The organism is Cellulophaga sp. RHA19, assembly GCF_002813425.1.
Taxonomy (GTDB): Bacteria; Bacteroidota; Bacteroidia; order Flavobacteriales; family Flavobacteriaceae; genus Cellulophaga.
In genome coordinates, this window is sequence record NZ_PHUL01000001.1 from 1,453,014 (window position 1) to 1,510,684 (window position 57,671).

57 protein-coding genes, 1 tRNA gene and 1 pseudogene (2 of these 59 cut by a window edge) are annotated in these 57,671 nt (G+C 32.1%); 31 read left to right on the forward strand and 28 right to left on the reverse strand.

Annotation, left to right across the window (positions count from 1 at the left end; all coding sequences use genetic code 11):
- On the forward strand, positions 1–317 hold the end of the coding sequence (locus AX016_RS06450) for a homogentisate 1,2-dioxygenase (RefSeq protein ID WP_100894835.1). 841 nt of this gene lie to the left of the window's left edge; only the last 317 of its 1,158 coding nucleotides appear in the window; the start codon falls outside the window, past its left edge; the stop codon is at positions 315–317.
- Positions 318–364: 47 nt separating this feature from the next.
- On the opposite strand, the gene hutG is transcribed toward AX016_RS06450, so the two are convergent.
- Positions 365–1,312 (reverse strand): formimidoylglutamase, encoded by a 948-nt coding sequence (hutG, locus tag AX016_RS06455; protein WP_100894836.1) that lies wholly within the window; start codon positions 1,310–1,312, stop codon positions 365–367.
- A 226-nt stretch (positions 1,313–1,538) separates the two neighbouring features.
- Here hutG and modA point away from each other — a divergent pair, with 226 nt between their 5' ends.
- From modA to AX016_RS06475, 4 genes are all read left to right on the forward strand, one after another.
- On the forward strand, positions 1,539–2,213 hold the full coding sequence (modA, locus tag AX016_RS06460) for a molybdate ABC transporter substrate-binding protein (RefSeq protein ID WP_198519410.1): 675 nt from the start codon (positions 1,539–1,541) through the stop codon (positions 2,211–2,213).
- Between the two features lie 74 nt (positions 2,214–2,287).
- Entirely contained in the window at positions 2,288–3,043 is a 756-nt protein-coding gene (locus tag AX016_RS06465; protein ID WP_100894838.1) for an ABC transporter permease, read from the forward strand.
- 3 nt (positions 3,044–3,046) lie between these two features.
- Positions 3,047–3,691, forward strand: a complete 645-nt coding sequence (locus AX016_RS06470) for an ATP-binding cassette domain-containing protein (RefSeq protein ID WP_100894839.1) — start codon at positions 3,047–3,049, stop codon at positions 3,689–3,691.
- A gap of 118 nt (positions 3,692–3,809) precedes the next feature.
- A complete protein-coding gene (locus tag AX016_RS06475) occupies positions 3,810–4,367 on the forward strand; it encodes a helix-turn-helix domain-containing protein (protein WP_100894840.1) in 558 nt (185 codons plus the stop codon).
- Between the two features lie 84 nt (positions 4,368–4,451).
- Here the strand turns inward: AX016_RS06475 and AX016_RS06480 are convergent, their stop codons facing one another.
- From AX016_RS06480 to hutH, 8 genes are all read right to left on the reverse strand, one after another.
- A complete protein-coding gene (locus AX016_RS06480) occupies positions 4,452–5,333 on the reverse strand; it encodes a DUF808 domain-containing protein (protein WP_100894841.1) in 882 nt (293 codons plus the stop codon).
- Between the two features lie 226 nt (positions 5,334–5,559).
- Positions 5,560–5,633 (reverse strand) — tRNA-Asp (locus tag AX016_RS06485).
- A 76-nt stretch (positions 5,634–5,709) separates the two neighbouring features.
- Positions 5,710–6,633 carry a DUF58 domain-containing protein gene (locus tag AX016_RS06490; protein ID WP_100894842.1) on the reverse strand — a complete coding sequence of 308 codons (924 nt, stop codon included), beginning with the start codon at positions 6,631–6,633 and terminating at the stop codon, positions 5,710–5,712.
- 4 nt (positions 6,634–6,637) lie between these two features.
- Positions 6,638–9,202, reverse strand: a complete 2,565-nt coding sequence (locus AX016_RS06495) for a M1 family metallopeptidase (protein ID WP_100894843.1) — start codon at positions 9,200–9,202, stop codon at positions 6,638–6,640.
- A gap of 78 nt (positions 9,203–9,280) precedes the next feature.
- Positions 9,281–9,598, reverse strand: coding sequence for a thioredoxin (trxA, locus tag AX016_RS06500; protein WP_100894844.1), 318 nt, complete (start codon positions 9,596–9,598; stop codon positions 9,281–9,283).
- Positions 9,599–9,758: 160 nt separating this feature from the next.
- Entirely contained in the window at positions 9,759–11,762 is a 2,004-nt protein-coding gene (locus AX016_RS06505) for a urocanate hydratase (RefSeq protein WP_100894845.1), read from the reverse strand.
- Between the two features lie 46 nt (positions 11,763–11,808).
- A complete protein-coding gene (gene hutI / locus AX016_RS06510) occupies positions 11,809–13,050 on the reverse strand; it encodes an imidazolonepropionase (RefSeq protein ID WP_100894846.1) in 1,242 nt (413 codons plus the stop codon).
- Position 13,051: 1 nt separating this feature from the next.
- Positions 13,052–14,632 carry a histidine ammonia-lyase gene (hutH, locus tag AX016_RS06515; protein ID WP_100894847.1) on the reverse strand — a complete coding sequence of 527 codons (1,581 nt, stop codon included), beginning with the start codon at positions 14,630–14,632 and terminating at the stop codon, positions 13,052–13,054.
- A 78-nt stretch (positions 14,633–14,710) separates the two neighbouring features.
- Here hutH and AX016_RS06520 point away from each other — a divergent pair, with 78 nt between their 5' ends.
- Genes AX016_RS06520 through AX016_RS06530 form a run of 3 tightly spaced genes read left to right on the forward strand, consistent with a single transcriptional unit; the run spans position 14,711 to position 16,708 of the window.
- Positions 14,711–15,604, forward strand: coding sequence for a LysR family transcriptional regulator (locus tag AX016_RS06520; protein ID WP_100894848.1), 894 nt, complete (start codon positions 14,711–14,713; stop codon positions 15,602–15,604).
- 36 nt (positions 15,605–15,640) lie between these two features.
- Entirely contained in the window at positions 15,641–16,117 is a 477-nt protein-coding gene (locus AX016_RS06525; protein ID WP_100894849.1) for a hypothetical protein, read from the forward strand.
- Between the two features lie 39 nt (positions 16,118–16,156).
- On the forward strand, positions 16,157–16,708 hold the full coding sequence (locus tag AX016_RS06530; protein WP_100894850.1) for a nitroreductase family protein: 552 nt from the start codon (positions 16,157–16,159) through the stop codon (positions 16,706–16,708).
- Between the two features lie 3 nt (positions 16,709–16,711).
- On the opposite strand, the gene AX016_RS06535 is transcribed toward AX016_RS06530, so the two are convergent.
- Together AX016_RS06535 and AX016_RS06540 are read right to left on the reverse strand one after the other, a co-directional pair.
- Positions 16,712–17,647: a M28 family peptidase gene (locus AX016_RS06535; protein WP_100894851.1), complete on the reverse strand. Its 936-nt coding sequence runs from the start codon at positions 17,645–17,647 to the stop codon at positions 16,712–16,714.
- Between the two features lie 10 nt (positions 17,648–17,657).
- A complete protein-coding gene (locus tag AX016_RS06540; RefSeq protein WP_077399112.1) occupies positions 17,658–18,176 on the reverse strand; it encodes a DUF456 domain-containing protein in 519 nt (172 codons plus the stop codon).
- Positions 18,177–18,341: 165 nt separating this feature from the next.
- On the opposite strand from AX016_RS06540, the gene AX016_RS06545 reads away from it, so the two are divergent.
- The 16 genes from AX016_RS06545 to AX016_RS06620 all read left to right on the forward strand — a co-directional run bounded on the left by AX016_RS06545 (position 18,342) and on the right by AX016_RS06620 (position 34,297).
- Positions 18,342–18,707: a BlaI/MecI/CopY family transcriptional regulator gene (locus AX016_RS06545; RefSeq protein WP_100894852.1), complete on the forward strand. Its 366-nt coding sequence runs from the start codon at positions 18,342–18,344 to the stop codon at positions 18,705–18,707.
- 5 nt (positions 18,708–18,712) lie between these two features.
- Positions 18,713–20,092: a M56 family metallopeptidase gene (locus AX016_RS06550; RefSeq protein WP_100894853.1), complete on the forward strand. Its 1,380-nt coding sequence runs from the start codon at positions 18,713–18,715 to the stop codon at positions 20,090–20,092.
- A 17-nt stretch (positions 20,093–20,109) separates the two neighbouring features.
- Positions 20,110–21,354, forward strand: a complete 1,245-nt coding sequence (locus tag AX016_RS06555; RefSeq protein ID WP_100894854.1) for a M56 family metallopeptidase — start codon at positions 20,110–20,112, stop codon at positions 21,352–21,354.
- A gap of 15 nt (positions 21,355–21,369) precedes the next feature.
- A complete protein-coding gene (locus AX016_RS06560; protein ID WP_100894855.1) occupies positions 21,370–23,103 on the forward strand; it encodes a M56 family metallopeptidase in 1,734 nt (577 codons plus the stop codon).
- Positions 23,096–24,253, forward strand: coding sequence for a tetratricopeptide repeat protein (locus tag AX016_RS06565; protein ID WP_100894856.1), 1,158 nt, complete (start codon positions 23,096–23,098; stop codon positions 24,251–24,253). The genes AX016_RS06560 and AX016_RS06565 overlap by 8 nt, the downstream gene beginning before the upstream one ends.
- A gap of 125 nt (positions 24,254–24,378) precedes the next feature.
- On the forward strand, positions 24,379–25,398 hold the full coding sequence (locus tag AX016_RS06570) for a LacI family DNA-binding transcriptional regulator (protein ID WP_100894857.1): 1,020 nt from the start codon (positions 24,379–24,381) through the stop codon (positions 25,396–25,398).
- Positions 25,399–25,504: 106 nt separating this feature from the next.
- The gene (locus tag AX016_RS06575) at positions 25,505–26,197 is read left to right on the forward strand and encodes a glycerophosphodiester phosphodiesterase (RefSeq protein WP_100894858.1); all 693 of its coding nucleotides are present in this window, start codon (positions 25,505–25,507) and stop codon (positions 26,195–26,197) included.
- A complete protein-coding gene (locus AX016_RS06580) occupies positions 26,197–27,477 on the forward strand; it encodes an NAD(P)/FAD-dependent oxidoreductase (RefSeq protein ID WP_100894859.1) in 1,281 nt (426 codons plus the stop codon). The genes AX016_RS06575 and AX016_RS06580 overlap by 1 nt, the downstream gene beginning before the upstream one ends.
- Complete coding sequence (locus AX016_RS06585; protein ID WP_100894860.1) at positions 27,474–28,016, forward strand: DUF1697 domain-containing protein; 543 nt, start codon at positions 27,474–27,476, stop codon at positions 28,014–28,016. The genes AX016_RS06580 and AX016_RS06585 overlap by 4 nt, the downstream gene beginning before the upstream one ends.
- Before the next feature lie 74 nt (positions 28,017–28,090).
- The gene (mvaD, locus tag AX016_RS06590) at positions 28,091–29,173 is read left to right on the forward strand and encodes a diphosphomevalonate decarboxylase (protein ID WP_100894861.1); all 1,083 of its coding nucleotides are present in this window, start codon (positions 28,091–28,093) and stop codon (positions 29,171–29,173) included.
- 22 nt (positions 29,174–29,195) lie between these two features.
- Positions 29,196–30,131, forward strand: coding sequence for a mevalonate kinase family protein (locus tag AX016_RS06595; protein WP_100894862.1), 936 nt, complete (start codon positions 29,196–29,198; stop codon positions 30,129–30,131).
- A gap of 18 nt (positions 30,132–30,149) precedes the next feature.
- Positions 30,150–31,055, forward strand: a complete 906-nt coding sequence (locus AX016_RS06600) for a geranylgeranylglycerol-phosphate geranylgeranyltransferase (protein WP_100894863.1) — start codon at positions 30,150–30,152, stop codon at positions 31,053–31,055.
- Positions 31,055–32,005, forward strand: a complete 951-nt coding sequence (locus AX016_RS06605; RefSeq protein ID WP_100894864.1) for a carbon-nitrogen hydrolase family protein — start codon at positions 31,055–31,057, stop codon at positions 32,003–32,005. Before AX016_RS06600 ends, AX016_RS06605 begins: the two co-directional genes overlap by 1 nt.
- 82 nt (positions 32,006–32,087) lie before the next feature.
- Complete coding sequence (locus AX016_RS06610; protein ID WP_100894865.1) at positions 32,088–32,267, forward strand: hypothetical protein; 180 nt, start codon at positions 32,088–32,090, stop codon at positions 32,265–32,267.
- Positions 32,264–33,271, forward strand: coding sequence for a PQQ-binding-like beta-propeller repeat protein (locus tag AX016_RS06615; RefSeq protein WP_100894866.1), 1,008 nt, complete (start codon positions 32,264–32,266; stop codon positions 33,269–33,271). Before AX016_RS06610 ends, AX016_RS06615 begins: the two co-directional genes overlap by 4 nt.
- 189 nt (positions 33,272–33,460) lie before the next feature.
- Entirely contained in the window at positions 33,461–34,297 is an 837-nt protein-coding gene (locus AX016_RS06620) for a pseudouridine synthase (RefSeq protein WP_100894867.1), read from the forward strand.
- Positions 34,298–34,529: 232 nt separating this feature from the next.
- Here AX016_RS06620 and argH read toward each other — a convergent pair whose 3' ends face one another.
- From argH to AX016_RS06695, 15 genes are all read right to left on the reverse strand, one after another.
- Positions 34,530–35,804, reverse strand: a complete 1,275-nt coding sequence (argH, locus tag AX016_RS06625) for an argininosuccinate lyase (RefSeq protein WP_100894868.1) — start codon at positions 35,802–35,804, stop codon at positions 34,530–34,532.
- 30 nt (positions 35,805–35,834) lie between these two features.
- Positions 35,835–36,896, reverse strand: a complete 1,062-nt coding sequence (locus AX016_RS06630; protein WP_100894869.1) for a M20 family metallo-hydrolase — start codon at positions 36,894–36,896, stop codon at positions 35,835–35,837.
- Between the two features lies 1 nt (position 36,897).
- A complete protein-coding gene (gene argB, locus AX016_RS06635; protein ID WP_100894870.1) occupies positions 36,898–37,677 on the reverse strand; it encodes an acetylglutamate kinase in 780 nt (259 codons plus the stop codon).
- Positions 37,678–37,679: 2 nt separating this feature from the next.
- Positions 37,680–38,618, reverse strand: a complete 939-nt coding sequence (locus AX016_RS06640; RefSeq protein WP_100894871.1) for an acetylornithine carbamoyltransferase — start codon at positions 38,616–38,618, stop codon at positions 37,680–37,682.
- On the reverse strand, positions 38,618–39,751 hold the full coding sequence (locus tag AX016_RS06645) for an aspartate aminotransferase family protein (RefSeq protein ID WP_100894872.1): 1,134 nt from the start codon (positions 39,749–39,751) through the stop codon (positions 38,618–38,620). Before AX016_RS06645 ends, AX016_RS06640 begins: the two co-directional genes overlap by 1 nt.
- A 2-nt stretch (positions 39,752–39,753) precedes the next feature.
- The gene (gene proC / locus AX016_RS06650) at positions 39,754–40,551 is read right to left on the reverse strand and encodes a pyrroline-5-carboxylate reductase (protein WP_100894873.1); all 798 of its coding nucleotides are present in this window, start codon (positions 40,549–40,551) and stop codon (positions 39,754–39,756) included.
- 26 nt (positions 40,552–40,577) lie between these two features.
- Positions 40,578–41,552 (reverse strand): N-acetyl-gamma-glutamyl-phosphate reductase, encoded by a 975-nt coding sequence (argC, locus tag AX016_RS06655; protein ID WP_100894874.1) that lies wholly within the window; start codon positions 41,550–41,552, stop codon positions 40,578–40,580.
- Between the two features lie 5 nt (positions 41,553–41,557).
- Complete coding sequence (locus AX016_RS06660) at positions 41,558–42,742, reverse strand: argininosuccinate synthase (protein ID WP_100894875.1); 1,185 nt, start codon at positions 42,740–42,742, stop codon at positions 41,558–41,560.
- A complete protein-coding gene (locus tag AX016_RS06665; protein WP_100894876.1) occupies positions 42,735–43,361 on the reverse strand; it encodes a GNAT family N-acetyltransferase in 627 nt (208 codons plus the stop codon). The genes AX016_RS06660 and AX016_RS06665 overlap by 8 nt, the downstream gene beginning before the upstream one ends.
- 203 nt (positions 43,362–43,564) lie before the next feature.
- Complete coding sequence (mptB, locus tag AX016_RS06670; RefSeq protein ID WP_100894877.1) at positions 43,565–44,944, reverse strand: polyprenol phosphomannose-dependent alpha 1,6 mannosyltransferase MptB; 1,380 nt, start codon at positions 44,942–44,944, stop codon at positions 43,565–43,567.
- Positions 44,945–45,119: 175 nt separating this feature from the next.
- Complete coding sequence (locus tag AX016_RS06675; protein ID WP_100894878.1) at positions 45,120–46,604, reverse strand: cellulose synthase family protein; 1,485 nt, start codon at positions 46,602–46,604, stop codon at positions 45,120–45,122.
- A gap of 2 nt (positions 46,605–46,606) precedes the next feature.
- Positions 46,607–47,296, reverse strand: coding sequence for a glycosyltransferase family 2 protein (locus AX016_RS06680; RefSeq protein WP_100894879.1), 690 nt, complete (start codon positions 47,294–47,296; stop codon positions 46,607–46,609).
- Positions 47,296–47,778 (reverse strand): toxin-antitoxin system YwqK family antitoxin, encoded by a 483-nt coding sequence (locus AX016_RS06685; protein WP_100894880.1) that lies wholly within the window; start codon positions 47,776–47,778, stop codon positions 47,296–47,298. The genes AX016_RS06680 and AX016_RS06685 overlap by 1 nt, the downstream gene beginning before the upstream one ends.
- 3 nt (positions 47,779–47,781) lie before the next feature.
- A complete protein-coding gene (locus AX016_RS06690) occupies positions 47,782–49,362 on the reverse strand; it encodes a 4Fe-4S binding protein (protein ID WP_100894881.1) in 1,581 nt (526 codons plus the stop codon).
- 12 nt (positions 49,363–49,374) lie between these two features.
- The gene (locus AX016_RS06695; protein ID WP_100894882.1) at positions 49,375–50,718 is read right to left on the reverse strand and encodes an NAD(P)/FAD-dependent oxidoreductase; all 1,344 of its coding nucleotides are present in this window, start codon (positions 50,716–50,718) and stop codon (positions 49,375–49,377) included.
- Positions 50,719–50,932: 214 nt separating this feature from the next.
- On the opposite strand from AX016_RS06695, the gene AX016_RS17420 reads away from it, so the two are divergent.
- The 7 genes and pseudogenes from AX016_RS17420 to AX016_RS06725 all read left to right on the forward strand — a co-directional run bounded on the left by AX016_RS17420 (position 50,933) and on the right by AX016_RS06725 (position 56,646).
- Positions 50,933–51,286, forward strand: a complete 354-nt coding sequence (locus tag AX016_RS17420) for a hypothetical protein (protein WP_330400325.1) — start codon at positions 50,933–50,935, stop codon at positions 51,284–51,286.
- A 15-nt stretch (positions 51,287–51,301) separates the two neighbouring features.
- A pseudogene (locus tag AX016_RS17425) lies at positions 51,302–51,652 on the forward strand (DUF547 domain-containing protein); the annotation flags it as partial.
- Positions 51,653–51,690: 38 nt separating this feature from the next.
- Complete coding sequence (locus tag AX016_RS06705) at positions 51,691–52,569, forward strand: hypothetical protein (RefSeq protein ID WP_100894883.1); 879 nt, start codon at positions 51,691–51,693, stop codon at positions 52,567–52,569.
- 47 nt (positions 52,570–52,616) lie between these two features.
- Positions 52,617–53,618 carry a glycoside hydrolase family 113 gene (locus AX016_RS06710; RefSeq protein ID WP_100894884.1) on the forward strand — a complete coding sequence of 334 codons (1,002 nt, stop codon included), beginning with the start codon at positions 52,617–52,619 and terminating at the stop codon, positions 53,616–53,618.
- Positions 53,605–54,339: a hypothetical protein gene (locus tag AX016_RS06715; RefSeq protein WP_100894885.1), complete on the forward strand. Its 735-nt coding sequence runs from the start codon at positions 53,605–53,607 to the stop codon at positions 54,337–54,339. The genes AX016_RS06710 and AX016_RS06715 overlap by 14 nt, the downstream gene beginning before the upstream one ends.
- A gap of 3 nt (positions 54,340–54,342) precedes the next feature.
- Positions 54,343–55,605 (forward strand): POTRA domain-containing protein, encoded by a 1,263-nt coding sequence (locus AX016_RS06720; RefSeq protein ID WP_100894886.1) that lies wholly within the window; start codon positions 54,343–54,345, stop codon positions 55,603–55,605.
- 24 nt (positions 55,606–55,629) lie between these two features.
- Positions 55,630–56,646, forward strand: coding sequence for an N-acetylmuramoyl-L-alanine amidase family protein (locus tag AX016_RS06725; RefSeq protein ID WP_100894887.1), 1,017 nt, complete (start codon positions 55,630–55,632; stop codon positions 56,644–56,646).
- Here AX016_RS06725 and AX016_RS06730 read toward each other — a convergent pair.
- Both AX016_RS06730 and AX016_RS06735 read right to left on the reverse strand, forming a co-directional pair.
- Positions 56,643–57,341, reverse strand: a complete 699-nt coding sequence (locus AX016_RS06730; RefSeq protein WP_100894888.1) for a TIGR04283 family arsenosugar biosynthesis glycosyltransferase — start codon at positions 57,339–57,341, stop codon at positions 56,643–56,645. The genes AX016_RS06725 and AX016_RS06730 overlap by 4 nt on opposite strands.
- A protein-coding gene (locus AX016_RS06735) for a DUF547 domain-containing protein (RefSeq protein WP_100894889.1) crosses the window boundary here: on the reverse strand, positions 57,328–57,671 show its 3' end. Its footprint extends 403 nt past the window's final position; 344 of the gene's 747 nt are visible here — the last part of the coding sequence; the start codon falls outside the window, past its right edge; it ends in the stop codon at positions 57,328–57,330. The genes AX016_RS06730 and AX016_RS06735 overlap by 14 nt, the downstream gene beginning before the upstream one ends.

Consider the following 57,671-nt stretch of genomic DNA (forward strand, 5'->3'; position numbering starts at 1 on the left):
CTTTTGTACCAAGATTATATGATTATCACCCACAGTCTATACCTGCACCATACAACCACTCTAATATAGATTCTGATGAGGTTTTGTATTATGTAGATGGCGATTTTATGAGCAGAAAAAGTATAGATAAAGGATATATTTCTGTGCATCCGGCTGGCATACCTCACGGTCCGCACCCAGGAACCTATGAGGCTAGTATTGGAAAATCTAAAACTGAAGAATTAGCAGTAATGATAGATACTTTTAAACCACTACAATTAACGCAATTAGCGTTAGATATAGATAATGGTACTTATTACCAATCTTGGATGGAGTAATATTTATAAATTTCATAAATAAAAAAGAGGCGAATTGGCCTCTTTTTTTATGCGCTATGTATAACCGTGTGTACTATTGAGGCAGCTAATTTTGCTGTTTGGTTATCAATATCATATGTAGGGTTCATTTCTGCAATATCTAAACTTATAAGTTTGCCAGATTTTATAATAGTCTGTAAGCATTGCAATGCAATATCTGGAGAAAAACCCATTGGTGATGCGGCACTAACTCCAGCTGCATAAGCAGATGAAAACCCATCTAAATCTATAGTGGTATACACAACATCTACACTATTTATAAAAGTAGAAATTTGTTCTTGTATTTTTTTAGATTGATGAAGATTAAAGTCTTCATTTTTAATAACCGTTACACCAAGTTTATTAGCTGTTGTAAAAAGAGAAGCATCATTGGCGTCATCTCTAATCCCTAAACACAAATAATTAAAAGTAGTATTGTTGGTTTTACAATCTTCAGCTATTTGATAAAATGGTGTGCCAGAATTATATCCGTTAGTATTGGCTCTTAAATCAAAATGTGCATCAAAATTTATAATACCAATAGTTTTATCTTTTTCAATCGCATTAAAAATACCATTGTAATGACCATATGCTATGTCGTGTCCGCCACCTAAAACAATAGGGAAAGTATTATTTTTTAGTAAAGTTGTAATAGTTTTAGCTAGCGTTTGTTGTGCTTGCTCCATATTATCATCAACACAAAATACAGTGCCAACATCTAAAAATTGTGTATTATTTTTTAAATGATTTGGCATTTTAGCTAATTGCTTTTTTATAGCTTCTGGGCCAGTAACCGCGCCAACTCTACCTTGGTTGCGTTTAACACCTTCATCACAAGCATAGCTTAAAATAGCAAAAGTTTTAGCGCTTTCTTTTTTTATAGCATCTACGCAGATTACTTTTTCATGAATATATAAATCGCCGTTGGATTTTCGGCCTTGCCATAAAGAAGAATCTGGTTTTTTAAAGTTGTTCATTTTGCAATTTTATACTTCAAAAATAAACTGTTATTTCTGTTTTTAATCTTCAAATTAAATAAAAAAGAGATTAGCAAAGGAAAAGTGATTGTTTTGCTGTAAAACTTTTAATTTAGTAGTTTAATATTTGCAAATGGTAAGTGCGAGTAAAAGTAGCTTTGTAGCTGCCTTAACTTTATTTTTTTTATTGATTGGGTGTAAAAATAAGCAGGAGCAAAAATCGCTTTTGTTGTATTGTGCAGCCGTAGTTAAACCTGCTTTAGAAGAAGTGGCAAAAGTGTATTATAAAGAAACAGGAGTGCAAATAGATTTGCAATACGGAGGCTCTGGAACATTATTGTCAAATTTAAGAATAGCAAAGCAGGGCGATTTATTTTTATCTGCAGATGCAAGTTATATGCAGCAAGCAATAAAGTATAACTTAATAAAAGAGAGTAAACCGTTGGTTGCAATTACGCCAGTACTTGCTGTTGCAAAAAATAACCCTAAACAGATAAGTAATATTACAGAAGTGTGTAAAGAGGGTATTAAATTTGGTATTGCAAATCCTGATGCAGCATCTATAGGTAGTGTTACAAGAAATATGCTATTACAATCTGGAGATTGGAATGTACTTAAAAATTGTATTTATGTACAAATGCCAACCGTATCTGATGTTGCAAATGCTTTAAAATTAAATACCATAGACGTTGGTGTTATTTGGGACGTTACGGCAAACCAATACACAGAAATAGATACTGTAGAGGTCGATTTTTTTAAAAGGTATACAGAAAAGGTAACCGTTGGTGTTTTAAAATCATCTAGTCAAGTAAAAGAAGCTTCAGAGTTTATGAATTTTTTAATTTACAATTCTAAAAGCAAGCGTGTGTTTAAAAAACTCGGGTACAATATATCTAATTAAATTTATAGAATATTAAAAAAGAAAACCAACATATAAAACACAAAGTAAAGTCTAGCTTGCCATTTTATTTGGTAATGGGCATTGTGGCATCTACCTATATAATTTTAATATTGGCAATGGTTTTAGCCGATTTTTTTTATACCACACCAGGTCATATTTTTAATGCTTTAGCTAGTAAAGAAATTCAGTATGCCATAAAATTAAGCTTGCTAAGTAGTACAATTACAATGGTTTTAAGTGTTTTGGTAGCCATACCTATTGGGTATTTTATGGCGCGTTATAACTTTAGATTTAAAAAAATTATAGATGCTATTTTAGATATTCCTATTGTGTTACCGCCATTAGTGGTTGGTTTAAGTTTGTTGTTGCTTTTTCAAACAACATTAGGGCAATTTATAGAAAGTCATTTAAGGGTAACTTATACCGTTTATGCGGTTGTTATAGCGCAATTTATGGTAGCTTGTGCATTTGCTGTGCGTACAATGTATGTTACATTCTCACAAATAAACAACAGACAAGAGCAAGTTGCATTAACTTTAGGATGTAATGAGCGGCAATCTTTTTTTTATATTTTGTTACCGCAAGCAAAAAACGGAATATTAACAGCTGCATCTTTAGCTTGGGCAAGAGCATTGGGGGAGTTTGGGCCTATTTTAATTTTTGCGGGAGCAACAAGAATGAGAACAGAGGTATTGCCTACTACAGTGTTTTTAGAAATGTCTGTTGGTAATATAGAGGCTGCTGTTGCTGTGTCTTTAATAATGATAGCATCTGGATTTTTAGCCTTGTTGGTGGTTAGAATGTTTGGAACTAAAAAAAATGCACTTTAGCCTATGTTACAATGTATAGATTTAGAAATAGAGCAAGGCAATTTTAAGCTGCCTACTATAAATTTTAAGGTTTACAAAGGCGATTACCTAGTTTTAATGGGGAAAACGGGTAGTGGAAAAACAACGCTTATTGAAATTATTTGTGGCTTGCGTAAACTTAAAAGTGGGCAAATATTACTAAATACAATAGACATTACTAGTGAAGTTCCAGGGCAAAGAGAGATAGGGTATGTGCCACAAGACGGAGCATTATTTGTTACTATGACTGTGGCAGAGAATATTGGTTTTGCCTTAAAAATAAGAAAATGGTCCAAATTAAAAATTAAAGAAAAAGTACAAGAATTAGCGACTTTATTAGGTATAGAAAATTTATTAAACAGAACCGTTAACAATCTAAGCGGAGGAGAAAAACAACGTGTTGCTTTAGGTAGGGCGTTAAGTTTTGGTCCTCAAGTTTTATGTTTAGATGAGCCTTTAAGTGCATTAGACCAAGAAACAAAGGCAGAAATTATACTTTTACTTCAACATTTAGCACAAAAGTTACAACTTGTAATTATCCATATATCGCACTCAGAAAGTGAGGCTAAAAAACTAGCAACTAGTATTTTAAGTTTAGGAGACAGTGGCTTGCAAAAGGTTAGTTTGTAGACTGTTTTATTTTCTTATTTAAAACCCTAGCTGTAATGCTTATGGCATAAATAAATAATTCTTATTTTTGAAGCACATAAACTGTAGATAGTCATACTATTACACTAACCAAATATTTATGGATGACATTTTGATTAACATTGGCAGACAGCTAAAGCTGGCTCGCCAAAAAAGAAACTTGACCTTGCAGCAAGTTGCCAAGAGAACGGGCGTAAGTGCAGGGTTAATTTCAAAGATTGAGAACCTTAGGACAACTCCGTCTTTACCTGTTTTGCTAAAAATAATGCAAACATTACAGATAGAACTTTCTGAGCTAGAACTTTCTTCTAGTATTGATGGGGATTACATTCTTATTAAAAACGGAACAGGCGTTAAAGAGGATCGTGAAGATTCAGAACAATTAGAGTATACACATTTATTATCAAACTCTTCTAAAGGAGAAAGTATTCGTGTGTATTTAATTACCGTACAACCGCATGCAATTAGAAAACCAATTTCTACAAATGCTAATGAACTTGTTTACGTTTTAAGTGGTGCGCCAACTTATACGTTAAAAGGCAATGATATTACGTTAGATAGGGGAGATTTGTTGTTTTTTGATGGTACCGTAGCGCACGGTATATCTAATAGGTTTAATGAAGCTGCATTATTGCTAAAAATTTATTTATTACATTAATTAATGTAATTGTATAAAAGTAAAAAAACCTTCAGTTAATAGCTGAAGGTTTTTTTATGTTTTAAAGAGTACTGTTTTTTAGTGCTATTTTTTCTTTTTACCAAAAAGCTTTTTAAACAAACCAATAATTGGTAAGGTTAAAAGTCCAATTACTAGTCCTAGTAAAAATTCTTTTAGCATAGCTGGTAATGGGATATCCTCTATTAGGTGATGTAAAAATTCTATATTGTGTGCAAATACACCGCCAGCAACAGAAAGTAGAGCAAGTGTACCAACAACAGCTAAAAACTTTATAACCCACGGTAATGCGTTTACAAGGAGTTTTCCAAGCTTGTCAGAGAAGCTATCATCTTGTTCGTTTAGGTTTATTAGTTTTAAACCAAATTCATCCATTCTAACAATTAAGGCAACAATACCATAAACACCAACAGTAGCAATAATTGCAATTACAGTAACCACCATTATTTGCGTAGTTATGGGCTGGTCTGTAACAGTGCCTAAAGCAATAATTACAATTTCTACAGAAAGTATAAAGTCTGTGAAAATAGCAGATTTAATTCTCCCTTTTTCTAGTTTTTGTAATTCTTCAATAGTAATGTCTTCATCTAAGAGTTCATTGGTATCGTGTTTGTGGCCAGCTAAAAATTCATATATTTTTTCTGCACCTTCATAGGCTAAATACAATCCGCCTAGCACAAGAATAACAGTTACTGCAACGGGTATAAAAGCACTTAATAAAAAAGCAAAGGGAAGAATTATAAGTTTATTTAAAAAAGAGCCTTTAGTAATTGCCCAAAGTACAGGTAATTCTCTGTCAGATATAAAACCAGATGCCTTTTCTGCATTTACAGCTAAATCATCTCCAAGGATACCTGCTGTCTTTTTAGCTGCAACTTTACTCATTACAGCTACGTCGTCCATAAGCGCTGCTATATCATCTAATAATGCAAAAAAACCTGATGCCATATGTGTCTATCTTTTTTTAAAAGTTTAAAAGTATACTTTTTCTTTAAACTGATGAAGTCACAAATATAAATCATTAAAATAAAGTGAAGTTTGTAAATGTGTCTTATGGGGAGATTTAAAAAAAGAATAAGAATTGAAACTGAAAACTTTTTGTAGTAAACTATTTTTTTCTGTTTCAAAAAGGTATAAAACCAAAAAAACCTTCAACAAATGTTGAAGGTTTTTGCGGTCTGGACGGGACTCGAACCCGCGACCCCCTGCGTGACAGGCAGGTATTCTAACCAACTGAACTACCAGACCGTGGCGTTTAGCGGTTGCAAATATACAGAGGTTATTTGGTTCCACAAAACTTTTTGAAAGAATTTTTAAATTTTTTTTAAAATTTTTGTCGCTCTACCATATACGTGTTAAAAACTGAGGCAAAATTTTCTGCAATATCAACAGCCACATATTTTATCTTGTATTGAGCGCATTTTAATTTGATATCTGACAGATAGGAAGTTAGCTCTTTTTGGTATGCTTCTTTTACATTTTCTGCATACAAATCTATGTGCTGGTTGGTCTCTACATCTACAAAACGCTTAGGTGCATCATCAAAATTAAAAAAAAGTTCTTTTTCTTTATCTAGCAGGTGAAAAAGTACAACTTCATGTTTATTATATTTTAAATGTTGCAGTGCATCAAACAATTTTTCGTCCTCTTCTTCGGTCTGAAACATATCTGTAAAAAGAAACACCAGACTACGTTTGTGCATTTTTTCTGCTATTTGGTGCAAATAGGTATATGTTTTTGTTTTCTGAGCCGGATTTTTATCAGTTACTACTTCACTCAACTTTGCTAAAAGCATTTGGTGGTGACGTTCACTACTTTTTTCAGAGGAATAAAAATTATAAGCATCAGAATAAATACTTAAACCAACTGCGTCTCTCTGTTTTTTTAAAATATTCATTAAGCCTGCAATAGCCAAAACACCAAATCCTATTTTATTAAGGTTGGTTACACTTAGTTTTTTTACTTCAGGATAATACATAGATGCAGAACTGTCTAAAATCATATGACACCTTAAATTGGTTTCTTCCTCATATCTTTTAGTGTATAACTTATCTGTTTTTGCAAAAAGTTTCCAGTCTATATGTTTTGTGCTTTCTCCTTTATTGTAAATTTTGTGCTCTGCAAATTCTGCAGAAAACCCGTGAAACGGACTCTTATGTATTCCGCTAATAAAACCTTCTACTACCTGCTTGGCTAAAAGCTCTAAGTTTAATAACGGTTGCGCATTTAAATTGTCCTTAATGTTCATAAACCTACTTTTTTATAGTTTGCGCTCTTTTTAAGTCATCTGTAGTTTGTAAAAGTTTTTTTAACAGAATAGGATTAAAGTTAGGGTTTTTACTTAAAAAATCTTGTAATATTTGGTATGCATCTTTAGATGTGTACTTACCAATAGAACTAGCAAGCCAACCTTTAGGAAAAAAAATATCTCCTGTTAATTGTACTTCTTCTAACTTATTTAAACATTCTTTTAAATGTTTTTTACTTTCTTCTTGTCTTAACGGGTGATGTATGTTTGCTAAAGCACTTTGTACCCAAGATTCTTTTTCTCTGTTTTTGGCATCAAATAAAGACACCATGAAGGCATCTCTTTCTTTACTATTGTTACTTAAAGATGGTTGTAGCCACACAAACCTAGCAAGTTTATCTGGGTTGCTAATACTCTTTTCTTGCTCTTTTAAAATTTCTGTAGCCTTTGGGTGATTTTTTATAACTAATTCGCCAGCAAGACTGGTATAATCGTCTTCGTTTAAAAACAATGATGGTATGCTTATTTCTTTTTTCCAAAAAGCGTATAAGTTATCTATTGCTTTGTTTGATGTTGCAATGGATGTATAAAGGTTAAAAATAGTTTTTTTAAACGTTTTTGGTTTATCACTTTTTACTAGATTAAGTAAAGTATCTTCAGTACTAATTTGTATTTTTTCTTTGTTTTTTTCTGATAAAAAGCTCCAATACAAATCTCTAGTTCTTCCGGTAATATAATTAAGAATAAGTTCATTTTTTTCTGATGCTACTCCGTCTAAAAACACATTAAAGGCATCTAAAGCAGGTACTTTGTTATTTAAAAACACTTCGTATAAGTTTATATAGCTGTAACCACGAGCAGTAGCATCTTTTATGTCTTTTATTTTTGAAATCTTAGCCACATCAACCGGAAAAACTCCATATCCAAAACCGTTAGCGTTGTAAATAATTTGCAGTGGTTTTGCAAGTCCTATAGTTTCATTTAGCTGAAGATTTTTACCATTTATTGATGTATTTATAGTTTTTACACTGTCCTTATATACAAGTTGTATAGCAAAAGATTGTGGCCATACTTTATCTGTGCCATCCTCTGCCTTTTGCGTAATTGTAAAATTGGTTATTTCGTTATCCTTATAGGTAATACTATCTGTAAAAACTGGTCTGCCAGATTTGTTTACCCATACGTTAGACCATTGTTTTATGTCTACATCAGATTTTTTATCTAAAATAGATACCAAATCGTTCCAATCTGCATTACCATTGGCATAGGTTTTTATATACTCTTGCATACCTTCTTTAAAAGCATCTTTGCCTAAAACAGTTTCTAGTTGCTGCATCATTATAGGTGCTTTGTTATAAATAATACGACCGTATAAAGAGCCTGCATTTTTTAAATTGCCTAAATGTTGTTTAATAGGATTGGTGCCTTTTGTGCGATCTTCTGAGTAAGCACTAGGGTAGTGTGTCATCATAAATTTTAATTGATGATCTATATCAGGAAAAAGCGGATTCATAATTTTATCTGCCATAAAATTAGCAAACACTTCTTTAAGCCAAACATCATCAAACCATTGCATAGTAACCAAATCTCCAAACCACATATGAGATGTTTCATGAGCTATTAATTTAGCACGAGATAATTTCTGATTTTGAGTAGCATTTTTGTCTAAAAATAAATATGATTCTCTGTATTGTATTGCTCCTACGTGTTCCATACCGCCATATTGAAAAGGCGGAATACTGGCAAAATCCATTTTCTGAAAGGGAAAATTATACGCTGTATAATTAATTAAAAAGTCTAAAGACTGTTGGTGAATGTTAAACACCTCATTAGTACTCTCTGCAATTTTTTCTTTATTATTTTCTCTGTATAAAAAGCGCATATCAAAAGCCCCCGGATTTTTTATTTCCTCTGTAAATTTACCAGCAACAAAAGAAAACAAGTAAGAGCTCATTTTATCTGTAGTGTTAAAAATATGAGTGGTATACTCTTCTTTTTCTATTTTTTCTTTTTCAGTACCGCCACATAAAACTTTCCAATCTTTAGGGGCCGTAATAGTTAAGTTGTAATTAGCTTTTAAGTTAGGTTGGTCTAAGCAAGGAAATAAGGTGCTTGCTCTGTCTGGTACCAATAAGGTGTATAAAAACTCTTTGTTTCTGTTAAGTGATAACTCGCCAGCATTAAAAGAAATATCAATTTTATTTTCTCCTATAATTAATGCGTTTTTATCTATAATTAAATGCTCTTTGGTGTGGTTAATAGGTGTGCTTTTGCCGTTAACACTAAGTGTTTTTAAATGGTCTTTATTTTCATTGAAATCTAAAATAAGATTGTATTGTAAGTCGGTAATGTTTGCAGTAATTGTTAAAGTGGCTGGTATTGGATCCTCTATATTTTTAGGAATTGAAAAATTTAAATCATATTGCAAATCCTTAATTTGTTTTTTTCTGTAGTTAGCAAGATCAAAAGAAATGCCTTTTTCTATAGCTAAGGTTTTAGGTATTTCTTTGTTTTGAGGACAACCAACTAAGGTTAAGACTAGTATAGTAAGGAGCGTAAATTTTTTCATAAATAATAGAGGTAAGTAGTAAAAATAAAAAAGGGTTTGACAAACGCCAAACCCTTTTTTATAATTGTATGCTTTAGACTATAATAAAGCGTCTATAGCGTCTGTGTAAACTTGTTTTGGAGAAACACCAACTTGTCTGCTAACCATTTCACCATTTTTAAATACTAATACTGTAGGTATGTTACGTACACCGTATTTTGCTGCAAATTCTTGGTTTGCATCTACGTCTACTTTACCAACAACAGCTTTTCCTTCGTACTCAGAACTAACTTCGTCAATAATAGGACCAACCATTCTACAAGGACCACACCAAGCTGCCCAAAAATCTACAACAACTGGTTTGTCACTTTTTAAAACAACTTCGTCAAAAGTTGCGTCTGTTATTTCTAATGCCATAATTTTATTTTTTAATATTATACAAAGTTAGTCAAATAAATTCCTATTTCCTTAACAACGAACTATACCTATTATCTATTGTTCTATTAATTATTTTTATAACAGAACGTAAGGGGTATTGTTATTTTTTAATGTTTTAAAATTAATTGTAATTCTACGCCTAAGCAAATAAATTGTCTAATAAATGATCTTTAACCAAATTAGGAATAGTAACCTTAAGTTCTGGCGTTCTTTTCATTTCACGTTCTATGGCAAAAATAGCTTCTTTATTACGAGCCCAACTACGCCTAGATATACCGTTGTTTACATCGTAAAAAAGCATATTTTTTAATTTTTTTGATGCTTCTACAGAACCATCCAACACCATACCAAAGCCACCATTTGTAACTTCTCCCCAACCAACGCCACCGCCATTGTGTATAGATACCCAAGTTGCGCCTCTAAAACTATCACCAATTACATTGTGTATAGCCATATCTGCTGTAAACTTACTGCCGTCATAGATGTTACTTGTTTCTCTAAAAGGAGAGTCTGTGCCACTAACATCATGGTGGTCTCTACCAAGTACAACAGGAGCAGAAAGTTCTCCTGTTTTTATGGCTTGGTTAAAGGCTTCTGCAATTTTTGCTCTACCCTCTGCGTCTGCATATAAAATACGTGCTTGTGAGCCTACAACCAGTTTATTTTGTTCAGCTTCTCTAATCCAAGTAATATTATCTTGCATTTGTTGCTGAATTTCTTCTGGAGCGGTAGCCTTAATTTCTTCCATTACTTTTAAAGCAATAGCATCTGTTTTTTGTAAATCTTCAGGTTTACCAGAAGAACACACCCAACGAAAAGGTCCAAAGCCATAATCAAAACACATAGGTCCTAATATATCTTGCACGTAAGATGGGTACTTAAAATCTATATTGTTTTTTGCCATAACATCACCGCCTGCACGAGATGTTTCAAGTAAAAAGGCATTACCATAATCAAAAAAGTAAGTGCCATTTGCAGTATGTTTATTAATTGCAGCTACTTGTCTTTTTAGAGACTCTTGTACTTTTTGTTTAAAGGTATTAGGATTGGTGCTCATTAACTCATTGGATTCTTCAAAAGAAATACCCACTGGGTAATAACCGCCAGCCCACGGGTTGTGTAAAGATGTTTGGTCTGACCCTAAATGAATAAAAATGTTTTCATCATAAAAACGTTCCCAAACTTCTACAATATTACCAATGTAAGCAATAGAAACGACCTCTTTACTCTCTTGTGCTTTTTTTGTTTTTACAACAAGTTCATCTATAGAATCTATTAAAACATCTACCCAGCCTTGCGAGTGTCTTTTAGTTGCAGCAGCTGCATTAACCTCTGCGCAAATTGTAATACAACCGGCAATATTGCCAGCTTTTGGTTGTGCACCACTCATACCACCTAAACCAGCAGTTAAAAATATTTTACCTGCAGAGGTTTCATTAGGTTTTAATACTTTTCTAAAAGCATTCATTACCGTAATTGTAGTGCCATGTACAATGCCTTGTGGTCCAATGTACATATAAGAACCAGCTGTCATTTGTCCGTATTGCGTTACACCAAGTGCATTGTATTTTTCCCAATCGTCTGGTTTGGAATAGTTGGGAATCATCATACCATTAGTAACAACAACTCGTGGAGCTTCTTTTGTAGACGGAAAAAGTCCCATAGGATGACCAGAATAAATGTGCAATGTTTGCTCCTCTGTCATTGTTGCTAAATACTGCATGGTTAGTACGTATTGAGCCCAATTTTGAAAAACAGCACCATTGCCACCATAGGTAATAAGCTCCTCTGGATGTTGCGCAACCGCAGGATCTAAGTTATTCATAATCATTAACTGTAATGCAGCAGCTTGTGGTGTTTTTGCTGGGTATTCTGATATTGGTCTGGCGTAAATATCATATTCAGGTTTAAACCTAAACATATAAATACGACCATAATTTTGTAGTTCGTTTGCAAATTCTTTTGATAATTCTGTGTGCCAAGCAACCGGAAAATAACGTAATGCATTTTTTAAAGCTAACTTTTTCTCTTCTAAAGAAAGAATGTCTTTTCTTTTAGGAGCGTGATTAGCATCTTCTGCATATGCTCTTTTTACGGGTAATGTTCTAGGAATACCTTGAAGAATTTGAGATTTAAAATCCATTTTAATTTATTTTTATATTGAAATAGTTTGGAACTATCCTTTTAGATTAAAAATCTATTTTGGTTCCTTTTTTCCAAACGTAACTTGGTTTTAGTTGTCCTTGTTGGTATAAAATTTCTTTATAGTTTGATGTTGGAAAAGCAATAAAATCTGCCATAAATCCATTATTTAATGCACCTCTGTCTTTAAGACTTAAAGCAGCAGCGGCTCTAAAAGTAATACCAGATAAAACCTCGGCATTACTCAGTTTTTGAAAAGTTCCTAATATAGAAGCTTGTGTAAGTAAATCTCCCATTGGTGCAGAACCAGGATTGTGGTCACTTGCAATTGCAACAGCACCACCAGCATCTAATAGTTTACGTGCAGGTGTAAAAGCACAGCCAAGGCCTATACTTGCTCCAGGTAAAGCTGTAGAAATAACATCACTTTTTGCTAAAATTTTTATTTCTTCATCTGTACTAGCCTCTAAATGGTCTGCACTTACAGCATCAAAATCTATAGCAACTTTACTTCCGCCAGTAGAAAACTGATCTGCATGTACTGTAATTGTAAAGCCCATTTCCTTTGCCTTTTTAAAGTAAGGTGCAATTACTTCTGCTGTAAAAGCACCTTCTTCAATAAAAGCATCAATTCTGGTTGTTAAATGTTCTTCTTTTAAAAGGGGGAAAAGGGAGATGCTTATTTCTTTTAAGTACTCACTTGCGGTACCATTATAATCTTTAGGGTGCATATGTGCAGCCAAGCAAGTAGAAATTAAATCGGCTTTAATTTTATTGTCTACATTTTTAATAGCACGCAACATTTTAAGTTCTTCGTAAACAGATAAACCGTAGCCACTTTTTACTTCTATAGTTGTTACACCATTTTTTAAATGTTTATTTGCTCTTTTGGTAATACCCTCTTCTAATTCTAAAATACTAGCTTTTCTGGTTTGTGTAACAGTATCCCAAATGCCACCACCAGCTTTAGAAATTTCTAAATAGGTTTTGCCTGCATTACGCATAGCATAATCATTAGCTCTGGTGCCACCAAAACATATATGTGTATGTGAATCTATAAAACCAGGCAAACAAACGCTATCGCCTTTAACTTCTTCTAGTAAAGTATTTTTAATGTCTATTTGTTTTAATAAGTCTTTGTAAGGACCAACAGCAACTATAGTATTGTTTTTAACTATAATACCGCCATTTTTTATGACTACCAATTCTTCATCTGTAACAGCTCCTTTAACGGCAATGCCTGTCATTGGTAATAGTTGTGTAAAAGGGCCAATAAGTTTTTGTTTCATATTAGTAGTTTTCAAATTCGTTAGCAAATGGAATCTCCATTTCTAAATTTTCTCGTTCTTTTACCTCTTCAATAGCTTTTAAAATGGTTTGGTTTTGTATCATTTGTATTCCTGCCTCAATGTCTGTTGCAAAGACACGGTCTTTATCAGCAAAGGCAACTTTTTCTCTAATTTTTTTATGTACTTCTTCTAAAAATAAGCCCGATTTTAATGGCTTTCTAAATTCAAATGCCTGTGCAGCAGTTAGCATTTCTATAGCTAATATTTTTTCTACATTGCCAATTACTTGCAAAGCTTTTCGTCCGCCAATAGAACCCATACTTACGTGATCTTCTTGTCCTAAAGACGTTGGTATGCTATCTGCACTAGACGGAAAACAAAGACCTTTATTTTCACTAGCCAAGGCAGCAGTAGTGTATTGCAATATCATATAACCAGAGTTAATTCCGGTTTCATTCATCAGTAATTTAGGCACTCCAGGACTATTACCTTCTAAAGCTAAGTATATTCTTCGGTCAGATATGTTACCAACTTCAGATGCTGCTAAACAAGCATAATCTAGTGCCATAGCTAAAGGCTGGCCGTGAAAACTACCGCCACTAATTGTTAGTTCTTCATCTATAATAATAGGGTTGTCTGTAACCGAATTTAATTCAATCTCTAACAATTCTTTTAAATGCAACCACGCATTTCTAGATGCTCCATGCACTTGCGGAATACAGCGTAAAGAGTAAGGGTCTTGTACACGATTGCAATTAGCATGATCCTCCATTATCTCAGACCCCTTAAGCAAACGTTTTACTTTTTTAGCAACATACAAATTACCCTTAAAAGGTCGTAATGCGTGCAGCTCATTATAAAATGGTTTAATTGAGCCTTGCAAACCTTCAATCATCATTGCACCAATAATATCTGCTTGGGCAAGGCAACTTTGTAATTTGTCTACCACTTTTACTGCATGTGCAGCAATAAACTGTGTGCCATTAATTAGTGCTAAACCTTCTTTAGGACCTAAGTCTAGGCTTTGCATTTCTGTTTTTTCAAACAAAGAAGAGGTATCTATAACTTCACCTTTATAATCAACCTTACCCAAACCAATTAATGGTAAAAATAAATGAGAAAGTGGAGCCAAATCACCAGAAGCACCAACAGAGCCTTGAGCAGGTACAACAGGAATAGCATCAGTATTTATATGCCATAAAATACGGTCTAAAGTTGCTTCTGCTATACCAGAATACCCTTGTGCAAGACTATTCATTTTTAAGATAAGCATAAGTTTAGCAATCTCTTTATCTATTGGTTCTCCTACACCAACACTATGACTTTTTAAAATGTTAGTTTGTAATATTTTTGTTTCTTCTTTAGATATTTTAGTAGTACATAAAGGTCCAAATCCTGTGTTAATACCATAAACTGGATCTCCTTTTTCTACAATGTTAGCAACAGTTTTACTGCTGTTTCTTATTTTAATACGAGAAAAATCTGAAATTAAACCTTTGGTAGTGCCTCTTGCAATTGAAAGAGCAATACCAGCCGTTAAATGATCTTCTCCAAAATTAAAAGTCTTAGGTGCGTTACGCATAGCATATATTTTAATACCATAAAATTATTGATTATGTTTGATGATTACCAATATCATATTTATCAATAATTAATAACTATGAGTTATCAAATAGAGTTACGCCATTTTCATTATTTTTTAGCTGTTGCAGAAGAATTACACTTTAGAAAAGCAGCAGAACGTTTATTTATATCACAACCCGGATTAAGTAGGCAAATAAAACAAATGGAAGAAATTCTGGAAACGCAGCTTTTTATCAGGAATAAAAAAAAGGTCACCTTAACAGCTGCCGGAGTTTACTTAAAAGATGAAATAGAATTTATTTTAAATCATTTAGAGTTAATAAAACGGCATATAAAATTGGTAAGTCAGGGTAAGTTTGGAGAGCTTAATATTGGTTTTTTAGGCTCTGCTATGCAAACTGTAATTCCGGATTTGTTATTGAAGCTAAAAGATGCTTTTCCAGAAATTAATACAAGTTTAGAAGAGCTCTCTAATAACGCACAGTTAAATGCAGTTTTAAAAGATGGTTTAGATATTGGTTTTGTACGTATGGTTAGGGTGCCAAAGGGTTTGTGCATTAAGCCTGTATTTAATGATACATTTTCTGTGGTTGTCCCAGCAAACCATAATATTACAGCAACTAGTTTTAAAGGAATGAAACAGTTTGAAAGAGAAAATTTTATTCTGTTTTCACAAGATTACAGTCCGTTGTATTATGATACAGTAATGAGTATTTGTGAAGATGCAGGGTTTACGCCCAAGGTGTCTCACAAGTCTGTGCATGCGCAAACTATTTTTACATTGGTAGAAAACAATTTGGGAGTTGCTATTGTACCTACTTCTTTACAGCAAGGTTTTAATATGAATGTAAAGTTTATTGAGCTTAAGAAAATACCACAACGAGCTGTATTATCTGTTATTTGGAAAGAAGACAATAGAAATCCGGTTTTAAAACATTGTATGCAGTTGTTGTTGGGTGATAAAAAATAGATATATTTGAAGTAAGTAATAACTCACAAATATTTTATGGCTTTTTCAAAAAAAGAATTTTTATGGTTTTTAGGTACTGTATTAACATCATTTTTAACCTTAGTATTGATATTTGGAATTGATGGATTTAAAGCTGATGAAACAATAGATATAAATATTCACGATACTTATTTTGTTTTTTCAAATACTCCTTTCTTTTGGTTTTTAGGAGCTCTTATTTTCTTTGTTATTTATTTTTTTAGAATGATAAGGGGGAAATTCAAAAATGTATTTGTAGGCATTTTAGTTCTGTTATTTTGTTTGGGTTTAATATTGCTGTTAAGTAAAATTATTTATGTTGTTGATTCTTTATTACAATCGCCCATAGGCTTTTTAGGAAATGAAGATGATAAAGAGATTTCTCCAGTAGCTAAAATATTATCAGTCTTTACTAATGTACTCTTTGCAATTAAAGTTTTATTTTTACTTGTGCTATCTTATTCCGCCTACAGAATAGGTAAAACTAGAGGGTAGTTAAGTTTTATGTAAACTTCGATTAAATTATTATAATTTATGATTTTTGATATAATAAAGAAGAGGAGATCTGTGTTTCCTGCACAATACAATAGTAAACCAATAGCTAGAGAATTAATTGAAAAGGTTTTGGAGGCTGGTAATTGGGCACCATCTCACAAAAAAACAGAACCTTGGCGTTTTAAAGTAATACAAGGAGAAACTAGAGCAAAACTAGGAATGTTTTTGTCCTTAAAATACATGGAAAATGATCCTAAGCCTAAGCAGTTTAAGGTTGAAAAACTAATAAACAATCCGCAAAAGGCAGGAGCAATAATAGCTATTTGTATGCAGAGAGACCCTAATGAGTCTTTACCAGAATGGGAAGAAGTTGCGGCAACAGCAATGGCTGTACAAAATATGTGGCTTACCTGTACAGATTTAGGGATAGGTAGTTATTGGAGTTCTCCTGGTTTAATAAAACATATGGGAGAATTTTTTGCAATGGAGGAAGGGGAAGCTTGTTTAGGTTTCTTTTATATGGGTTACACAGATGATGAATTACAAGATGGAGAAAGAGGAGCAGTTAAAGATAAAACAACTTGGCTGTAACTATTAGAGTTCCTTAATAGTAATGTAGAGTTGCTGAATAACCGCACTCATTTTATTTATGTTTAATGTTTCAAGAGAATCCTTATTTGTGTGATAATTCTTGTTGCGGTAAAAAGAGGTATTGGTGATCATAACTGCTGGGTAATTTAAATTCCAGTAGTTTAAATGATCCGAAAAATCTACGCCAGTAACAAGAGAAGAGCCTTTAAAAGATACGGTAGGTATCAGTTTCTGTTTTTTCATTAAATTTTCAATTTTAGCACCAAAATTGCCGCTTTTTTCATTTTGAACGACAGTTATAAAATTAGCACGATTGCCATAAATGGTGCTCATCTCTTTAATTGGGTAGGTTTGTGTGTTGGGTTCGTCCTTGTAATAACCAATCATTTCTAAGCAAATCATACCTTTTACGGTTATGTTGTTTTTCTTTAAGTAATTTGCATGCACATAACTTCCCATTTTTTCAGTTCTAAAAAAAGGAGGTTCTTCTAAAGTATAGGCAACAAAATCTATTCTATAATCAAGTTTCTCTTTGGATAACAAACGTGCTAATTCTAATAACCCAGCAACACCACTTGCGTTATCATCAGCACCTTCTTGATTGCCATAAACATCGTAATGGGCACCAATAATTAACCGTTCTTTATGTTCAGTACCAATAGAGGCAAGAACATTTTTATAAGTTTCATTCTTAGCTTTATATTCTTGGTAAGCGGTAGTGTCGCACACCTTAGCAAGTTCAACTTTAATGTAGCTAGCAATTGAGTTAAGAGTTTTTATGTTTTTATAATTCCTGCTATTTTGTGTTTTTGTAATTCTTAGCAAGTCTTTCTTAATACGTACTGTATCTATATTAGATGCAGTTTGGGTGCCGTTCCTTGTTTGTGCGCAAGAAATTAAAGAGGTAAGTAGTATAAGTGTTGATAGTATTTTTTTCATACGTATAATTTTAACTATAAAAAAACGGAAACAACTCTTCACTGTATTCCCATACTTTAGAAATAAACAGTCCTATATATACTATAGCAACCATAAATTTTAAAAAAGTACCAGTTAAAAAGCCAATAAAAGAACCAAAAGCAGCTTTAAATGCTGTTTTTTGGTCTGCTTTGTTTAATAATTCGCCAACCAAAGCACCCACAAAAGGCCAAACTACAATACCAAATATACCAAGTACAGGAAAAAATATAGCAACAAGTAAACCAACAGTTGTTCCTATCATACCTGCTTTTGTACCTCCAAATTTTTTAGTTCCTATTGCAGGGATAATATAATCTAAGGCAAAAACTATTAGTGCTACAGCTAAGGTTATGCCAAGAAAAAGCCAGTCGTTTGGTATGGCTTTGGTTAAATAAAGCACAAGCAAGCCCAACCAACTAATTGGAGGACCTGGTAAAACAGGTAAAAAACTACCAATTATACCTGTTAACATTAGAATAAAACCAATTACTAAAAGCGCTATATCCATTCTTTAATTTACTTGTTTGACGAAGATAACAACAATTTGTTACAAATTTTTCACCTAAAATATTAGTTTAAACTAAAATATTAGTTATATTAGCATGAGAATATAAGATAAATAGTACTAAATTTATATTCACAATATTCTAGAATATACATAAAATAAAAGAGAATGAAGCAGTTAACTAAGGCGGAAGAAGAGATTATGCAGGTGTTATGGGAGTTAGAGAAAACGAGCGTAGCAGATGTAATAGAGAAGTTGCCAACACCAAAGCCAGCATACAATACAGTATCTACTATTGTACGCATTTTAGAAAATAAGGGGTTTGTAGGTCACGAAAAGTTGGGTAGAGGTTATTTGTATTTTCCGTTGATAAAAAAGGCAGATTATAGCAACCAGTCTATTAACAAATTAATGGAGGGTTATTTTCAAGGTTCATTTAAAAGTATGGTATCGTTTTTTATGAAGAAAAATGATATGAGTTTAACTGAATTAGAATCTATTTTAAAAGATATTAAAGAAGACGATAAAAAATAATAGTTATGATACAGTATATAGTTTTAGTAATCACATTTCAGCTGTCGTTTTTAGCAATTTATGATTTGTTTTTAAAAAAGGAGACTTTTTTTCAGAGCAACCGAGTGTATTTAATAGCTACGTTTTTAGTGTCATTATTTTTACCTTTTGTAAAGTTGCCAGTATTTAAAACTGTAGTATCACAGCAATATGCAGCCATTGTTTTAGATGAAATTGTATTAACAGCAAATTCATCTCAGGCTGCAGAAGAGAACAGTTTTCCTTGGCTCAAAGTGGTATTTGTAATTGGAGCAGTAATATCATTTGCTTTGTTTGTTTATAAAACTTATCAGATTATAAAATTGAAGCAAGCAGGAGAAAAGCAAAAATTTACAGACTATATAAAGGTTACAATACCTAAAAGCAATAGTGCTTTTTCATTTTACAATACTGTTTTTATGGGAGATGCGGTTATAAAAGAAAATGAAGAAGGCATTCTAGAGCACGAGTTAGTACATGTGAAGCAAAAACACACTTTAGATTTATTATTTTTTGAGGTAATGCGCATTGCCCTTTGGTTTAATCCATTAGTGTATATCTATCAAAACAGAATAGCAGAAGTACACGAGTTTATAGCCGACTCTAATGTTAAAAAAACAAGTAAAAAAGAACAATACGAGTTATTATTATCTCAAATTTTTGAGACAAAAAATATCTCATTCATCAACCATTTTTATAAATCATCATTAATTAAAAAACGAATAGTTATGTTACAAAAATCAAAATCTGGTAAAGTTTTAAAACTAAAATATTTAGCATTGGTACCATTAGTTGCTGGTATGTTATTTTATACCTCTTGTGAAACAGAAAACAATGCTGAAATAGATGCAATAGAAGCAAAAAGTAGTGTTGATGAGGTAGAGGCATTAGATGAGGTTGTTATTGTAGGTTATGCTGCAGATCCAAGTACAATACAAACAAATTCTGATGTTAGGCTAATTAAGTATTCAAGCAATGAAGAAGCAAATAATTCTAGTGTTTTTGATGAAGAAGAAGGTGATTTAGTGCCTTTTTCAACAATAGGTACACCACCAGCTTTTCCTGGTAATGAAAATGCAGAAAACCCTAGAGAAAATTTTAATAAGTCGTTAAATGAGCACATCAGAAAAAACTTTAATTACCCAGATGAAGCTCAAGAAAAAGGAATACAAGGTAGGGTAAGTATTAGCTTTATTATAGAAGAGGATGGCTCTGTAAAAAACTTGCAAATGCGTGGTCCAGATAAACTTTTGGTAAATGAAGCTGCACGTATTATTAGCAGACTGCCTAAGTTATCTCCAGGAATGGAAAATGGTAAGGCAGTTAAAGTTCCTTTTTCATTGCCAATAACCTTTAGATTAAAGTAATAAAAATTTAAATAAAGATGGTACAGTATATAGTTTTAGTAATCACATTTCAGTTGTTGTTTTTAGCAATTTATGATTTGTTTTTAAAGAAAGAGACTTTTTTCCAAAGCAACAGAGTGTATTTAATAGCTACGTTTTTAGTGTCTTTATTTTTACCCTTTGTAAAATTGCCTGTATTTAAAACTGTAGTATCACAACAATATGCAGCCATTGTTTTAGATGAAATTGTATTAACAGCAAATTCATCTCAGGCTGCAGAAGAGAACAGTTTTCCTTGGCTTAAAGTGTTATTTGTAATAGGAGCAGTAATATCATTTGCTTTGTTTGTTTATAAAACGTATCAGATTATAAAATTGAAGCAAGCAGGAGAAAAGCAAAAATTCACAGACTATATAAAAGTTACAATTCCTAAAAGTAATAATGCCTTTTCATTTTACAATACTGTTTTCATGGGCGATGCGGTTACAAAAGAAAACGAAAAAAGCATTTTAGAGCACGAGTTAGTACATGTGAAACAAAAACACACATTAGATTTATTATTTTTTGAGGTAATGCGCATCGCCCTTTGGTTTAATCCACTAGTGTATATCTATCAAAACAGAATAGCAGAAGTACACGAATTTATAGCCGACTCTAAAGTAAAAAAAACGAGTAAAAAAGAACAGTACGAGTTGCTGCTGTCTCAAATTTTTGAGACAAAAAACATCTCATTCATCAACCACTTTTATAAATCATCATTAATTAAAAAACGAATAGTTATGTTACAAAAATCAAAATCGGGTAAAGTTTTAAAACTAAAATATTTATCATTAGTACCATTAGTTGCAGGTATGTTATTCTATACCTCTTGTGAAACAGAAAACAATGCAGAAATAGATGCAGTAGAAGCAAAAACGGAGGTGGTTGTAGAGACTGTGGATGTGCCTTTTTCGATTGTGGAAGAAGTTCCTGTTTTTCCTGGCTGTGAAGATGCTCTTGAAACTAGAGATTGTTTTAATGAGCAAATAAGCGAACATATTAGAAAAAACTTCAACTATCCGGAAGAAGCACAAAAAGAAGGTGTGCAAGGTAGAGTTTCTGTACGCTTTGTTATACAAGAAGATGGTAGTGTAGAGGATATACAAATGCGTGGTCCAGATGTTAGGTTAGAGGAAGAAGCTTTGCGTATAATTAAGTTATTACCAAAATTTACTCCGGGTAAGCAAAGAGGGCAGAATGTAAGAGTTCCTTTTTCATTGCCAATTACATTTAAGCTACAGTAATAAAATATAAAAACGATGGTACAGTACGTAATAGAAAGTCTTGCTTTTCAGTTAGTTTTCATAATTATTTATGATGTGTTTTTAAGGAGAGAAACCTTTTTTCAATGGAACAGATTGTATTTATTGGGTACCTGTGTGCTATCGTTTTTAATGCCACTAATAGCTTTAGATATATTTAAAAGTAAGGTGCCAGGTGCAGTTGCCGTTTACACACCATTTATGTTTTCTAATTACGATTTAGACACAAATGCAGCTCTTTTAAATAATACCAATGTAGCACAACAATTAACAATGCCTTGGTATGGTATTATCTTTAGTATTGGGGTGGTGGTAGCACTTTTTTTATTTTTATTCAAAATACGCCAGCTGCATAAATTACGTAAAAGAGGAGAAAAAACAGTTTATACAGATTTTACTGAGGTTGTTTTAAAGCAAAGTAATAGTGCTTTTTCGTTCTTTAAAACTATTTTTTTGGGTGATAAAATAAAAACTAAAGAGTATGCTAATATTATTGAGCATGAGTTAGTACATATTAGACAAAAACACACAGTAGATTTATTGTTTTTTGAGGTATTACGTATTGCTCTTTGGTTTAATCCTCTGGTTTATATTTATCAAAGTAGAATATCAGAAGTACATGAGTTTATTGCAGACGCAAAAGTAGCTAAGATTCATAGAAAAGAACAGTATGAGTTATTATTGTCTCAAGTTTTTCAAACAGAAAATATCTCATTTATAAATCACTTTTTTTCATCATCATTAATTAAAAAACGAATTAAAATGTTACAAAAAAAACAATCTAAAAAAATATGGGCAAGTAAGTATTTGTTATTGTTGCCAACTATAGTATGTATTCTTTTTTATACATCTTCTAAAGGGCAAGAAAAAGATACAAATACAGAAAGCGATATTCAGGAAGTAAAAGATACTCCAGTTAAACAGGATGAAATGGCAGATGTGCCTTTTTCTGTAATAGATGAGGTTCCTGTTTTTCCAGGTTGTGAAAATGCTACAGATAAAAGAGCTTGTTTTAATGATAAAATAAATGAACATATTAGAAAACATTTTAGTTATCCAGAATCTGCACAAAAAGAAGGGGTACAAGGTAGAGTTTCTGTGCGTTTTGTTATGATGGAGGACGGTAGCATTGGTAAAATTCAGATGCGTGGACCAGATGTTAGATTGGAAGAAGTTGCGTTGAATATTATAAAAAAAATACCAAATGTTACGCCAGGTAAGCAAAGAGGAAAAGCCGTGAAAGTTCCTTTTTCATTGCCAATTACATTTAAGTTAACACCAGAGAGTGATAAAGAAAAACTAACTAAAGATGTAAAGGCAGCTTTATTACGTAAAGAACAAGAAGAAAAAGATAGGTTGTATAAAGACGCAAAAGAAGTTCCTTTTTCTGTAATAGATGAGGTTCCTGTTTTTCCAGGTTGTGAAAATGCTACAGATAAAAAAGCTTGTTTTAATGATAAAATAAATGAACATATTAGAAAACATTTTAGTTATCCAGAATCTGCACAAAAAGAAGGAGTACAAGGTAGAGTTTCTGTGCGTTTTGTTATGATGGAGGACGGTAGCATTGGTAAAATTCAGATGCGTGGACCAGATGTTAGATTGGAAGAAGTTGCGTTGAATATTATAAAAAAATTACCAAATGTTACACCAGGTAAGCAAAGAGGAAAAGCCGTAAAAGTTCCTTTTTCATTGCCAATTACATTTAAGCTGCAGAAAAAAAATGACTAAAAGTTTTTATGCAATACAATTAATTGTTCTGTTTTTAACTTTAAAAGCTGGGGCGCAATCCTCGGCTTTTAAAATTGCAGACAGTTTATATAATACCGGTAATTATACTGCTGCAATTAACCAGTATGCTAAAATAAATAATGCGAGTGCAAATCTTCAAATTGCAAAAGCATACAATGCTATTGGTAATTATGACAAAGCTATTGCTCAATACAATAGTATTGTAACAAAAGACACAAGTTTATTGGTTGCTAGATTTAACTTAGGTAAGTTGTATTTAAAAACTAATAAGTTTAAACAAGCAAATAGCCTTTTTGCTAAACTTGTAACTATATCTAAAACTAACCCAGAGTACAGTTATAACCTAGCAAGATCTTTTAGTGCAATAAATGAAGAAAATAAAAGTGTATTGTGGTATAAAAAAACACTTGATATAGATAGTACACACTTACGAGCATTACAGCGCTTAAGTATACATTATGTAGGTGAACATGAAAATCATTTTGCATTAAAATATGCAGATCAAGGGTTAAGTTTTTTTGAGAACGATCCTGTACTTATAAATGTAAAGGCATTAGCATTATTTAATAGAGGAAGTTATAAATCGTCTATTAAGTGTTATGAAAAATTACTAAGTCTAGGTAAAAAAGATCAAAAGGTGTACAACAGATTAGGTTACGCATATAATAGTATAGAAAATTATGAGAAGTCTATAGAAAACTACAAACAATTACTAGAATACGATTTAGAAAACATAAAAGTTTTACGTATGATTAGTGAGGTGTATAGAAAAGATAAAAAACTAGATAGTGCAACGGTGTATATAAAAAAGGCAATAGATGCACATTCTTATAAATTAGACCAAGAATATGAGGTTGCAGCCCGTATTGCTGTAGATAAGAAAGACTATAAAACGGCAATAAAATATTATAATATGGCTTATACTGAAAATCCTACTAAAGTATTGTATTTGTACCAAGCCAGTATTTACGCAGACAAATATTATAAAGATCCCAAGCTAAAACTTAATTATTACACTAAGTTAAAGCAAAAATCAGAGTCTAAAGACTCTAGTAGTCAGTATTTTGTAGTGTTTGCAGAAAAACGAATTTCAGAATTAAAGAGTGAGATTTTTGCGAAAGGCGGATAAATTTTAGTAGATAATTGTCAATTTCTTCAATCTAAGACAAATTTAAAATCACAATCTGCTTTTATTATTTTAGAATATTGTTTTTTATATGTACATTCATCTGTTAGAAAAAAACAAAGTTCATTTTGAAAAAAGTTATCACCCTTAAACACATAGCAAGAGAGTTAGAAGTGTCTATATCTACTGTTTCTAAAGCACTTAAAAATAGTGAAGAAATAAGCAGAGATACCAAAGAGCGTATACAAGCTTATGCAAAACTTTACAACTACAGACCAAACAATATTGCAATTAGCTTAAAAAATAAGCGAACAAAAAATATAGGGGTAATTATACCAGATATTGTACATCATTTTTTTACAACTGTAGTACGTGGTATAGAGAGTTATGCCAATTCTAAAGGGTATAATGTTATTGTTTGCCTTTCTGATGAGTCTTTTGATAAAGAAGTTATAAATATGGAAATGCTTGCCAATGGTAGTATAGATGGTTTTATAATGTCTTTGTCTGTAGAAACACAATTAAAAAATGACTACAATCACCTTAAAGAAATTACAGACCAAGGTATTCCTTTGGTAATGTTTGATAGGGTTACTGATGAAATTGAGTGCGATAAAGTAATTATAAATGATAGAGAAGGTGCTTATTTAGCAGTTAAAAAATTAATAGCAAACGGACGTAAAAAAATTGCATTAATTACCACAGATAATTATTTAAGTATTGGTAAACAGCGTACAGAAGGATATTGTGATGCTTTGCGTGACCATGGTTTAGAGGTAAATGAAAACCTAATTTTAAGTTTACCACAAATGAAAATGGATGAGCAAGCCATTAGCGATTTTTATGACAGAGAAGAGGTAGATGCTGTTTTATGTGTACATGAGTTATTTGCAATGTATAGTATGCGTGTAGCACTTAAAAGAGGATTAAAAGTGCCAGAAGATATAGAGTTTATTGGCTTTACAGATGGTAATTTGTCTAAATACGCTTATCCAAGTTTAACTGCAATTGCACAACATGGAGAGCAAATGGGAGAAATGGCTTCTAAAATGCTAATAGAAAAAATTGAAAGCGAAAAAGAAGAAGAAACCTATGTTACAGAGGTGTTGCAATCTACACTAGTAGAACGCGAGTCCACTAAAAATTAAGAATTAAAAATAGAAGACAAAGGACTAAAGCTAAGTTTTAGTCCTTTTTTTATGCAGTTTTTTTACAATTTTACTTTGTGTATTTTTACTGTAAATACTAGTTTGTATGACTAAAAAATTACTTGTTATTGGCCATAGAGGAGCAATGGGTCATGAGACCGAAAATACTTTGGCTTCTATTAAAAAAGCCTTAGAATTAAAGGTTGATATGATAGAGATTGATGTTTTTAAAATTAAAAGCGGAGAAATTATTGTATTTCATGATGGTGAGGTAAATAGACTAACAAATAGTACAGGCAGGGTTGAGGATTATACGTGGCAACAACTACAAGAGCTTACCCTTATAGGCAACCATAAAATACCCTTACTAACAACTGTTTTAGACACTATTAATGCTAAAGTTCCTGTAAATATTGAGCTAAAAGGAGCAGGCACAGCAAAAGATGTAAACACAATACTAGAGGGTTATATCAATACAAAAAACTGGAAATTGGACCATTTTTTTATTTCTAGCTTTAATTGGGATGAGCTAATAGCAATGAGATCAATTAATAGCAAAATAGCTATTGGTGTGTTAACAGAAGAAGATCCGTTACAAGCAATACCTATGGCAAAACAATTGGGAGCACTAAGTATAAACCCAGATGAAAAAGATATTACAGCAGCTGTTGTAGCTACTATAAAAGGAGAAGGTTTTAAACTGTATACGTACACTGTTAATGCCCCAGAAAATATAATAAAAATGAAAAATTTACTTGTAGATGGTATATTTACAAATTATCCAGAACGTATATATTAATGTTTGATGTTATTATAATTGGCGGAGGCGCCGCAGGTTTTTTTACAGCTATACAAATTGCAGAACAAAATAGTAGTTTAAAAGTTGCTATTTTAGAGCGTGGTAAAACAGTTTTAGCCAAAGTAAAAGTTTCTGGTGGTGGTAGATGTAATGTAACGCATGCCGAGTTTAATCCGGCAGATTTGGTACTTAATTACCCGCGTGGAGAAAAAGAGCTATTAGGACCTTTTCATAGTTTTTGCACAGGAGATACTATGGCCTTTTTTGATGAAAGAGGTGTGCCATTAAAAATAGAAGAAGACGGTCGTATTTTTCCACAAAGCGACTCATCACAGAGTATAATAGACTGTTTTATTAATGAAACCCAACGTTTGGGCATTAAGGTAATGAAACTTTGTCCGGTTTCTAATATTGCTTATGCAGATAAAAACAAGCCAGAATTAGGCTTTTTTGTAACTACTCCTAAAAAAGAGTTTCAAGCTAAAAAAGTAGTTGTAGCAACAGGTAGTAATCCTAAAATATGGAATTTACTAGAAGGTTTGGGGCATAAAATTGTGCCGCCAGTACCATCGCTTTTTACATTTAATATAAAAGATAGTCGTATTACAGGTATTCCAGGTGTAAGCACCACAGCTAGGGTAACTGTTTTTGACTCTAAAAAAGGCAAAACAAAGGTGTCTAACAAAATAAAAACTACGGTTAGTAAAAAACCATTGTTAGAGGCAGAAGGTCCTTTGTTAATTACACATTGGGGAATGAGTGGGCCAGCAATTTTAAAATTATCTGCTTGGGGAGCAACGCTATTGCATGCAAAAAATTACCAGTTTATAGTACAAGTAAATTGGTTGCCAGATATGGTTCCGGGTGCAGTTTTAGAGTATTTAAATTCGGTAAAAGAAACAGATCCTAAAAAAACAATTTTGCGTACAAAAATATTAGATATTCCTAGGCGTTTGTGGGTAAACTTGGTTAAAGCAGCAGACATAGATGAAACTGTAAAATGGGCTACAGCTACCAAAATACAGCTGCAAAATTTAGCAGATCAGTTAACAGAAAGTGAGTTTTCTGTAAACGGAAAAAGCACCTTTAAAGAGGAATTTGTAACCGCTGGCGGTATAGATTTAAAAGAGGTGAACTTTAAAACATATGAAAGTAAAGTAGCAAAAAACCTGTATTTTGCTGGGGAAGTTATAAATGTAGATGCCATAACTGGAGGTTTTAATTTTCAGAACGCGTGGACAGGTGGTTTTATAGCAGCACAAGCAATTTCTAAATTATGATAACTTATATAGCGCTTTTAAGAGGTATAAACGTTAGTGGTAAAAATAAAATTTTAATGGCAGATTTAAAGCAAATGCTATTACAATTAGGACTCTCTAATATTACAACCTACATACAAAGTGGTAATGTTGTTTTTACTTCTGATGAGGTTGATGCAAATGTTTTATCAGAAAAAATACACACTAAAATTTTAAACACTTTTAAGTTAGATGTTCCTGTTTTAGTGATAGCATCATCAACCTTACAAGCAATTTTTAATAACAATCCGTTTTTGTCTGAAGAAGAAAAAGAAATTTACTTTGTATTGTTGACAACTAAACCTAACGCAACGTTAGTATCAGAAATAAACAAAGGAACATATGCTACAGAAAAGTTTACAATTACAGACCATTGTGTGTATTTGCATTGCTTAAACGGTTTTGGTAAGGCAAAATGTAACAATAACTTTTTTGAGCGTAAACTAAAAGTGCAAGCCACAACCAGAAACTACAAAACAATGGCTAAGCTTATAAGTTTATGTGAGGCTTTAGAAGCTTAAAATATATTTTTATATTGCTATATAACCCAAATCTACTGGGAATTTTCTTTTTATATTTGCTAAAATTTTAAAATATGACCCAAGAGGAGTTTGTGCCTAAAGCGTATACAAATGCAGCTTTAGAAGGAACCGTAAAATGGAAATCGCCCAGTAATATTGCTTTGGTAAAATATTGGGGTAAAAAAGATAATCAAATTCCTGCAAACCCATCTATTAGTTTTACTTTAGATGCCTGTGCTACAACAACCTCTGTTACGTATGAAAAGTTAGATAGTAAGGCTGATAATTTTTCATTCGATTTATTTTTTGAAGGAAAACCTAAAGAAGATTTTAAACCAAAAATTGAAACTTTTTTAACTAGAATTGAAGCTTATCTTCCGTTTTTAAAGGAGTATCATTTTAAGATAGAAACATCAAACTCTTTTCCGCACAGTAGTGGTATAGCGTCATCTGCTAGTGGTATGTCTGCTTTGGCGTTGTGTTTTATGAGTTTAGAGAAAAAACTAAATCCGTCTATAACAACAGCATTTTTTAATAATAAAGCATCATTTTTAGCACGTTTGGGCTCTGGTAGTGCTTGCCGTAGTATAGAAGGTCCGTTGGTACAATGGGGAAATCATGAAAAAACAGAAGGTAGTACAGATTTGTTTGGTATAAAATACCCAAACGAGGTGCACTCTGTTTTTAAAAATTACCACGATACTATACTGTTGGTAGACAAAGGACAAAAGCAAGTAAGCAGTACAGTTGGTCATAATTTAATGCACAACCACCCATTTGCTAAAGAACGTTTTGCACAAGCACATACAAATTTAGACGAGTTGCAAACAGTTTTTAAAGAGGGTAATTTAAAAAGATTTGTAGAAATTGTAGAGAGTGAGGCGTTAACCCTGCACGCTATGATGATGACAAGTATGCCGTATTTTATTTTGATGAAACCTAATACATTGCAGATTATCAATAAGATATGGGAATTTAGGGCAATAAATAAGTCAAATATTTGTTTTACCTTAGATGCAGGTGCCAATGTACACGTTTTGTACCCAGAGAGCGAGAAAGAGCAAGTATACCAGTTTATTAAAGATGAGCTTGTTGCATATTGCGAAAACGAGCAGTATCTTTGTGATAGAATTGGTTTAGGCGCTAAACAATTGTAAATTAGTAATTAGATATTTAAAAATGAAAGGACCTTTATTTTACTCAAAAATTCTATTATTTGGAGAGTACGGAATCATAAAAGATTCTAAAGGGCTTTCTATACCTTATAATTTTTTTAAAGGAGCATTAAAATCTTCTGATGAATTAACTGATGAGGCTAAAAAATCTAACGAGAGTTTACAGCGTTTTGCTCTTTATTTAGAAAAAGTATCTGCAGAAGATAATAGCTTTTCTTTTGATATTGAAGCTTTAAAAGCAGACGTTGAGCAAGGTATGTATTTTGATAGCTCTATACCGCAAGGGTATGGAGTAGGTAGTAGTGGCGCGCTTGTTGCTGCTGTTTATCATAAATATGCACACAATAAAATTACTGTTCTAGAGAATTTAACTAAAGATAAATTGCTTACGCTTAAAGGGATTTTTGGTAAAATGGAATCTTTTTTTCACGGTAAATCTTCTGGTTTAGATCCTTTAAATAGTTATTTAAGTTTACCAATTTTAATAAACTCTAAAGATAATATAGAGTCTACAAGTATACCGTCTCAAAATAACCAAGGTACAGGAGCTGTATTTTTGTTAGATAGTGGTATAATTGGCGAAACTGCGCCAATGGTGCAGCTTTTTATGGAGCGTATGAAAGAAGATGGTTTTAGGCATATGCTTAAAGACCAGTTTATAAAATATACAGATGCTTGTGTTGAAGATTTTATTAGCGGTAACGTAAAATCTTTGTTTGGTAATATAAAACAACTATCTCACGTAGTGTTAGATCATTTTAAACCAATGATTCCGTCTCAGTTTCATAAACTATGGAAACACGGTATAGACACTAACAAATACTACTTAAAACTTTGTGGTTCTGGCGGCGGCGGTTATATCTTAGGTTTTACAGAGGATATAGATAGTGCACGTAAAGAACTTAAAGATTATAACTTAGAGGTAGTTTATAATTTCTAAAATTTTCATTTTTACTTTATGCTTAACAGAAAGAACAAACACCTTGTTTTAAAGTTCTTAAGTCTGTTTTCTGTGGTTAGAGGTTACAATATTTTAGTAATTGCTCTGGCTCAATATTTGGCATCAATTTACATACTGGCGCCAAACTTACCATTGCGTAGAGTAGTTTTTGATCTTAATTTATTTATAATAGTACTTGTATCAGCAATGGTTATTGCATCGGGCTACATTATTAATAATTTTTACGACTCGGAGAAAGACCTTATAAACAAACCTAAAAAAACAATGTTAGACAGGTTGGTGAGTCAGCGTACCAAGTTAACAACCTATTTTGTACTTAACTTTTTAGCTGTGTTTTTTGCCAGTTACGTATCATTTAAAGCTGTACTTTTTTTCTCGTCTTATATTTTTGGAATCTGGTACTATTCACACAAATTAAAAAAGATACCATTTTTAGGTAACTTTGTGTCTGCAACATTGGCTATAACACCTTTTTTTGTGGTTTTTGTGTATTATAAAAACTTTGAAACAGTAATTTTTGTACACGCAATTTTCTTGTTTTTACTCATTTTAGCACGTGAAATGATAAAAGATTTAGAAAACATAGCAGGAGATTTAGCTCAAAATTACAAAACAATTCCTGTGATTTACGGTGCAAAAACCTCTAAAATTGCAATTACTATTCTTATAGCATCTAGTCTTGTACCATCATTATTACTTATTTATAATTTTGATGTTGGCCATATGCACTACTACTTTAAATTGGCGGTTTTACTATTAGTTATTTTTTTAATATTTCTATGGAAATCAGACACCAAAAAGCAATACAATACATTACATAATATCTTAAAGTTTGTAATTATAAGCGGTGTTTTTAGTATTTTGTTGGTCGATATAAATCTCGTCCTAAACAGAATTTTATAATGAACAACATTTTAAAAGTTGGTTTGGCTCAAATTTCTCCGGTTTGGCTAGACAAAGAAGCTACATTAAAAAAAATAGAACATACAATTGTTGCAGCCGCAGAACAAAAAACAGAACTTTTAGTTTTTGGAGAAGCATTGTTACCTGGTTACCCTTTTTGGTTGGCGCACACCAATGGTGCTTCATGGGATTTAAAAGTAAATAAAGAAATACACGCACATTATGTGCGCAATTCTATACAAGTAGAGGCAGGAGAGTTAAACAGCATATGCGCATTAGCTAAAACTCATAAAATGGCTATTTATTTGGGTATTATGGAACGTGCTAAAGACAGAGGCGGACACAGTATTTATTGTTCTTTAGTATACATAAATGAAAAAGGTGAAATAAAATCTGTACACAGAAAATTACAACCAACGTATGATGAGCGCTTAACTTGGGCGCCGGGAGACGGCAACGGTTTGCAAGTACACCCTTTAAAAGATTTTACGGTTGGCGGCTTAAATTGCTGGGAAAATTGGATGCCTTTACCAAGAGCAGCATTGTACGGTTTAGGAGAGAATTTGCACATAGCAGTTTGGCCAGGTAGCGATTACAATACCAAAGACATTACAAGGTTTATAGCACGTGAGTCTCGTAGTTTTGTTATTTCTGTATCATCTTTAATGAGAAAAGAAGATTTTCCTAAAAGTACACCACACTTAAGTAAAATTTTAGAAAATGCTCCAGATGTTTTAGCAAACGGAGGCTCTTGTATTGCAGGTCCAGATGGCGAGTGGGTAGTAGCACCTGTTTTACACAAAGAAGGAGTAATCTGCCAAAAAATAGACTTTAATAGGGTGTATGAAGAACGACAAAACTTTGATCCCGTTGGGCATTACTCAAGACCAGATGTTACTAATTTACAGGTAAATAGAGAACGACAAAGCACTGTTACGTTTAAAGATTAATTTTTTAGTTTAAATATTTATTTAACGGCACAAGCAAGATGCTTGCGCTAGCGGTGGTAGAGTCTATTTAAAAGATAACTTTATGAAAATGCTAAAATCTGATGAAGGCAGAAAGGCTTTGGAAGGATTAGATAAAACTAAACTTGGACAATTATTAAATTACAATAATATTAAAATTCAAACATCTACAAAAGCACAACTTGTCGAAGATTTAATTTTTAATTTAGATATACCTAGCAATTTTAATTCAATATTTCGATGATTTATAAAGCAAACATTAGAAAAATATCGAGTCAATTAATACTAATTGAAGATAAAATATTTTACATCGACGATGAAAATAATTTTTGTATTGATGGAGAAATCTTCTTAAAGGGGAATTACAGCATTTCTTATTCAATTAAAAATAAAATTGCATTACTAGATGAAAATAATTTTAAAACAATCTTGATTAATGCAATAAACAATAAAATAGAAAATTTAGATTATGTCTTAATTTTATTAAATGATACGAATGGAATTTTCTTATCTAATGAAAACAATAAATGGAATATAATAAGAGTAATAAAAAAAAATAGTGAAATTATAAATAATAAATTCGACTTAAACTTAATTAACAAGATACTTGATAATAATACTTTTCTTTCAACAAAAGAAAACAATCTAAGTTGCCATCAGTTAGAAAATGCAGAGGAACTATGGAAATTAGATGTTTCTAAATTAGGAGAGTATCTACATTTAAAAGGTACAGAACACGAAGAATTACGTGCAGGTACTGTGCACGAGATATACAATTACAAAACTGTATTAGTAGCACTATTGCGTAATGATACTATTATTGGTATTGATAGCGCTACAGGAGATGTGTTATGGCAAAAACCACTTTTTTTATTTATATCTAGACCAGTACAGTTAAATGATAAACTATATCATATTATTACTGGTGTTGATGTTAAAAATATGCTACAAGTATATGATTTAGCAACTGGTAAATTAGAACGTGAGGTAGAAATTACACACCCAGTTCTTAAGGAAAATACATTTTTTACCAAACGCTTTATTAATGATACGTATATAGCACTCACTGCTACCAAAACAGGTGAAATTTTAGTAATAAACCATAGAACCGCAATAGTTGAAGATTACGCTAAATTACCAAACCTAAAAGAAAAAATACCAATAGATAATATACCGCAAATTCATCAGAACAAAGTTTATCAGTTAGATGGAGAAGGAACCCTCTACATTCTTGAAAAAGAAGAATAAATTAGCTTAACTAAAGAGTATTAGGAGCGTTGTAAATTTAGTAAACTAAAATAGTAATTCTAATTCAGATGTTACTAATTTACAAGTAAATAGAGAACAATAAAGCACTGTTACGTTTAAAGATTAATTAGTTAAACTATTATATAGTTATTCAAATTCCTTTGCTACCTTTGCAAAAAATATAATACAATGAGTAAATCTGACTATAATAAGGACAGAAAATCTTCAGGAAAGGATAATGGAGGAACAAGAAAGAGGAATTTTACTGGTTCAGGTGCTCCAAAACCAAAAAATACTCCAAAGCCATTTAATCCAGATTCTATAAGATTAAATAAATATGTTGCTAATTCTGGAGTATGTTCTAGAAGAGAAGCAGATGTTTTTATTGCTGCTGGTAGTGTTACCGTAAATGGTAAAGTAGTATCAGAAATGGGATATAAAGTAAAACTATCAGACGTTGTTAAGTTTGACGGTAGACACTTAAATCCGGAAAAAAGAGAATACGTTTTATTAAACAAACCAAAAGACTTTAGTACAATGGTAAGAAACGAGCAAGGGAAAAGAAACGTTGCTGGTTTAATTTCTAATGCATCTAAAGCTACGTTATTGCCAGTAGATAAAATGGCAAAAGCATCTACAGGATTATTGTTGTTTACTAATGATATGGAACTAACAAGACGTTTAGTTAACCCTAAAAATGGTTTGCGTAAAATTTATCATGTAGAATTATCTAAAGCATTAAGTGCTGCAGATTTAAAAAAGATTCAAGACGGTATTGCTATTGATGAAAAAGTAGTAAACGTACACGATATTAGTTATGTAGATAACGCACCTAAAAACCAAGTTGGTATTGAACTTTTTAGTAGTAGAAGTAATATTGTTACTAAAATTTTTGAACACCTAGGTTATGAAGTCGCTAAATTAGACAGAGTAATTTACGGTGGTTTAACTAAAAAAGATTTACCACGTGGACACTGGCGTTACTTAACAAAACAAGAAGTTGTTAACCTAGGAATGGTTAATTAATAAAAAAAGCCGTGTTTTAAAAAACACGGCTTTTTTTATTTCTAATATTTAACAGACACTTAATACCAAAATAGCAGCAAGGATAATATAAACAAGAATAGCTTTCAAATGTTACATTTTTAGATTGATGTAAAATTAGCTAGAGAAAAATATTTTTAATAGCTGACTTATAGCCAAAATAAAACCCCTGAGATCAGGGGTTTTATTTTTGTTTGGGGAAAAGGTGTAAAATTTAATCAATTAATTTATTTCTAATTTCTTGCAAGCATAAATTACCCAAGCTGCCTTGGTGTGTGTATTTAATATCTTTTTTAGGAGCAAAAGTACCTTCGTTAATTTCTTTGCCCATTTTTTTATAAGCATCTCTAAATGGCACACCGTTTAAAACCAACTCGTTTAAAGTGTCTACACTAAATAAATAATCATATTTAGGATCCTCTAAAATGGTTTCATTTACACGTACTTCTTTTAAGCTAAAAGTCAGTATTTCTAAACAAGCTTTAATATCTTGCATGGCAGGTATAATAACTTCTTTTACCAATTGTAAATCTCTGTGGTAACCACTAGGTAGGTTATTAGTTATTAAAATTAACTGGTTTGGTATAGCTTGTAGTTTGTTGCATTTACCACGTATTAGCTCAAAAACATCTGGGTTTTTCTTATGTGGCATAATGCTAGAACCTGTTGTAAGCTCGTCTGGGAAAGAAATAAAATTAAAATTCTGACTCATATACAAACAAATATCCATTGCCATTTTAGATAGGGTAGCGGCTACATTGCTAATGCCAAAAGCAGTAGCTTTTTCTACTTTACCACGGCTCATTTGTGCAGCAACAACATTGTATTTTTGTGTAGCAAAGCCCATTTTTTTAGTAGTAAAATCTCTGTCTATAGGAAAAGAACTTCCGTAACCAGCAGCACTACCAAGCGGATTTTGATCTGCTATTTTGTATGCAGCATCAACAAAATATAAATCATCTATTAAACTCTCTGCATAGGCAGAAAACCAGAGTCCAAAGGAAGATGGCATAGCAATTTGCAAATGCGTATAACCAGGTAATAGTACACCTTTATATTTTTCGGCAAGGTTTAAAAGCAGGTCAAATAAAACTTTTACTTCGCTCTTAATTTCTTGTAATTCATCTTTTAAATACAAATGCATAGCCACTAAAACCTGATCGTTTCTAGAACGTGCTGTATGTATTTTTTTGCCAGTATCTCCTAGTTTTTCGGTTAGTATAAACTCTATTTTAGAGTGCATATCCTCAAAAGAATCTTCAATAACAAAAGTTCCTTTTTCTATAGTTTTTGCAATTTCATTAAGCTCTTTTACCAAACTTTCTGCTTCTTGTGCTGTAATAAGCCCTATTTTGCCAAGCATTTTTGCATGAGCTTTAGACGCTATAACATCGTATTTAGCAAGTAGCAAATCTAATTCTCTATCGTTGCCAACAGTAAAGTGATCTATTTTTTTATCGGTACTAAATCCTTTATCCCAAAGTTTCATAATCTTTTTGTTTTTATAGTTGATTGCTTATTACAGAAACCCGTTTAATATTTTAATATATAAATCTATACCTTCTTCAATTTCATTTACATAAATAAATTCATCTGCAGAATGTGATCTAGTGCTGTCACCTGGACCTAATTTTAAAGATTGACACGTAAGTGCCGCTTGGTCTGATAGTGTTGGTGAACCATAAGTTTCTCTTCCTAAAGCAATGCCAGATTGCACTAAAGGGTGGCTAATATCTATAGCTGATGAATTTAATTTTAAACCACGCGGAGTAAGCTTGCAAGGAGCTTCTTTTTGTAACATCTCTGCAACCTCTTTATTTGTATATTTATCATTAACCCTAACATCTATAACCAAGTCTACTTTAGCAGGTACAACATTATGTTGCTTGCCAGCATTAATTTGTGTTACCGTAAGTTTTACTTCGCCTAAAACATCAGAAACTTTAGAAAAAGTATAATTTTTAAACCACTCTAGTACTTTTATACTGTTGTAAATAGAATTATCATTATTAGGGTGCGCTGCATGAGATGGTGTTCCTTTTACTTCTGCGTCAAAAACAACAAGTCCTTTTTCTGCAATAGCCAACTGCATTAAAGTAGGTTCACCTACAATAGCAACATCTACTTTTGGTAGTTTGGGTAGTAAACCTCTTAAGCTATTTGGTCCGGCAGATTCCTCTTCCATAGATGCAACCATAAGTATGTTGTGGTTTAAGTTCTCTGCGTTGTAGTAGTGAACAAATGTAGCCAATAAAGACACCAAACAACCACCAGCATCATTACTACCTAAGCCGTATAATTTACCGTCTTCTATATGCGGATTAAATGGATCTTTTGTGTAAGCAGAGTTTGGTTTTACAGTGTCATGATGCGAGTTTAAAAGTAGAGTTGGTTTGCTATTATCCCAATATTTATTTTTTGCATAAACATTGTTATTGTCTCTAGTAAACGGAATATTAAAACTTGTAAACCAGTTTTCTATTGCATTTGCAGTTTTATCTTCTTCAGAAGAGAACGATTGTATAGATATTAGTTCCTTTAATAAATCTATAGCCTTTTCTGTAAGCTGTTTTTGTTCCATTTTATAATGTTATAGTGGTGTAAAGCGTTTCATTTTTATTTAACATAGAAACATCTCCTATGCAAACCGTAGTTACTTTTTTGTGCAATGCATTAAAGCAGTTCTCAAGTTTTGGGAGCATACCATCTGCAATTATCTTACTATCTAAAAGTTCTTTGTAAGTGTCTGTATTTAATTGTTTTACTACAGAGTTATTATTAGTTACGTCTAATAAAACACCTTTTTTCTCAAAGCAATAATACAAGGTAGTATCATATAAGCTACTCATTGCAATTGCAATTTCAGAAGCAATAGTATCTGCATTGGTATTTAATAATTGCCCAGATTTATTATGCGTAAGTGCACAAAAAACAGGAGTCCAGTTGTTTTGTAGCATAGTATTAATAGCGTTGCTATTAACAGTTACAATATCACCTGCAAAGCCATAATCTATGTCTTTTACTGGTCTTTTTACTGCTTGTATAACATTAGCATCTGCACCGCTTAATCCTATAGCGTTACAATTTATACTTTGTAATTTAGACACAATGTTTTTATTAGCCAAACCACCATATACCATTGTAATTAACTCTAAACTTTGTGCGTCTGTAATACGTCTTCCGTTTATAAGTGTAGATTCTATACCTAGTTTTTTTCCGAGTTCTGTAGCTAATTTTCCGCCACCGTGAACTAATATTTTTAGGCCTTCAATTTTAGAAAAAGCAATTAAAAACTTACTTAGTTCTTCTTTGTTCTCTATTACGTTGCCGCCAATTTTTACAATGGATAATTTTTGTGCCATAGTTACTGGTTTTCTAATATTTTTTTTAGTGCTATTTGTGCAGCAAAAGTTCTGTTATTGGCCTGTTCTATTACTAAAGATTGGTTGCTGTCTAAAACAGCATCTTCTACAATTACATTTCTGCGTACAGGCAAGCAGTGCATAAATTTAGCAGCTCCTAATTTTTTTAAAGTAATTGTCCAGTTTTTATCTTGATTTATAGTTTTACCATAATCTTGATAACTACTCCAGTTTTTAACGTATACAAAATCAGCGTTTTCTAAAGCCTTCTCTTGGTCATATTCTATAGTGGTATTTTTTGTAATATCAGTATTTAACTCGTACCCTTTTGGGTGTGTAATTACAAAGTCAGCATCTTGCAAATGCATCATTTCTACAAAAGAATTGGCAACTGCGTGCGGTAAAGCTTTAGGATGTGGAGCCCAAGAAAGTACAACTTTTGGTTTAGGTTTTGTGTTGTTTTCTGCCAAAGTAATAGCGTCTGCCAAAGCTTGTAACGGGTGGCCAACAGAACTTTCCATATTTAAAATAGGAACTGTGGCGTGTTTTATAAATCCGTTAATAACCAATTCTGCCTCATCTTCTTCTTTATCTTGTAAATTTGCAAAGGCTCTAATACCAATAACATCACAGTACTGAGAAACTACCTGTGCAGCTTCTTTTACGTGTTCAGATTTACCTTGGTCCATTACAGTACCATCTGTAAATTCTAGTGTCCAACCTTCAGAACCAAAATTCATTACAATAACCTCCATACCTAGGTTCTGGGCAGCCTTTTGTGTACTTAACCGTGTTCTTAAACTGTTATTAAAAAATAATAATACAATAGTTTTGTCTTCCCCTAAGTTTTTATATTTTTTAGGGTTTTTCTTTAATTCTATGGCTTCATCAACCCAATTGGGAAGAGAATCTATATCTGTTATGGAAACGTAATTTTTCATTATAGTTTATTTAATTCGGCTTGTAAAGCATCAAAAAACACATCTATTAAAGCTGTGGTTATGTTTAGCGCAGGCAGAATACGCAACAAGGTTTTATCTTTAGCTCCGCCAGTAAATACAAACTGATTGTATATCATTTTTTTTCTAAGTTCGCTAACTTCAAAATCAAACTGAAGCCCCAACATTAATCCGCGACCTTTTACTTTTTTTATTTGGGGTACGGTAGCTGCTTTTTTCAAAAAGTAAGCATTCATTTTAGCAGCATTGCGTAGTAAATCTTCTTGTTCTATAACTTCTAAAACTGCTAATGATGCTGCACAGGCCAAATGATTACCACCAAAAGTAGTTCCCAATAAACCGTATGATGCTTTTATTTTTTCTTGAATTAGAACACCGCCTACAGGAAAACCATTACCCATACCTTTGGCAATTGTTACAATATCTGGTTTTATATTATGATGTTGATAAGCAAAAAACTCGCCAGTTCTTCCGTAGCCAGACTGTACTTCATCTGCAATTAAAACAACATTGTGTTTTTTACATAATGCTTCTATATTTTGATAAAATTCTGTTGTAGGCTCGTCTAAACCACCAACGCCTTGTACTGCCTCTAAAATAACAGCACAAACATCATTTTTTTCAATTTCAGTAGTAAAAGATTCAATATCATTAAATGCTAAAAAAGTTACTTTCTGTTGTTTGTTTATAGGTGCATTTATAGCAGCATTGTCTGTGGCAGCAACAGCAGCAGATGTTCTACCATGAAATCCGTTATTAAAAGCAATAACTCTAGATTTGTTGGTGTAGAATGATGCCAATTTTAATGCGTTTTCATTAGCCTCTGCACCAGAATTACATAAAAATAAATTGTAGTCTGCACAATTAGATAATTGTACTAATTTCTCTGCCAACTCTCCTTGTAATGGGTTTTGCACAGCATTGCTGTAAAAGGCAATTTTATCTAATTGTTCTTTAATTCTACGTACGTAATGCGGATGAGAATGTCCTATAGAAATAACCGCGTGACCACCGTAAAAATCTAAATATTCCTGACCTTTATCATCTATAACCTGACTGCCTTTTGCAGAAACAGGAGTAACATTATATAAAGGGTATACATCAAATAAATTCATACTTAATTTTTTACTTTAAACTCACTTATTTTATCAAACGAAGCCACAATTCCTCTAATTAAAGAAGAACTTAGTCCTTGATGTTCCATCTCATTTAAACCTTTAATAGTGCAACCCATAGGCGTTGTTACACGGTCTATTTCTTGCTCTGGATGATTGCCAGATTCTATTAATAAACTAGCGGCACCGTTACACGTATGCATTGCCAATTCTTGTGCTTCTTTAGCATCAAAACCTAGTTGTATTGCTCCTTGTGTAGTAGCACGTATTAATCGCATCCAAAAAGCTATTCCGCTTGCACAAATAACAGTTGCAGCTTGCATTTGACTTTCAGGAATTTCTAAAGAATGTCCCATTCTGTTAAAAATAGCTTTAGCCAATTCTATACGTTTTTTACCCATTTCATTGCTACAAACACAGGTCATAGACTGCCCAACAGAAATTGCTGTGTTAGGCATACTTCTAATAATATAGGTGTCTTTACCAAGCACAGCTTCAATTTTTTCAATGCTAAAACCGGTTATGGTAGATATTACAATATGCTTTTCGGTAAGCAAATCTTTAACATCATTTAAAATAGCTTCAAAATGATTGGGCTGTACAGCAAAAATTAATACGTCAGAATTTTTTACAGCCTCTCTATTGTCTGCAGTAACAGTTACGTTGCCATAAGTTTTATACTCTTCAATACTTTCTGTACTTCTTTTTGTTAAATACATTGTAGTTGCACCGTTAGAATTTAAAATTCCTTTGGCAATAGATAATCCTAAGTTTCCTGCACCTATAATAGCTAATTTCATATCGGTTTTTATTTTTTAGATTGATGTTAAAATGCGGATGCTTTTAAGTTTAGACCTTCATTTTCATTAAAACCGTACATTAAATTCATATTCTGTACAGCTTGTCCAGAGGCACCTTTTAGTAAATTATCTATAGCAGATGTAACTAATAAATTGCCATTGTGTAGGTGTAAATGCAAGTGACATTGGTTTGTGTTTACTACTTGTTTTAAATGAATTTCTGTATCAGATATGTTTGTAAACTTTGCATTAGCATAAAAATTAGTATATAACTCATAAGCATCTTGTATACTACCTTTATATTTTGTGTAAGCAGTAGCAAAAATACCTCTGGCAAAGTTTCCTCTTTGTGGGAGAAATAGTAGCTCGCCAATTTCATTTTTAAAAGACTGCAAACTTTCGCCTATTTCACCTAAATGTTGGTGTGTAAATGGTTTGTACCAAGACACATTATTGTTACGCCAGCTAAAATGGGTAGAGTCGCTTGGTTTTACACCAGCACCAGTACTACCAGTTACAGCATTTATATGCACATCATTATGCAAAATATTTGCTTTTGCCAATGGCAGTAATGCAAGCTGAATTGCTGTAGCAAAACAACCTGGATTTGCAATGTAATTAGCTGTTTTTATTTTGTCTTTATTAGTTTCTGGTAGGCCGTAAATAAATTCCTTCCCGTTTAAAGTAGCATCATTATGTAGCCTAAAATCATTACTTAAATCTATAATTTTAGTGTTACTTGAAAATGAATTTTCTGTTAAGAAAGTGGTAGAGTTACCGTGACCAAGGCACAAAAAAACAAGATCTATATTTAAGTTTACATCGCCAGTGAACTTAAGATCTGTTTGTCCTAGCAAATCTGGATGTGCTGTTGTAATATTTTTACCAGCTCTAGTTGTGCTGTAAATGAAATCTATATTTACTTTAGGGTGATTTAAAAGTAACCTTATTAACTCACCACCTGTGTAACCAGAACCACCAATAATACCTATGTTAATCATCCTATTTAATTTTTATTTACGTGATTGTATATTTTACCAGAGTTAGATAAAATTTTAATAAACCCTTTTGCGTCGTCAGCTGTCCATCCTTTATTCATTTCGCCATAACTACCAAAAGAAGCATTCATAAGATCGTGTTTAGATGCTATTCCATTAAGCTCAAACCTGTATGGATGTAGCGTGATAAATACATCTCCGGAAACATTTTTTTGAGTGTCTTTAAGAAAAGCTTCAATGTTACGCATTACTTCATCTAGGTAATTACCCTCATGTAATAACATACCATAAAAGTTACCTTGTTGTTCTTTTTGGTATTGTTGCCATTTTGTAAGTGTGTGTTTTTCTAACAAATGGTGTGCTTTTATAATTAGTAATGATGCAGCTGCCTCAAAACCAACTCTACCTTTAATACCAATAATTGTATCGCCAACGTGTATATCTCTACCAATAGCAAATTTAGAAGCAACATCATTTAACTTTGTAATGTTGTTAATAGGCTTATCTTGTTCATCATTAATAGCGGTAAGTTCTCCTTTAGTAAAAGTTAACTTAACGTCTAAGGGGTTATTTTCTGTAAGCTGACTAGGATATGCAGTGTCTGGCAATGGAGAATGTGATGTTAGTGTTTCATCACCACCAACAGAAGTTCCCCAAAGCCCTTTGTTAATAGAGTATTTTGCCTTTTCCCAAGGGTAGTCAACACCATTTTCCTTTAAATATGCAATTTCTACTTCTCTAGATAATTGGTTGTCTCTAATAGGAGTAATAATTTCTATTTCAGGAGCAATTATCTGAAAAATCATATCAAACCTAACCTGGTCATTACCAGCACCTGTACTACCGTGCGCAATATATTTTGCACCTATTTTTTTAGCGTGATTTACAATTTCTATAGCTTGTACAATACGTTCAGCACTAACAGATAATGGGTATGTATTGTTTTTTAAAACATTACCAAAAATTAAATACTTTACAACTTTGTTATAAAAAGTCTGCACGGCATCTATAGAAGTATAGCTACTTGCGCCTAATTCTATGGCTTTCTTTTTAATGTTAGAAATTTCTTGTGTAGAGAAACCGCCAGTATTTACACTAACAGCGTGTACCTCAAAACCTTTGTCTTTTGATAAATATTTTGCGCAGTAAGACGTATCTAAACCACCGCTATATGCTAAAACTAATTTACTCATCTTTATTTTTCTTTTTTAAGAACAATTGTTCTTTTATGCTTTTTAATCTTTTAAATACTTTGCCATCTACCTCTTTTTTTTGGGTAGCTTTTTGTTTTGCAGCAGGATCGTACAACATACCAGTGCACAAACACATTTTTTGTTCTGTTCTGGTTAGTACATCAAAATTTTTACAAGTTTGGCAGCCTTTCCAAAATTCAGGGTCGTCTGTAAGTTCAGAAAATGTAACAGGTTTGTAACCAAGCTCGTAGTTCATTTTCATAACAGCTAAGCCTGTAGTAATACCAAATATTTTTGCGTCAGGAAATTTTTCTCTAGAGAGCTTAAAAATTCGTTCTTTAATTTGTTTTGCAAGTCCAAGATTTCTAAAATCTGGATGAACAATAAGTCCAGAATTGGCAACAAATTTATTGTGTCCCCAAACCTCTATGTAACAAAAACCTGCAAATTTTTCTCCGTCTAATGCAATAACAGCATTACCATTTTGTAGCCTTTTTAAAATATATTCTGGCGTACGTTTGGCAATACCAGTACCGCGTACTTTGGCAGAATCTGTTATTGTATCAGAAATTATTTGCGCATATTTAATATGCGATGCATTAGCAATTACAATTCTCATTGAATGTTGCTTTTATGTTAGTATTGTAAAATTTTATGTCTTGAAAAACGGAATTGGACTCACCTAATTCCTATATAGAAGTAATACCCTTACGGGCGGCGGCGTGTAGGAACAAGCGTAGCTAAGGGTGTAGAAACCCTGCTAATAAATAATATGTTTGTGTTCTTGTTCATTACAAGATCAAATGTACAAATTAAATTGAGCTAGCCTAATTTAGAAGTTTCTTTTTTTGAATATAATAAGTTTTGTCTTTTTAACTTAAGTATTTCGTAAATAATAACACCAAATATTGCAATATACTCAATTGTGAGTATTCCTAAATGCTCTTTAAAATCTGGGTTTGCATATGCCCAATAGCTTAAGAAAACAGCTGCGGACCATATAATAGCAAATCTAAACTTAGTAAATACACTAAGTAATATTAAAAATATAATGTACCAAGGGTGTACTGTAGTAGATATAAAATAGTAAATAGTTAGTACCCAAAGCATACTAGTAAATAAGCTGGTAATGGTTTTATTGTTTTTTATAAATGAAAAAAGCAAGACCATAATAATAGTTATGTAGGGAGAGATTTTACCAAAAGCCTTTATAGTTTCCCAGTCTTTACTACCTTTAATTTCGGCAACTTTTTTAATAATATTATAGATGCTAGCATTAAACTCAAAATTACTAAACCAAAGTCCTATAGTTGTGGTATAATTATTTATAAATTCTGATGAATAAAAAGGGATTAAAAGAGCAAGAACTGTAACACCAATAATAGTATAAAACGGAATTGCTTTTTTTAAACCTAGATGTCTTATAAAAAGAGGTAGAAAAATAAGAGGAACCAACTTTGTGGCTATTGAAAGTGCTAAAATTGGCGCAGCTAACAAATACTTTTTTTGAGCAAGCAAGTACATACTCCATATAAAAAAGAAAAGCATTACACCTTCAAAATGAAGATTTCCGGTAAGCTCTATAATAACTAGCGGGTTTAAAAAATACCAAAATAGTAAATGTGATGATAAGTTTAGCTTTGCTAGTAATTTGCGGCCAAAATATAGAATGCCAATATCTGCAAGTATAATAATAATACGCATTGTTAGTATGCCTCCAAGCATACTTTTACCACTAAAAAATGCAGCTAAGGCAAATATAAACTGATTTAAAGGAGGGTAGTTACTAAAATTTTTAGCACTAATTTCTCCCATACTAGCATACAGGTGAGTAGCATTATCTATGCTAATTTTTCCTAGATCTACAATGGTGTCTGGAGTTTGTAAATAAGGGTTTAAACCCTGTAATACTAATTCTCCATCCCAAATAAACCTATGAAAATCCTGAGAAAGCATTGGCTCTACAAACAAAAACACAAGTCTAAATAATACACCAGCAGTGAATAATAGTTTTAAGTTCCATTTTTCAAACTGAATAAGCTTGTAGCATAAAAAGAATAGTGCTGCAGCTAATGTAATTAACTTAGGAAAATCTGTGCGTACCAAATGGTAAGCAAAAGTGTAGTAAAATAGTAAGCTAGCAAGTAGTAATAATATAGGTATTTTGTGTAACCTATAATATGATAAAATTTTTACTTGCATTACAAAAATTATAATTTACATTAAGTCTCCTAAAGTACTAAAAATTATGCAATTCTATGTTTGTAATCCTCTGAGAATAAAAATATGAATCTAGAATTTTAAGCAGAGTAAACCTATATCACCCTAATAAAAATTAGAATAAATTAATGTGTTATAATTTAATGGTAAAATTAGTTTATGCCTTTGCTGTAAGCGAGTTAAAGAAAACGTAACCAAAGCCTAAAAACAACATAAAATGGAATGGAAAAAGACCAAAATCGTTTAAAGGAATTGCAGAGTACATACCAAATAAGAAATATAACATTAGTCCAAATTCTATAATCATATTTGGAGATAATTTTTTAGCAAGGTATTTGTTCCCTTTCCAACTATCAGAAATATTATTGATATTAAATTTAGGAGTACGTACAAATTCGCTTCTTTTTCCTCTGTGACCTTCTAAAACAGCAAGTGTATTGTGTAAAGAAAAACCTAGAGCAATAGAAAAGAATGTAAAGAAAAGTCTTATATAGTCTATAAACTTACTAAGGCTACTACCTTGTATACTTTTAAAAGTAAACCAGTAGCATACAAATAGTATAACTGTACTTAAAATAAAGAAACTAGTTACTTCAAAAACCCAACCTAAAGATTCGTTTCTACTTTTAATGTATAACATAGGTATGCTTAAAAGTGCTACTAAAAATACGCACAAAAACATAGAACTATTTAAAAGATGCATTACTCCGTGAAACTTAGTTTTAAAAGAGATGTTTTTAGCAGAAACAACGCTAACCACAGATTTTCTAAAGTTTTCTGCACCACCTTTGTTCCATCTAAATTGCTGAGAACGAGCAGCAGAAATAACAACAGGTAATTCTGCAGGTGTTTCTACGTCTTCTAAATATTTAAACTTCCAATTTTTTAATTGTGCACGGTAACTTAAATCTAAATCTTCAGTTAAAGTGTCGCCTTCCCAGTTACCAGCATCTATAATACAGGTTTTTCTCCATATACCTGCTGTCCCGTTAAAATTTATAAAGTGTCCTTTTGCGTTACGCCCAACTTGTTCTAATGTAAAGTGTGCATCTAAAGCAAAAGCTTGTATTCTTGTTAAAACAGAATAATCTCTGTTAATGTGTCCCCATCTAGTTTGTACAACACCTATTTCTTCGTCTTTAAAGTAAATAACTGTTTTCTTTAACCAATCTGAGTCAGGTAAAAAGTCGGCGTCAAAAATGGCAATAAAATCACCTTTTGCAGATATTAAACCTTCTTTTAGGGCTCCGGCCTTGTAGCCTTGCCTGTTTGTTCTTCTAATATGTTGTATATCTAGACCTGTTTCTTGTAAAGCTTCAATTTGTCTAGCTGTTTCAATTACAGAGTCATCTGTAGAATCATCTAAAACTTGAATTTCTAATTTGTTACTAGGGTATTCAATTTTAGCAATGTTTTCTAACAATCTTTCTACAACGTATTCTTCATTGTAAATAGGAAGTTGTATTGTTACATAAGGAACTTCTTTAGCGTCTAAAAGGTTGTATTTAGGGGCTTCTTTGTTTCTTCTTTTATAACCCAAATAATTAACAAGTAAGTTAAGTTGAGCTAAACTGTAGAAGAAAATCAGTAGAAGAGCTAAACTGTATATACCTATAATTATGTATGTAATTGCAATTTCCATATTTATTTAAAACTGTATTTAAATATCCATCCAAGGATCTTTACACCGGCAAATATAGTACCTTTTACTGTGCCTGAGACCTTTGATACACCAATTCTTTTTTTATAACGTACAGGAACCTCTAAATATTTTAACTTTTTCTTTAGAATTTTGAGTTGCATTTCTACGGTCCATCCATAGGTTTTGTCTTGCATTTCTAAATCTAAAAGTGTATTGTATTTAATGGCTCTAAATGGCCCAAGGTCTGTAAAATTAGCACCAAAGAAAATTTTCATTAACACGGTGGCAAGCTTATTTCCAAAAACCTGCTGTGGTGTCATACTACCATTTTCTCTACCTTTTTTGGTTCTGGCACCAACAACAAAATCTACTTTATTTTTTAGTATGGGATCTACAATTTTTATCAGTTCTTCTGGATAATCTGAGTAATCTCCGTCAATAAATACGATAATATCTGGCTTGTTGGACTTTTTTGCAATGTAATCCATACCTTTTAAACAGGCATAACCGTATCCTTTTCTGTTTTCAGTAAGCACGGTAGCACCTGCTTCTTCTGCATTACTAACGGTGTTATCTGTAGAATTGTTGTTCACAACAATAATTTCGGAAACAATTGATGGTATGTCTTTTATAACTTTACCTATAGAATCGGCTTCATTATAAGCCGGAATAATTACGTTTATTTTTGTCATTACCTTAAATCGGATAAATTGTTTTCCTTTTTAAAACCTGCAAAACTAAACCATTCTTTAATTTTTTTACCATTTTTATATTTTTCGGCAGAGGAAAGCTTTTCATTTTTATACTTTAAGCAGTATCCATTTTTAACATTATAGGCTAATTGGCATTTGTGGTTAATTTTACCATCACTAGTATAAAATAGCCACCAACCAGTTTTATCACCGTTTTTATAATGGCCTTCTTTTTCTAGTGTTCCTTTTGGGGTGTAAAAGTACCAATAGTTTTCTTGTTTATTATTGGTGTAATGTCCTTGTTTGGCAAGAGTTTTATTCTCATTATAAAATTTCCAAAAACCTTCTTTATTATCATTATTTACCCATCCTTCTGCTTTTAGCACACCAGAAGCATAATATTCTTTACGGTATTCTTTAGTATCTACACCATTAAGGTTTGCAAATATGACAAGTGAAATTAAGACTAAACGGAATAACATAATTTATTTTTTGTTAACCAAGTCCATTAAGTCAACATCGTTACCTAATAAAACTTCAGTAGGGTTAATACGTCCTTCTTCTGGTCCGTTTTCTAATTTTAAAACTCCACGTGGACAAACAGCAGAACATACACCACAACCAACACAGCTAGAGCGTACAATGTTTTCTCCTTTTTGAGCATATGCACGTACATCTATTCCTTGTTCACAGTAAGTAGAACAGTTACCACATGATATACACTGGCCACCATTAGTTGTGATTCTAAACCTAGATTTAAAGCGTTGCACAAAACCTAGGTAAGCAGCTAATGGACAGCCAAACCTACACCAAACTCTGTTGCCAAAAATTGGGTAAAAACCTGTACCAATAACACCTGCAAAAATAGCTCCTATTAAAAGGCTGTACACGTTTTGTACGGTTTGTGTTTTTATACCTAAAACAGTACTAGATTCAGCAAAAAAGCTGTAAAGTGTCATAAGCGTCATCCCAACTGCAAAAACTAAAACAGCGTGTATTAACCAGCGTTCTACTTTCCAAGAAAATAAAGATTTGCTAGAGTGTTGCCTGTATGGGTCTCCTAATGTTTCTGCTAAACCACCACAGCCACATACCCAAGAGCAATACCATCTTTTACCAAAGAAATAGACCATTATTGGTACAATAATCAAGGTTAGAGCTATACCCCAAACAAGAATAAAAATACCAATGCCACCATTAGCAATAAGGTCTTTTAAATTCCATTGAAAAAAGAAATCGTAATCTAAAGGAAATGCATTTTTAAAATCATAATACGGCATTTGCAAGCGCACCATAATTTCTGGAATTAAGAATGCAAATACTATCTGAAAAAATAAAACAGACGTAGTACGAAAAATTTGGTACATATTATGTCTGTATTTAATGTACATACGTACAGCCATTACCGTCATAACTACACAATACATAAAACCATATACAAACCAATGGCCCGCAGGGTTGCCGCTAAGAGACTCACTAATTGGGTCTACTAAAAATGTCCAGTTTACTGCGTATTCAGAATAAAAATAAAGTATAATATAAAAACTAACTAAAAAGAAGAAAACTAGCCAAGCAACTATACCACGGTTTGTAGCACTTTTTAAATAAATGCCATCATTTTTTATTCCTTTTTTGCCTAGTAAAACTACATTAGGTAGTATAAACATTAGAGCTCCAATAATACCTAATCCAAAGGTTAAAAACCACATTGTACCTTTGTTTTCTGGTATAAAACCATAACTAGAAGCTTTACGAATTGCCGCCGCCATATTGTCTCCACTAGCATATGTTTTTTTGCCCCATTCTTTATTTTTTATGTGCGTGGCATTTGCTTTGTCTATAGCATCATCAAGCACGGGAGCTAAAAAAGTTGAGCTAGAAAAATCTTTGCCAACTAACTTAGATTCAAGATCTTTAATTAACAGTTCGCTTTTAACACCTTGACTGCTAATTGTTTCATCAAAGGTTTTTTGGTCTAGTTTAAAATTTCCTAAAAAAGGAGTAGCTGCAAAAATGCCCAATCCTACTAAAAATATAACAAGGCCTAAATATTTAATTGTTTTCATTTTTTTTATTGATTAAGCGATGTTGAATATTCTTTTTAAACTTTTCTTTTTTGCTGATAAATTGGTGTTGAATTCAGCATTGTATTTTGATAAAATTTCGGTTTCATATTGTTTATAAAACTCGGGGTCAAAATTGGCATCTTTTAAATGTTGAAGCACAAATTCTATATCCTTTTTTTGAGTAAGCCATTTGTTAAAAACCTCGTGACGCATACGAATACCAAAGGTGTTAATGCCTAAAAACTCTTTAGTGTCTTTATGGTAAGCAATTGTTATGCAAATATTTTCTTTAGGGTGTCTCCAATGAAAATGTGCTTCATAATCTTGTTTGTTACGCTCGCTAAAAACCCAACCATAAGTTTGGTATTCTATATCTAAAAACTTAGCAGAGTTAAACCAATGCCCTGGTTTGTATTCTAATTTGTTACCGCAAATGGTTTGGGCTAAGGTTTCGCCCATCATTCTACCAGTGTACCAAACAGCTTCAATAGGTCTTCTGTTTCCTATGCTTTGGTGTTGTTCTGCACAATCTCCAACGGCATAAATATCTTTAATGTTTGTTTCTAAAAACCTATTTACTTTAACACCACGGCCTAATTCTATACCAGATTCCTTTAAAAAATCTATGTTAGGAGATACGCCTGCTGTTAAACCAACAACAGTGCACTCTATGGTTTCTCCTTTATCTGTGGTAATAGCTTTAGCTCGCCCGTTTTCATCGGCAATAATTTCTACTAAATTGGTGTTTAAACGTAAATCTATGTGGTGATCTAAAATATGTTCGTTTATAAGTTCAGACTCTCCTTTTGGTAAAACACCGTTCCAAAAACTAGTTTCTCTTACTAAAAAGGTAACAGGTATTTTGCGTGAGCGTAGCATTTCTGCCATTTCTATACCAATTAATCCGCCACCAACTATTACAGCTCTTTTACAAGTTTTATTGTCCGGAGCGTTTTTTTGTAACTGTTCTAAATCTTGTTTAGAGTATAAACCTTGCACACCTTTTAAATCTTGTCCTGGCCAACCAAATTTATTAGGTTTAGAGCCAGTTGCAATAATTAGTTTGTCATAAGAAATAGATAAATTTTCTAAATCTACCTTTTTATTGGTTAGGTCTACATTGTTCACATATCCGTTTACAAGTTCAATTCTGTTTTTTTTCCAAAACCAATTTTCATAAGGCTGTGTGTGTTCAAACTTCATATGACCCATATACACATACATAAGCGCAGTTCTAGAAAAAAAGTACTCAGATTCAGCAGAAATAATTGTAATTTTTTTGTCAGATAATTTCCTAATGTGTCTTGCGGCAGTTACGCCTGCAATACCATTACCAATAATAACAATGTGCTCCATAGTTTTAAATATTAAGGTGTCTGTCGGGTTTAAAGATCTAAACTTAACGTTGAAAAGTTTATTTATATATTTTCTAAATAAGAATAAACTTGATTTCGTTTTGTTATCAAAATGTGATACTTAACAAGTTTCTTTGCTTCAAATAAAATTAAGATGTTGTTGTATGTTTTAATAAAAAGCAGCGACACACTTATTAAATAATACCAAAAGTAATATGAAAAATACTATTAAAATATCGGTCTTACTTATTCTATTTAGTATGGCAACTGGTTTTTCTCAAGATACAAACAACTTTTTTACTAAAGCTAATGCTTTTTTTAATACCAATGTTATGAATGGTAAAGTAGCTTATAAAAGTATTAAAGAGTCGCCTAAAGAGTTAAACAACCTTGTAGAGCAAATGAAAACCATAAAAGTAGCTAAGAGTGATGTTGCTACCTACCAGGCTTTTTGGATTAATGCTTACAATATTAGTGTTATAAAAAATGTAGTAGAAAATTACCCGTTAAAATCTCCTTTAGATAAAACAGGTTTTTTTGATAAAATAAAACATACTGTAGCAGGCTAAGAGCTTACTTTAAATGATATGGAGCATAAAATGCTACGTGCAGTTTTTCCTAAAGAGCCACGTTTTCATTTTGTACTGGTTTGTGCAGGTTTAGGTTGTCCTCCAATTATTAACAAAGCCTATATGCCAAGTATAATAGAGGATCAATTGCAAATGCAAACAGAAATAGCCATTAACAATCCTAGCTTTATTATGGTGAATAAAAATAAAGTGAAGCTTTCTCAAATTTTTGAGTGGTATAAAGGAGATTTTACACAAGACGGTACATCTTTAATAGACTTTGTAAATCTTTACAGAAAAGACAAAATTGATGCTAAAGCAAAAGTGTCTTTTTATGCATATGACTGGACACTAAATAAGCAATAAAAATAAATAAGTAAAACAACAAACAACAATAAAAGAATATGAAACAATTAAAAACAATAGCCTTACTGTTAGGTTTACTAACTACGTTTGCAGGATACTCCCAAGAAGATGAAGACGATGCTCAAAAAAGTAATATACAGCAGTATACACCATCTAAATTAATAGGAAAAGGACAGTTTGATATTAAATGGTTTAATAATATCTACACAGAAACAGAAAGTACATTTACAGACGGTAAGCAGCCAAGACAAACATTTTTTACCTCTACATTAGAAGGTTATACAGGCGTAGGACAAAACAATAGATGGAATGTAGGTGTAATATTAAAAATACGCTCTAATACCATTAATGGCTCTGAAACTTTAGATGCTTTAAAATTTAAGAGTGAAGACGGTATTTCTAGAGCTGGTTTAACATCTTTTGCGCCATCTGTAAAATTTGTGCCTTTTGAATCTGTGGGTAATTTTTCTATACAGAGTTCTCTATATATTCCTTTGGTAGATAATGAAACAGAGAACGATGTTTTTTTAGATCAAAACGGATTTATATGGCAAAACAGGTTTTTTTATGATTATACTTTTCCTGGAGATAAGTGGCAATTATTTACAGAGTTAAACACAGAACTTAATTTTGGAGACAAAGAAAAGAGCTTTGCTAACAATAGTTTAGGGTTAACTCCTGGTGTTTTTCTAAGTTATTTTCCGGCAAATAAATTTACGGTTTTGGCTTTAGCGCAACACTCACAACGTATAGATTTAGGAAATAATTTTAGTCAGAACTACACAGCTTTAGGTGGTGGAGCAAAATACCAATTAACAAATGCACTTAACTTAGAGTTGTTGTATACCAATTTTGTTGGAGGTGATAATACAGGATTGGGTGAAACATTTAACTTAGGACTAAGGGCAATTTTTTAGACACTAACATTAAATACCTTAATTTAGGAGGTTTAAAATTATAGTTTGTGAAAAAATTAGGCCTCCTTATATTGTTTTGTTTGCAATTCTCATGCAATAGCCAAGTAGAAAAAAAGATAAACGGAATAAGCTTTGTCTCTTCAAGAGATAAAGTTACTCAGAAAAATATAGCTCCTATTTTAGCTATAAATGCAAACGCAGCATCTGTTATGCCATTTGGTTTTATAAGAGATGTTAATGAGCCCGATTTAATTTACAACTCGGACAGGCAATGGTTTGGAGAACGAAGAGATGGTATAAAGCATTATGTAGATATTTTACATAAAAATAAGATGAGTATAATGCTAAAGCCTCAAATTTGGATTAGAGATGGCAAGTTTACGGGTACATTAGAAATGAAAACAGAGGAGCATTGGCAGAAGTTTGAAAAAAAGTACTCAGATTTTATCTTAACATACGCTGCATTAGCAGAAGAAGTTAATGTAGATATTTTTTGTATTGGTACCGAGCTTGAAAAATTTGTACTGCATAGACCAGATTTTTGGAACAAATTAATAACAGATGTCAAAAAAGTATATAAAGGTAAGTTAACCTATGCGGCCAATTGGGATGAGTATCCTAGAGTTCCTTTTTGGAAAAGTATAGATTATGTTGGTGTAGATGCATATTTTCCTTTGTCTAAAGAGCAACACCCAACTGTAGATCAATTAAAAGCAGGATGGCAACCACATAAAAAGGCATTAAAACAAATGTCTAACACTTTAAATAAACCAATTTTATTTACTGAATATGGTTACAGAAGTATGGACTTTACAGGAGAAAAACCTTGGTTGGTAGACCGTAACCAGACTAAAGTAAATTTAGAAGCACAATCTAATGCTACTAAAGCTATTTTAGAGATGTTTTGGACAGAGGATTGGTTTGCTGGAGGCTATGTTTGGAAATGGTTTATAGACCACGACAAGGTTGGTGGTGAAGATGATAATAGGTTTACACCGCAAAATAAACCAGCGGAATTGGTTTTAAAACAATATTATGGATTTAAGTAAATTAAAATATTTTCTTCTTTTTTTAATTTTGATAACCTACGGTTGTTCAGAAGATGGATTATCTAGTTTATCTTCATTAAAATTTGCATTAGACGGTGAGACTGTGGTTAAAGACAATGTTATTGCTTGTGCAGCTAGTGGAGACAAACAAGGAGAAGTAAATGTGTTTTTTTACCCAAGGGAAGGAGCTACCAATTTTAGGTATTTTGAAACAGAAAATATAGCTGCAGATAAAAATAATTTTGAAGCATATACAGAGTTAGCTCCTGACATATTTAATGTTTTTAACGGAAAAATAAAGCGTTTCTTAATTAACTCTTCAGAAGAAAAATGGGTTATTGTGTCTTTTAAAGAAGATGGTAAAATACATATATGCAACCCAATACGCTTAAAACATATTACTAAACCTACAGAAAAAATTAATACAGTATCTGTTGATGAAACAGAACCTACAATGCCAATTTTTTCTTGGGAAGATGGCTTGTATACAGATTCTGTTATTTATTTTCAGGTAGTAACAGATAATCAAAATAACTTTTTGTCGGGCACGTATACTAATGACAAAATGTTTCAGTATTACAAACTAGACAATGTAGTGCTTAACATTACAACTAAAGAACCACCAACTTTAAATAAAACACAAACCTACGGTTTTACTTTAATGGCAGTTAGCCAAGATAATTGGGTTAACTTATTAACAGAAACCGACTTTTCTCCTTAAATTATGAAAAAACTAATTTATTTATTTTGTTTCCTTTTTTGTGGAATTATAGTTTCTCAAGAACTAAAAATTGCTGATGTTAGTTTTGTTGGAGCTAAAAAAACCAAAGTATCATTCTTAAAAAATATAGTGCCAATAACTCCAGGTGCTGTTACAGATTCTACTGCTATTTTAGAGGCTGTTAATCAGCTTAAAAAATTACCTTCAATAGCAAATGCTGCTTTTCAATTGGTTAACAATACTGTAGATAAAGCGTATAATTTGGTTTTTACAGTAGAAGAAAATTTTACCATAATACCATTTGCAAATTTGTATACTTCTTCTAATGATGATTTTGCTTTTAGGATAGGTATACAGGAGTTTAATTTTACGGGTCGTAATATTACTATAGGTGGTTTTTATCAGAAAGATATATTTAACTCTTATGGTTTGCTTTTTAGAGCTCCCTATTTGTTTAGTGCAAAAGCGGGTTTAGCTGTAAGCTATAACAATTTAAAAACACAAGAGCCTATTTTTTTTGATAACAGCACCGCAGATTACAAGTACCATAATGAAGCTGTGGAGATCTTGGGCTTGTATCAATTTAATCAAAGACATAGCTTAGATTTGGGTATGAATTTTTTTACTGAAAAATACAACTACATACGTGGAGCAACTAATGTAAACGTGCCACAAGCATTAGATGTAAATAAGTTTTCATATAAGGCAATTTATAAATACAGTAATATACAATATCATTATCAATATTTAGACGGATTTAAAAGTACTTTAAATGCTCAATATGTGCATAGCTCTACAAAAGAACTAGATAATTTTGTAGTTGCTTTTAACGACTTTGTTTACTACAAAAGAGTAGGTGAACGTGGTAATTGGGCTAATAGGTTACGAGTAGGTTTAGCTACTAATGATGAAACACCTTTTGCTCCGTTTTCTGTAGATAATAATATAAATATAAGAGGCGTTGGTAATATAATAGATAGAGGTACGGGATCTATTGTTTTAAATACTGAATACAGATATACTCTGGTAGATAAAAATTGGTTTGTATTACAAGGAAATACATTTGTAGATGCTGGTACTTGGCGTAATCCAGGCGGGGAATTGGATGATTTTATAGATTCAGATAATTTAAGAGTATATCCAGGTGTTGGTTTACGTTTTATTCATAAAAAGATTTTCAACGCAATTTTTAGGATAGATTATGGGTATGGTGTAACAAAAAATGCATCAAAAGGCTTAGTTTTTGGAATTGGGCAGTATTTTTGATAATATTTGTGTAAAAGTCCACTAATGATATTGAAAAAATATGCAATTTTAAGTATAATGCTAGTAATAGCAGTTACTCAGCTCTATTCTCAAGATAAAGAAAAAACGGTTGTAGCTCAAAAAGGAGAGGGTATTTACACCTTACTTCGTAAGTTTGATATGAGTCCGTCTAAATATTATTCAGATTTTATTGCTTTAAACGAAAAAAACTTAAGAAACGGCAAACATTTATACGAAGGTAGAACTTATATTATACCAGATAGACTTATAAAAGTTGATGGAGAAGAAAAATTACCAGCAATAGTAAATGGGTATCCTATTTTTGGAAGAAAGCACGCTACAGTGCAACAAAAAAGCACAAAACTTAAAGGTGCTGTTTATTATTTAATTTCTGGTCACGGTGGGCCAGACCCTGGAGCCGTAACTAAATATGGTAAAAAACTAATTTCTGAAGATGAGTATGCTTATGATATTACATTGCGTTTGGGTAGAGAGTTAATTTCACACGGAGCCTTAGTGTATATTATTATAAGAGATGAAAATGATGGAATTAGAGATGATAAAATTTTACCCTTAGATTATGATGAGGTTTGCTATCCTAATAAAACTATTCCGTTAAACCAGGTACAGCGTTTAAAGCAGCGCGTAGATGCTGTAAATGATTTGTATTTAAAAAATAAAGGTAAATACCAAAGGTTAATAGTTACACATATAGACAGTAGAAGTGTTGGGCAAAATATAGATGTTTTCTTTTACCATCATGAGAAAAGTAGTAATGGTAAACGCTTAGCAGAAAGCATTCACAAAACATTTGATTCTAAATACAGAGAATACCAGCCAAACAGAGATTATACAGGTACATTTTTAGATAGGAGTGGTTTGTATTTAGTTAAAAATACCATACCTGCTATGGCTTATATAGAGATAGGGAATATTAAGAATAAAAAAGATCAAAAAAGAATATTGGTTGCAGAAAACAGACAAGCACTTGCAAAGTGGATTAGTGAAGGTGTTTTGCTAGATCATTCTAGAAACAACTAGTTAGCTATATTTTTTTTGTAGTAATTATGTAATTCCTGCGGAGTTTTGCCTAAAATTTTTTTAAGGTGAATAACACCAAAGTGGTATTGTAATTTTACCATTCCTTTTTCTTGGTATTTACGTGCAGATGTAGTTACCTTATCTTGTATTACGCTAAAATTTGTGGCTTTATATAGTCGTTCTATAAATTCGCCATCTTCATAAATTATGTACTCTTCGTTAAAGCCATTAAGTTTAAAGAATAAATCTTTGGTAATAAATAATGATTGATCACCGCCTCTACATACTTTGTGATTAATACGAGTAAACCACGCAAAAAATTTCAGAAAAATACTTTTACTATCAAATTGCATTCTAAAGCTACCAGCAGCATTTTGGTCTGTTATGGCTTTTAATATTTTACAGTCAAATTGATAAGGAGGAATTGTGTCTGCGTGTAAAAAATAGAGAATATCACCATTGGCTACTTTTGCACCTGCATTCATTTGCTTGGCGCGTCCTTTTTCTGAAGAAATAACAGTTACATTTAAAGTAGTAGCAACAGTGGTAGTATTATCTGTACTACCACCATCTACAACTATTATTTCATCTATTTGTTTAAAGGTGCTACGTGTGTTAATCTCTTTAATTAGTTTGGCAATAGATGCCTCTTCATTAAAAACGGGTATTATAATGCTTAGCTTATTTTGCTTCATTTAAGCTCCAATTATAATCAATATATTTAACCTTGGCGTTATCTTTTACTTGTGTAGAGGAGTATTTGTTTATAAAGCCAATTAAAGTTGTATTCTCTGTAAAATCGCTCTTAAACCATTTAAAAATTTCAGACAATTCTACTTTATTCGTGTTAATGATGTTTCGTTTTTTATCAGCAATAAAATCTACAGCAGCAGTTTCTAATTGTGCGTCCATAGTATCTGCTAAAAAGGCTTTATTAACTAGTTTAGGACAAGAGTAAGATGCGCAATTTATAGCAAAATGTATGCGAGGTTCGTTCATTTTGCGCAAAACCTTGTGTTCTACAT

Bases quoted from the DNA above. Each gene is read 5' to 3' on its own strand.
- hutG (WP_100894836.1), bottom strand. From the start codon at position 1,312: ATGAACAACTTTAAAAAACCAGATTCTTCTTTATGGCAAGGCCGAAAA.
- AX016_RS06465 (WP_100894838.1), top strand. From the start codon at position 2,288: ATGGGCATTGTGGCATCTACCTATATAATTTTAATATTGGCAATGGTT.
- AX016_RS06470 (WP_100894839.1), top strand. From the start codon at position 3,047: ATGTTACAATGTATAGATTTAGAAATAGAGCAAGGCAATTTTAAGCTG.
- AX016_RS06475 (WP_100894840.1), top strand. From the start codon at position 3,810: ATGGATGACATTTTGATTAACATTGGCAGACAGCTAAAGCTGGCTCGC.
- AX016_RS06480 (WP_100894841.1), bottom strand. From the start codon at position 5,333: ATGGCATCAGGTTTTTTTGCATTATTAGATGATATAGCAGCGCTTATG.
- AX016_RS06490 (WP_100894842.1), bottom strand. From the start codon at position 6,633: ATGAACATTAAGGACAATTTAAATGCGCAACCGTTATTAAACTTAGAG.
- AX016_RS06495 (WP_100894843.1), bottom strand. From the start codon at position 9,202: ATGAAAAAATTTACGCTCCTTACTATACTAGTCTTAACCTTAGTTGGT.
- trxA (WP_100894844.1), bottom strand. From the start codon at position 9,598: ATGGCATTAGAAATAACAGACGCAACTTTTGACGAAGTTGTTTTAAAA.
- AX016_RS06505 (WP_100894845.1), bottom strand. From the start codon at position 11,762: ATGGATTTTAAATCTCAAATTCTTCAAGGTATTCCTAGAACATTACCC.
- hutI (WP_100894846.1), bottom strand. From the start codon at position 13,050: ATGAAACAAAAACTTATTGGCCCTTTTACACAACTATTACCAATGACA.
- hutH (WP_100894847.1), bottom strand. From the start codon at position 14,632: ATGCGTAACGCACCTAAGACTTTTAATTTTGGAGAAGATCATTTAACG.
- AX016_RS06520 (WP_100894848.1), top strand. From the start codon at position 14,711: ATGAGTTATCAAATAGAGTTACGCCATTTTCATTATTTTTTAGCTGTT.
- AX016_RS06525 (WP_100894849.1), top strand. From the start codon at position 15,641: ATGGCTTTTTCAAAAAAAGAATTTTTATGGTTTTTAGGTACTGTATTA.
- AX016_RS06530 (WP_100894850.1), top strand. From the start codon at position 16,157: ATGATTTTTGATATAATAAAGAAGAGGAGATCTGTGTTTCCTGCACAA.
- AX016_RS06535 (WP_100894851.1), bottom strand. From the start codon at position 17,647: ATGAAAAAAATACTATCAACACTTATACTACTTACCTCTTTAATTTCT.
- AX016_RS06540 (WP_077399112.1), bottom strand. From the start codon at position 18,176: ATGGATATAGCGCTTTTAGTAATTGGTTTTATTCTAATGTTAACAGGT.
- AX016_RS06545 (WP_100894852.1), top strand. From the start codon at position 18,342: ATGAAGCAGTTAACTAAGGCGGAAGAAGAGATTATGCAGGTGTTATGG.
- AX016_RS06550 (WP_100894853.1), top strand. From the start codon at position 18,713: ATGATACAGTATATAGTTTTAGTAATCACATTTCAGCTGTCGTTTTTA.
- AX016_RS06555 (WP_100894854.1), top strand. From the start codon at position 20,110: ATGGTACAGTATATAGTTTTAGTAATCACATTTCAGTTGTTGTTTTTA.
- AX016_RS06560 (WP_100894855.1), top strand. From the start codon at position 21,370: ATGGTACAGTACGTAATAGAAAGTCTTGCTTTTCAGTTAGTTTTCATA.
- AX016_RS06565 (WP_100894856.1), top strand. From the start codon at position 23,096: ATGACTAAAAGTTTTTATGCAATACAATTAATTGTTCTGTTTTTAACT.
- AX016_RS06575 (WP_100894858.1), top strand. From the start codon at position 25,505: ATGACTAAAAAATTACTTGTTATTGGCCATAGAGGAGCAATGGGTCAT.
- AX016_RS06580 (WP_100894859.1), top strand. From the start codon at position 26,197: ATGTTTGATGTTATTATAATTGGCGGAGGCGCCGCAGGTTTTTTTACA.
- AX016_RS06585 (WP_100894860.1), top strand. From the start codon at position 27,474: ATGATAACTTATATAGCGCTTTTAAGAGGTATAAACGTTAGTGGTAAA.
- mvaD (WP_100894861.1), top strand. From the start codon at position 28,091: ATGACCCAAGAGGAGTTTGTGCCTAAAGCGTATACAAATGCAGCTTTA.
- AX016_RS06595 (WP_100894862.1), top strand. From the start codon at position 29,196: ATGAAAGGACCTTTATTTTACTCAAAAATTCTATTATTTGGAGAGTAC.
- AX016_RS06600 (WP_100894863.1), top strand. From the start codon at position 30,150: ATGCTTAACAGAAAGAACAAACACCTTGTTTTAAAGTTCTTAAGTCTG.
- AX016_RS06605 (WP_100894864.1), top strand. From the start codon at position 31,055: ATGAACAACATTTTAAAAGTTGGTTTGGCTCAAATTTCTCCGGTTTGG.
- AX016_RS06610 (WP_100894865.1), top strand. From the start codon at position 32,088: ATGAAAATGCTAAAATCTGATGAAGGCAGAAAGGCTTTGGAAGGATTA.
- AX016_RS06615 (WP_100894866.1), top strand. From the start codon at position 32,264: ATGATTTATAAAGCAAACATTAGAAAAATATCGAGTCAATTAATACTA.
- AX016_RS06620 (WP_100894867.1), top strand. From the start codon at position 33,461: ATGAGTAAATCTGACTATAATAAGGACAGAAAATCTTCAGGAAAGGAT.
- argH (WP_100894868.1), bottom strand. From the start codon at position 35,804: ATGAAACTTTGGGATAAAGGATTTAGTACCGATAAAAAAATAGATCAC.
- AX016_RS06630 (WP_100894869.1), bottom strand. From the start codon at position 36,896: ATGGAACAAAAACAGCTTACAGAAAAGGCTATAGATTTATTAAAGGAA.
- argB (WP_100894870.1), bottom strand. From the start codon at position 37,677: ATGGCACAAAAATTATCCATTGTAAAAATTGGCGGCAACGTAATAGAG.
- AX016_RS06640 (WP_100894871.1), bottom strand. From the start codon at position 38,618: ATGAAAAATTACGTTTCCATAACAGATATAGATTCTCTTCCCAATTGG.
- AX016_RS06645 (WP_100894872.1), bottom strand. From the start codon at position 39,751: ATGAATTTATTTGATGTATACCCTTTATATAATGTTACTCCTGTTTCT.
- proC (WP_100894873.1), bottom strand. From the start codon at position 40,551: ATGAAATTAGCTATTATAGGTGCAGGAAACTTAGGATTATCTATTGCC.
- argC (WP_100894874.1), bottom strand. From the start codon at position 41,552: ATGATTAACATAGGTATTATTGGTGGTTCTGGTTACACAGGTGGTGAG.
- AX016_RS06660 (WP_100894875.1), bottom strand. From the start codon at position 42,742: ATGAGTAAATTAGTTTTAGCATATAGCGGTGGTTTAGATACGTCTTAC.
- AX016_RS06665 (WP_100894876.1), bottom strand. From the start codon at position 43,361: ATGAGAATTGTAATTGCTAATGCATCGCATATTAAATATGCGCAAATA.
- mptB (WP_100894877.1), bottom strand. From the start codon at position 44,944: ATGCAAGTAAAAATTTTATCATATTATAGGTTACACAAAATACCTATA.
- AX016_RS06675 (WP_100894878.1), bottom strand. From the start codon at position 46,604: ATGGAAATTGCAATTACATACATAATTATAGGTATATACAGTTTAGCT.
- AX016_RS06680 (WP_100894879.1), bottom strand. From the start codon at position 47,296: ATGACAAAAATAAACGTAATTATTCCGGCTTATAATGAAGCCGATTCT.
- AX016_RS06685 (WP_100894880.1), bottom strand. From the start codon at position 47,778: ATGTTATTCCGTTTAGTCTTAATTTCACTTGTCATATTTGCAAACCTT.
- AX016_RS06690 (WP_100894881.1), bottom strand. From the start codon at position 49,362: ATGAAAACAATTAAATATTTAGGCCTTGTTATATTTTTAGTAGGATTG.
- AX016_RS06695 (WP_100894882.1), bottom strand. From the start codon at position 50,718: ATGGAGCACATTGTTATTATTGGTAATGGTATTGCAGGCGTAACTGCC.
- AX016_RS17420 (WP_330400325.1), top strand. From the start codon at position 50,933: ATGAAAAATACTATTAAAATATCGGTCTTACTTATTCTATTTAGTATG.
- AX016_RS06705 (WP_100894883.1), top strand. From the start codon at position 51,691: ATGAAACAATTAAAAACAATAGCCTTACTGTTAGGTTTACTAACTACG.
- AX016_RS06715 (WP_100894885.1), top strand. From the start codon at position 53,605: ATGGATTTAAGTAAATTAAAATATTTTCTTCTTTTTTTAATTTTGATA.
- AX016_RS06720 (WP_100894886.1), top strand. From the start codon at position 54,343: ATGAAAAAACTAATTTATTTATTTTGTTTCCTTTTTTGTGGAATTATA.
- AX016_RS06725 (WP_100894887.1), top strand. From the start codon at position 55,630: ATGATATTGAAAAAATATGCAATTTTAAGTATAATGCTAGTAATAGCA.
- AX016_RS06730 (WP_100894888.1), bottom strand. From the start codon at position 57,341: ATGAAGCAAAATAAGCTAAGCATTATAATACCCGTTTTTAATGAAGAG.